Below are 53,802 nucleotides of genomic sequence, written 5' to 3'. Positions count from 1 at the left end.
AGCGCTGCGCTGGGGAATCGTGGACCGGCCCGGGGGGCACAAGTCGCATCGGCGGCCCACTCCCTACCTGGGCGGGGTCGCCATCGCGCTGGGCACCCTCGTCCCGCCGATCGCACTCGCCGGGCCGGCCGTCCGGCCGGTCGCCGGCATCCTCGTCGGCGCCCTGGCCATGGCCCTGCTCGGCCTGATCGACGATCTCATCCCGCTCCCCCCGCTCACGCGGTTGGCCGTTCAGGCGCTGGCGGCCGGCGTCGTCGTGGTGAGCGGAGTCGTGGCGCCGCTCACCGGCACCTGGCTGGACCTCCTGGCCACCCTGGTATGGATCGCCGTGGTCACCAACTCCTTCAACCTGCTCGACAACATGGACGGCGCTCTCGGCGCGGTCGCCGTGGTGGGCGCCGCGCTCCTCGCGGCGGCGGCCTTCGTGTCCGGGCAACCGGCGCTCGGGCTGCTCCTGACGGCCCTGTTTCTGTCCGTATTGGGGTTCCTGCCGTACAACTGGGCACCGGCGAAGATCTTCATGGGGGACGCCGGCTCGTTGTTCATCGGATTCGTCCTCGCCTGCTCGGCGGCCCTGCTGGTCACAGGCCGGGGCCCCGACACCGCGATCGCGGGCCTGCTCCTGCCGACCTTCGTCGCGACCGTCGACACGGGAGTCGTGGTGCTGTCGCGCACGAGGGCCGGGCGGTCGATCATGCAGGGCGGGACGGACCACCTGTCCCATCGGCTGCACAAACTCGGTCTCAGCAAGCGGCTCACCGCCCTGACGCTCGCCGCCCTCGCGGCCGTGACCGGGGTGCTGGACCTGCTGATGACACTGCGCTGGATCTCACCGCTCAGCGCGTCGCTCATCGGGCTGATGGCCGCCTCCGTTCTCATCGGCCTGCCGCAACGGGTGCGGGTCTACCCGTCGCTCCGCGCGCAGTCCTCTCACCTCGCCAGACGGAAATGACATGGATCTGCTCTATTACGTGCGACTCATCCGCAGGAACTGGCTGCTCCTGCTGCTCTCGCTGATCACCGGGGTGACGGCCGCGCTCGTCATCACCGCGAACACACCGCCCAAGTACGTCTCGACGATCTCCATGCTGGTCTCCGGGGACGACAGGGAGGGCAGCATCTCCGCCGCCCTCCAGGCCGGGGCCCTGTCGCAGCAGCGGGTGCAGTCCTACGCCACCCTGCTGACCAGTCGCCGGGTGGTCGGCCAGATCGCCCAGGGTGCGGACATCCCCAGCCTGCAGGAGAGCATCACGGCCGAGTCCATTCCCAGCACGTCGCTCCTGCGCGCCACCGTCACCGACACCGATCCGAGGCGCGCCGCCGTCCGGGCCAACGCCCTGGGGGCGGCCTTCTCCGCGCTGGTCGACCAGCTCGAGCGGCCCAGTCCCAAGAGCCGCGCCACGGTCCGGGTCTCCGTCGTGGACGCGGCGGAGGTCCCGAAAGTGCCGGTGTCTCCCAAGCCGCTGCTCAACGTGGCGTTGGGACTTCTGCTGGCGCTGTTCGCCGGCATCGGCACGCTGGTGCTGCGCGATCGGCTGGACACGACCATCAAGGCCCTGGAGACGCTACAGCAGGTCTCCAGGAGTGCGGTTCTCGGCATGATCGGCTTCGAGCGGGACGCGCGGCAGCACCCGCTGATCGTCCGTAGCGACGGACGATCGTCACGGGCGGAGTCCTACCGGTCCCTGCGCACGAACCTGCAGTTCATCGAGGTGGACAGGCAGTTGAAGTCGCTGGTGGTGACCAGTTGCCTGCCAGCGGAGGGCAAGTCCTCCACTTCCGCCAACCTGGCGATCACGATGGCCCACGCCGGCTGGCGGGTGATCCTCATCGACGCCGACCTGCGCCGCCCTCGTCTCGCCACCTATCTCGGCATCGAAGGCGGCACCGGCCTCACCGACGTCCTCATCGAGCGGGCTCGGCTGCACGACGTCATACAGACGTGGGGGCAGCCGGCCCTGTCCGTCCTGCCCAGCGGCAGGATCCCGCCGAACCCCAGCGAGCTGCTCGGTTCACAGGGCATGCGCTCGGTGCTCGCCCAGCTCACCGAGGAGTACGACATGGTGATCATCGACGCGCCGCCGCTGTTGCCGGTCACCGACGCCGCGGCCCTGTCCGCGGTCTGCGACGGCGCCCTGCTCGTCGTACGGCACGGCAGGACGCGGCGCGAGCAGGTGGCACGCGCCGAGGAACTGCTGTCGTCGATCAACGCCCGTCTCGTCGGGACGGTCCTGAACTTCGTGCCGGCGAAGCGGGGCGACTACTACGAGTACCGCTACACCGGGACCGAGCAGGAGACGCCGAAGCTTCCCGAGCCGGTGGAGGCATGAGCGGGCGAGCCTGGCCCCGGTGCGACGGGGAGCGGGATGGCGGGGGTCAGCGCGCCGACCCGTGCCCGAGCAGGCGCAACGGAACGGCGAGCGCGTCCGCGATCCGGCGGGCCGCCTCCCGGTAGGCCCTGCGGGGGCCTCCGTAGGGGTCCGCGATGTCGGGCTGGTCCACCCGGACCAGCCCTCGCAGCGCGTGGGCCTCCTCCAGCAGGGCCCGTGCCCGGCAGGCAGGATGCCCGTTGCTCAGCACCGTCTCCGCAGGGACCGCACGGGCGAGCGCGCCGAACTCGACGATGGTGAACGCGCGCGCGGCCGCGACGGGATGCAGGGCCACCGCCGCGGCGCGGTGCTCGGACGAGGCCGCCAGCACGAGATCGGCGCCGGCCACCGCCTCGGCGGTGAGCGGGCGCGAGGCGAAGCCCTCGGGATCGCCGCCGAGCCGCAGCAGCACCCCGCACGCCCGCTCGGCCATCGGAAGTCCCGGCCTCGCGTGGGTGCCCGCGCTGCCCACGAGGATCGGCGAATCCGGCCCCAACGCGGCCAGGGCGAGCCGCTCGGCCATGGCCGACCTGCAGATGTTCCCTGTGCACACGAACAGGACGCGGAAGGTCCCTGCGTCCTCCGGCCTGCTGTCCCCGTTCGTCTCCTGCGCCGTGGTCTCCCCCGGATACTTACGTTCCATGGGCGGGACGCTAGGCGGCGCCCGGCGTGCCGCCGATCGCGGCACGCCGGGTTTTACGGATCCTGTCGATTCCCGTCGGCGCTCGTCAGGAGGAGCAGCCCCTGCTGTCGGCCGTCACCCTCGTCCGCTGCGGGCGGACGAGCGGCTGCACGGGGACCACGGGGGCCGCCGCCGAGTACGGCTCGAGCAGGTCGAACTCCAGCGTCCTCGACTGGCCGGGAGCGAACTCCAGGACCTTGGAGTAGACGGGATGGGACCGTTCGGTCTCCGCGTAGTACGAGATGGGCCGCCCGTCGAGCCGCACCGCCGTCGCCTTGGCGCCGACCCCGGCGTACAGCGACACCCACAGCAGGTTGGAGCCCGGGGCGTGCGGGTGCTCCGGGTCGTCGAGCCGGTCGGTCACGTACGTGGGCAGCCGGCCGTGCGGCGCGTCGTTGGTCAGCCGGATCCGCACCCGGGAGGAGCGCATTCCGTCCGGGCGGCACGGACCGAGTTCGTAGGTGAGCGATCGGTCCAGGTAGTAGTCGAGCTTGGTGCCGGCCGAGTTGTTCACCACGAGCCCGGCGTACGGCCCGCGCCGCTCGGGCAGCACCCCGCCGAGCGGGGTGGCCGCCAGACGGCGCTCCTCGTCCTCGACCCGGCTCCAGACCCGGAGCCGGCGCTCACTCACTATGCCTGAGAAGGCGGGCAACAGCCGCGTGGGCCGGTCCAGTGCGCCGGTCAGCGCCTCGCTGACCGCGCCCGCGATCCTGATCAGGTACTTCTTGCGCTCCACGGGGTCCGGGTAGCGGGCGTAGGCCTCGCGCTCCGTCAGATCGACGACGTTGCCGGCCGTCACCGTCTCACCGCCGGGCAGCTTCACCGGCCCGATGGCGCCCAGGATGTAGGAGAGGCCGACCGGGTCGGTCGCGATGGCCCCGTCCAGCTCCTGACCGGTCTGTCGGCGCCACAGCCCGGTCCAGGTGGCCGCGGCGTAGGGGAAGTGCGGGGACAGGTTGGACACCGACAGCGTCGTGGTCGCACCCCGCCCGTACCGCGAGACGAACCCCTGGCCGAGGTCGACGACGGGCTTCGCGCTCGCCGCCATGCCGGTGTTGGCCGACAGCCGCGCGACGGACACCCTGCCGCCGTCCGCCTTGAGGATGCCGAACGCGCCGACGAGGCCGCCGGTGCCGCGGGCCTCGGCGTTGGTCTCGAACGCGAGGAAGTAGCGGCGGGGACCGTCGCGGCCCAGCATGGGCGGCAGCAGCGCCGCGGCGTCCGCCCCCTGGTTCAGGAAGGCGCGCAGCCGGGCCGCCTCGCGAAGCACGGTGTGGCGTGCCGCGTCCAGGGCCGCCAGCCCGGTCGAGGCCGGGGTGCTCGCGACGCGCGACGTCGCGGCCTCCACGCGGACGCGCCGTCGCGCAGGACCGGCGCCATCACGTCGAGGGCGGCCAGAGCGCGCCGCAGATCTCCCGGCACCTTCGCGCTCGCGGACAGCAGCGGGGCGGCCGCGCGCTCCACCCGGGTCAGCACGTCGGTGACGTCCGCGACGGACGCGGCCAGCCCCCTGGCCGTCGCCGCACCGTCGCCCACCACGGGAAGGTGCGTGAGCAGCGCCCAGTAGGCACCGCCGGTCAGCCGCCGCGCCTCCGCCGCGTGAGCGCGTGCCTCCGCGAGCGTCGCGGCGGCGGAGCGGGCCGCCCCGATGTCGCCCGGCCTCAGCCGGAGCAGGGCGGCCCGCGTCGCCTCCAATTGGTCGCGCACGCTCAGCCCGAGGTGGGCCGCCCAGCCCCCGGCCAGCACGAGGCCGAGGGCCAGCGACGGCAGGCCGACGACGACCAGCCGGCGATTTCTCCTACTCGGCACCGCTCGACCGGCGACGTCGCGCGGAAAGGAGAGTGCAGCCCAGGGCGACGGCCAGCAGGCCCGCGCCCGCGGCGGCCACGCTCATCGGCGCACCCGTGAACGGCAGCTGCGGGCCTCCGGTCGGGCCGCCCGCGGCCTGCGCGGGACCGCCCCCGCCCGTGGTCTCCTCGGGGCCCATGCCCGCCGCCTCGTCCTCGAAGTCCTCCTCATCGGAGGTCTTCTCCTCTTCGGTCTCCTCCTCCGGCACTTCCTCTTCGGCTTCCTCCTCCGGCATCGCCTCGGGCGCGGCCTGCTGCACGGCGTTCTGCACCGGCGTGACCCCACCGTTGCCGCCCACACCGGCGGGTGCGACGACAGGCTGCGCGTTGCTGTTCGTGGTGTCGTTGTTGGTGTAGGCCTGCGGCCAGTTCCAGCCCTGCCAGTTGTTCTGCGGCCAGATCCAGCCGTTGTTGGGCTGCGTCACCTGGTTGTCGCTCACCACCGGCTCCGTCGGCGTCTGGACGTTCTCCACCACGACGGGCCTGGGCGGATAGACGCCGTCGCCCGACGGAAGGACGGTGAATCCGACAGACTGCGCCGCCGCAGCCCCGGGGATCCCGAGGGCCAGACCCCCGGCGACCGCCGCCGCCACAAAGATAGGTATTTTAGTTCGCGCCACGTGGACTCCCGATAATGGCCGCTCAATTTATTGAGCATTTGCCCTGATTGCCAGCGATATTTCGCTGCTCGACTGTTATATGCGCCCAGGGAAGACTCTCTCCATCACGGCGCACGGTGCTTACCGAAGGATCGTCCAGGTTTTCGCTTCGTTGACCGCAGCCGAATAACCCCGGCGGAATGGTGCGAGACGCACACCGTACGGCTCGCGCGGGCCGTACGGCGCGGGACACGCGACGGACTTACCGCTCACGTGCCCGGCGTGCCAAAGAATTCACCCACGCCCTCCGCGTGGCCGCCGCCCCCGGAGACTTTCCCGGGCGATACTCGGTGCGTGCGTGCGGTCACCAGGGTCATCGGCGAGCTGTGCCTGCCCGCGGGGCTCGTCCTGCTGCTGTTCTACGCGTACCTGCTGTGGGGCACCAGCGCGGAAACCGAGCGGGAGCAGCGCGACCTGCAGCGACGGCTCGGCGAGGTCTTCGCCAGGCATGACGCGCATGCGGGCCCGGGCGTGGGTGCGGTGCGGCTCGGCGACGCCCTGGCGCTGCTGCGCATCCCGCGGCTGGGCGCGCATTACCGGTTCGCCGTCGTCGAGGGCGTCGGCCCGGCGGAGCTGCGCAAGGGCCCCGGCCACTTCCCCGGCTCGGCGCTGCCCGGTCAGGTGGGCAACTTCGTGCTCTCCGGGCACCGCACCACCTACGCCGCCCCGTTCAACCGGATCGACCAGCTGCGGCCAGGCGACGACATCGTGGTGGACGCGCGGGACGCCCGCTACACCTACCAGGTGACGCGCAAGGAGGTCGTGGACCCCGGCGACGTCGACGTCGTCGATCCCGTCCCCGGGCACCCCGGGCGGCGGCCGACCACCGCGCTCATGACCATGACCACCTGCCACCCCAAGTTCTCCGCGGCGCAGCGCCTGGTCGTCCAGAGCGTGCTCGTCCGCCGCGAGGAACGCCGAAGCTGAGCGAGGGAGATCCGGCGTGTACAGATTCCTCTGGCGGCGGCTGCCCGGAGGCACCGCGCTCCGGCTGGCCGTCGTGCTGCTGCTGACCGGCGCCGCCGTGGCCGCGCTGTGGTACGTCGTGTTCCCCTGGCTGGCGCCGCGGGTGCCGCTCGGATAGCGAAGCCTCCCATATCACGGAAGTAGGGGAAAACTGCCCTGTCCCCCGCCGTGCCCGCCGAACGTACGTTGGCGGGAGCCCCACCCGAGACCGCACCGTCGACGCTCCCGGTGCGCATCGTGGTGGTCGTCCCCCGACCGAGGAGACCCCGATGCACACTGTCCCCGATGCCGAACGGCAAGGGTCCTCCGGACCGTCGTCGGCCCTGCTCCTGGGACTGGCCGTGCTGTTCACGGTGTCGCCGGCCCGGGCGGCCGCGCCGGCCGGCGAATCGGCGGCGGCCGCCGTACGCGTGCTGCGCTACGACGCGAGCCGGGCCGCCGAGTTCCGCACCGTGATGGACCAGGCCGCGCAGGTCTGGAACGCCGCCGTCACCAACGTCCGGCTCGTCGCGGGCACGCCCGCCGACTTCGTGGTGCTCGCCGACGACGGCTGGCCCCGCACGAGCGTCACCAGGCTGGGCCGGGGCACCATCTGGATGGGCAGGGAGGCCACCGCCGAGGGCTACTACCCCCTGCGCATCGCCACCCATGAGATCGGCCACATCCTCGGGCTGCCCGACCGGCGCACCGGCCTGTGCGCCGACCTGATGTCCGGTCACAGCGCCCCGGTGAGCTGCACCAACGCCAACCCCAGCGCGGCGGAGCGCCGCGCGGTCGAGGCGAACTTCGCCGGCTCCGCCCTCCGCGCCGGCGCGGTGACCACCGGCGTCTTCGTCGACCGCCCGGACGCCCGCGACCTGGTCCCCGCGCCGTAGCGGGTCTCGGGAAGCACGGTCCGAAGGACGCCCTTCAGGGGGCGCCCTTCAGGGAACGCGCTTCAGAGGGCGACACCGAGGAGCGCGTCGGCGACGTCGTGCACCAGCGCCGGAGCGGAGGCGTCGTCGCCCTCCTCCGCCGCCCAGGCGTCGATCGCCGCGAGCGCTCCCGGGGCGTCGAGGTCGTCGGCGAGGCGCTCGCGCACCGCCGTCAGCACCGGCGCGCCCGCGGGGCCCGCCGGGCGCGCCACCGCCGCCCGCCACCGCGCCAGCCTCTCCTCGGCCGCGGCGAGCTGGTCCGGCGTCCACTCCCAGTCCGCGCGGTAGTGGTGCGCCAGCAGGGCCAACCGCACGGCCATGGGGTCGGTCGTCTGCCGCAGCCGGGAGACGAACACGAGGTTGCCCTTGGACTTCGACATCTTCTCGCCGTCCAGGCCGACCATGCCCGCGTGGACGTACGCCCGCGCGAACGGCCACTCGCCGGTGGCCACGTGGCCCTCGCAGGCGCCCATCTCGTGGTGGGGGAAGATCAGGTCCGAGCCGCCGCCGGCGACGTCGAAGCCGCTGCCCAGGTTGCGCAGGGCGATGGCGGTGCACTCGATGTGCCAGCCGGGCCTGCCGCGGCCGAACGGCGACTCCCAGGACGGCTCTCCCGGCCGTTCCGCCCGCCACAGCAGCCAGTCGAGCGGATGGCGCTTGCCCTCCCTGCCGGGGTCGCCCCCGCGCTCGCCGAACAGCTCCAGCATGGTCTCCTCGGAGTAGCCGGAGACCGCGCCGAACTTGGGCGCCGAGGCGACCGAGAAGTAGACGTCCCCGTCGATCTCGTACGTGGCCCCCCGCTCGGCCAGCCGGGTGATCAGTTCGGCGATCTCCCCGATGGTCTCGGTGACCCCGACGTACTCGCGGGGCGGCAGGATGCGCAGCGCCTCCATGTCGGAGCGGAACAGCTCGATCTCGCGCTCGCCGAGTGACCGCCAGTCGGTTCCGGTCGCCTCGGCCCGCTCGAGCAGGGGGTCGTCCACGTCGGTGGCGTTCTGGGTGTAGTGCACGTCGTGGCCGGCGTCCCGCCACACCCGGTTGACCAGGTCGAAGGCGAGGTAGGTGTTGGCGTGCCCGAGATGGGTGGCGTCGTACGGCGTGATGCCGCAGACGTAGAGCCGGGCCTCGCCGGAGGGGGCCGTCTCCCGCACCTCACGGGCGGCGGTGTCGTGCAGACGAAGCACAGGGCCCGAACCGGGCAGCCGGGGGACATTCGGAGCAGACCACGATCGCATGGTGTGAAGCCTATCCGCGCGGCCGGCGGACCCGGTCAGCCGGTGTGCTCCACGAGGTGTCGATCTCGTGCCAGGTGGCGGGGTCGTCGGGCTGGGGGCAGAAGTCGTAGCGCAGCCCCTCCTCCGCGAGGGCGACCAGCGTGACCGAGAGGCTGGCGAAGACCCGCCCGTCCGGCAGCCGCCGCCGCATGACCAGCGCCCGGGGAGTCGTCCCAGGGCACCCCGGCACCCGACGCGGGATCGAGCCACTCCCCCCAGAACCGCTCGGACGAGCCGCCCGTGGTCCACCCGGGCCGGACGGCGCGGGCGAAGCGGGGGCGGAACCAGGCGGTGCGCGGCCGGCTCTCGCCGCGGTCCCAGCCCGAGTTCACGATCACGTGCACGCCCTCGGGCAGCTTCTCCTCGGCCAGGCTCTCGCCGTTCCAGCTCCACAGCCGTACGCCGTCGAGCCCGCCGAGGACGAGATGGAAAGGGTCGTACCAGGACAGGTCGAGCGCGAGGCAGTTCCCCCGCGGCGGCGGCGAGGAGCGGCAGTTCGCCGCGTGAGTGGCGCCGGCCCGCCGGGGCCGCCACGCCCTCGCCGTTGAGCAGCGCGGCCACGCGCCGCCCGGCGGGGTCGGCGGCCAGCCAGGTGCCGCCCGCCTCCAGGTCGCGGCCTCCGATCAGGTCCGGGTACGCGGGCCAGTGCCGGTCCGGGGACATCCACGGCCGCGTGACGAACTCGTCACGCACTCCCACCAGGAGCACCGGCGCGCCGGCCTCCGGCTCGACGCTCACGATGACCGTACACAATGCGTGTTCCCTCCAATATCGGTAGAGACCCCTGCAGAGTGCACAATTCGCACGTTTTGCGCAAGCCTGTCTGCGGTGATCAAATCGGGGGCCACGGAATCGCCGGCCAGTCCTCGGACGGGTGCGGGTGGACACCGGTGGCCAGCAGCCTCTTGACCCGCTCCCACGTGGCCTCCACCTCGGACTGGGTGAGCAGCTCGCGCAGGCGCCGGCCGAGACGTCCCCGCTCGATCTCGCGCTCCAGCCGCACCAGCACGTTGACCGCCTCGCGCGGGAGCGTCTTGCCGCGCCACTGCCACAGCACGGTGCGCAGCTTGTCCTCCACCGCGAAGCAGACCCCGTGGTCGACCCCGTACACGTGCCCGTCGGGCAGCGGCAGCAGGTGGCCGCCCTTGCGGTCGGCGTTGTTCACCACGGCGTCGAACACGGCCATGCGGCGCAGGGCGGGGTTGCGGCTGCGCATCAGGGCCATCAGGTCGGTCTCGGGATCGGCGTCGATCCACAGTTGCACCATCCCCGGGCCGAAGGGGCCGTCCCGGTAGACGGTCGGCGGCACGATGCGCCATCCGGTGACCGCCGCCACCTCGTAGGCGGCCACCTCGCGGGCCGCGAGCGTGCCGTCGGGGAAGTCCCACAGGGGGCGCTCCCCGCGCACCGGCTTGTACACGCACGCCGCCGCGTGCTCGCCGTTCCTGATGGAGCAGTAGAGCGTCATGTTCGTGGCCTCGACGAGTCGTCCGGCCACTTCTAAGGTGCCCTCCTGCAGCAGGCGCATGGCCGCCGCGTCGTCCAGCCCCGGCCCGTCCACGTCGCTGATGCTCGCCTCGTCCTCGGCCGTCATCCGGTTCCTCGCCCGCGCGGCGCACGGCCGCCCTTCCACCCGTTCACAGCGCGCCTCTCATGCCGACAATCCCCCGGGATGGTGGCCGTTGAGGCGGACGCAGATGTGACCCTCGGGGTCGAGGGGCCGGCCGCACAGCGGGCACGGGGGGCGCCCCGCGGCGACCACCTCCAGCGCCCGGCGGCTGAAGGCGCGGGCGGCGGCGGCGCTGATCCGCACCCTGAGGACGGCGGGCTCGGGCCGGTCGTCCAGCGGCGGCTCGTCCTCCTCGTCGCCCTCGGTGGCCTCCTGCGCCTCGATGATCACCTGGGCGGTCTCGGGATCCCAGGCGAGCGCCATCGTGCCCACCCGGAAGTCCTCGTCGATCGGCAGGTCGAGCGGGCCCTCGTCGGCCAGCTCCGCGGGGGCCATGGCCGGGACCGGCGCGCGCCCGCCGCTGCGCCGCAGCACCTCGTCGAGCAGTTCGTCGAGGCGGTCGGCGAGCACGGCGACCTGGAACTTCTCGAGCGCCACCGTGGTGATCCTGCCCTGGCCGCGTGCCTGCAGGAAGAAGGCTCGTGCGCCCGGTTGCCCCACGGCACCGGCCACGAACCTGTCAGGCGGATCGTAGTCGAAGACCGGCATAGCCCGACCTTATGTGGTCCCGGGTCCACCGCCGACGGCGGCATCGCTTCCGGTGATGGTTTCTCCCCCGTCTTCGTCCTCCGACACCTCCGGCGGGGGCACCAGGTTGGCCACTCCCCCGCCCACGTCGTTCGCCCTGAGCAGGAAGGGACGCAAGGGGGTGTAGCGGATCACCGTGACGGACGCGGGATCGGCCGTGATCCGCTGGAACTGGTCCAGGTGCAGGCCCAGCGCGTCGGCCACGATCGCCTTGATCACGTCCCCGTGGCTGCACACCAGGTAGGTGGCCTTCTCACCGAGGCGCTCGTTCCAGTCGCGTACGGCCCGCACGGCCCGGTTCTGCACCTCCGCCAGGGCCTCGCCGCCGGGGAACACCGCGGCGCTGGGGTGGGCCTGCACCACCCGCCACAGCGGCTCCTGGGCGAGCTCCTTCAGCGGCCTGCCCGTCCAGTCGCCGTAGCCGCACTCGCCGAACCTGTCGTCGGTCTGCACCGAGACGGGGCGGCCCTGCGCGATGGCCGCGGCGGTCTCCTGGCACCGCTCCAGCGGGCTGGACACGATGGCGTCCAGTTCCAGGGGCGCGAGCCGTTCCGCCACCGCGCGCGCCTGCTCCCTGCCGCGCTCGTCGAGGTGGACCCCCGGGGTCCAGCCCGCCAGCACCGGGCCGGTCATCGCGGTGAGGCCGTGCCGTACGAGGAGGACGGTCGTCATGACTGCACCACCCCGAGAGCCAGCAGCGTGAGGAGGAACGTCCCGGCGAAGACCCGGTAGACGACGAAGACGATGGTCGAGTGGCGCGCCACGTAACGCAGCAGCCAGGCGATCGAGGCGTATCCGACGACGAACGACACGACGGTCGCGATCAGGGTCGGCGCGACCGGCGGGCCGCCGCCGTCGCCGACGTGCCGCAGCTCGAACAGCCCCGAGAGGATCACCGCCGGGATCGACAGCAGGAAGGAGTAGCGGGCGGCCGCCTCGCGCGTGTACCCGAGGAACAACGCGCCGGTCATCGTGGAGCCCGAGCGGGAGGCGCCGGGGATCAGCGGCAGCATCTGCCAGGCGCCGACGATCAGGCCGTCGCGCATGGTGAGGTCGGCGACTTCCTTCTTCTTGCGCCCCATCTGGTCGGCCACGAGCAGCAGCAGGCCGAAGACGATGAGCATGGCCGCGTTCAGCCACAGGTTGCGGGCCGGGCCCTCGATCGCGTCCTTGAACAGCAGGCCGGCGACGCCGATCGGGATCGTGCCCAGGCCGATGTACCACCCCATGCGCGCGTCGAGGTCGCCGCGCAGCTCCGGCGTCCACAGGCTGCGCAGCCAGGTCCAGGTGATCCGGACGATGTCCCGCCAGAAGTAGATGAGCACCGCGAGCATGGTGCCGAGCTGGATCACCGCGGTGAACGCGGCGCCGGGGTCGCCCCATCCGGCCAGCTTGGGCACGATCAGCAGGTGGGCCGAGCTGGAGATGGGCAGGAACTCGGTGAGACCCTGCACGAGCCCGAGCACGATCGCCTGTAGTACGTCCATGGTGCGGACAGCCTATCGGCTAGTCTGTCCGCACCATGGACCAGCGACTAGTCGGGCGCAGCGGTCTGTCGGTGTCCAGGATCGGGCTCGGCACGATGACCTGGGCCCGCGACACCTCCGCCGAGGAGGCGACGGCGCAGCTCACCGCCTTCGCCGAGGCCGGCGGCACGCTGATCGACACCGCCGACGTGTACGGCGGCGGCGACGCCGAGCGCCTGATCGGCCGGCTCATCCGCGACGTGGTGCCGCGCTCGGAGCTGGTCATCGCCACCAAGGCCGTGCTCACCCCCGGCGGCGAGCGCGACGCCTCCCGCCGTCACCTCATCCGCGCGCTCGACGCCTCCCTGGCCCGGCTCGGGCTGGAGGAGGTCGACCTGTGGCAGCTCCACGCGTTCGACCCCCGGGTGCCGCTGGAGGAGACGCTCGCCGCCGTCGACTTCGCCGTCTCCACCGGGCGCACGGCCTACGCGGGCGTGTGCAACTACACGGGCTGGCAGCTCGCGGCCGCCGCCACGTGGCAGCGGTGCGGCGACTCGCGGGCCCCGATCGTCGCGGCGCAGGTGGAGTACTCCCTGCTGGCCAGGGACGCCGAGGAGGAACTGCTGCCCGCCGCCGGGCACGTGGGCGCCGGGGTCCTCGCCTGGTCGCCGCTGGGACGCGGCGTGCTGACCGGCAAGTACCGCACCGGCATCCCCGCGGACTCCCGCGCCGCCACCCCGCACTTCGCCGAGTTCGTCCGGCCGTATCTGGACGAACGGTGCCGCAGCATCGTGGAGTCGGTGACCACGGCGGCCGAGGGGCTCGGCGTGTCGCCGCTCTCCGTGGCGCTCGCCTGGGTGCGCGACCGCCCGGGCGTGTCGTCGGCGATCGTCGGCGCGCGCACCCACGCGCAGCTCCTCGGCGTGTTGCAGGCCGAGAAGCTGACGCTGCCGTGGGAGATCCGCGAGGCTCTGGACGACGTCTCCGACCCCTGATCGCCGCACCGCGCCCGCGAGGCTAACGAGAATCGCCTTCACGTATCACACATCGATACCGAACTGCAACTTTCTACTGCATAACCCCGCGCTCTGGCGAAGAGTGGCGGGTATGTCGGGGGATGGACCAGAGCACTGCGGAAGGGGACACATGGGGATCGTAGGCAAGGCCTCCGCGATCTCCGCCGGGGCTCTCACGATCACCCTGGCCGGAGGACTCCCTCTCGCCGCATCCCCGGCACAGGCGCTCGACTGCACGGGAGGCGGCGGCCTGGTCTCGGGCATCACCGGCGGCGTCTGCTCCCTGGTGGACGGTGTGGGCCGCCTTGCGGACGGCGTCACCGACGTCGCGGACAAGGCCACCGGCGGAGTGACGGCACCGGTCACGAAGGCCGTGGACGACACGCTGAAGACGACCACCGGAGCCGCGGGCACGGCGGTGAACGACGTCGGCAAGGCGGTCGACAAGGCCGGCCAGACGCTGACCGGGGCGGCGGACACCGCCGCCGGCGCCACCGGCGGAGCGGTGAGCGGAGCGACCGGAGCGGCGGGCGGAGCGGTCGGAGCGGCGACGGGAGCGGTGACGGGCGGCGACGGAGCCGCGCACAGCCCCGCCCCCAGCGTGCAGAAGCTCACCGACGGGCTGACCCGCGCCGTCCAGGACACCTGCCTGCCCCTGGTCGCCGGCGAGGACTGCGCGTCCCAGGAGCACCGCGAGAGCGGGGAGGGCGCGCAGGGCAACGGGAAGACGCGGCCGGCCGGCAAGAAGCCGGCGCGGCCGAAGGCGTCCATGACGCCCGAGGGCACCCTCGCACCCGAGCCGTACCGGCCGCGTCTCGTCGCGGCGCTGGACGACACGCCGCAGACGGACCGCGCGTCGAGAGTGGACCCCGACGAGGACGGCGTGATCCCCCTCCTGTGGCCCGGGCAGAAGATGCCCGATCTGCCCGAACTGCGCGGCGACCCGGCGGGCGCGCGCGCTCGGGCCCACCGGTCCTACGACACGGCGGGGACGGCCCTCACCGCGGCGCTGCTGCTTTCGGCGCTGCTCGCCACCCGCGTGGTCTCGGCCCGGCGGGCGCGTGCCGGGCAGCAGGATCCGCACGAGTCGATCCCCTTCGAGGGCGGCATGCGACTGCCCGGCAAGGCGGGGCGCCACCGGCTCGCCTGAGCGGCGTGCGCGCGCCGACCTGAGCTGCGCCTCGCCCGATTGATGGGTTGATGCGAACCGGCGCCGGTGATCGCGCATCAACTCCGGAACGGGTTATCCATGCCGTGGCGGCACCGCGAGGTGCCCGGGCCACGGAAGGAGCAGCTCGGGATGAGATGGAGCATCACCCTCAGGGCGCTGGCCGTCCCGGCGGCGGCGGCCGTCGCGCTGACGACGACCGCCACCGGTGCGGTCGCCGGATCGGGAGACGGGCCGGGCTCGGGGGTCGGGGTCGGGCCGGACCGGCACGGTGCGGTCCGACGACATTCCGCGCGGCGGGACGGCCGACCTCCCGCGCCGCGTCTCCGACAGGCTGTGCGACCAGGGGCGGAAGAGCGCGCAGACCTGCGACGGGACCGACCCGGTCAGGAGCCGCTGCGACGACGGGGCGTACACGGTGGCCAGTTCGCGGCTCTGGTATCACGACGGCCGCGGACGGGCCACCCGGCCCGCCGGCGCCACCGTCGAGCTGCGGTACTCCCCCCGGTGCGGGACCAACTGGTCGAGGGTCGCGCTCGACGAGGGGCGCACCGCGCCGGTGGGCGTTCTCGTGTGCCGTGGCGAGGGTTTCGACGACTGCACCGAGACGTACGCCACCCGCAACGGCACCGCGTACTCCGACCAGCTCTACGCGAAGGACGTGGAGGCGACGGCGTACGCGTTGTGCTGCGGCGTCTGGCCGGACATCGCCTCCGCCTGGGTCAAGGGCTGAGCCCGCCGCGGAACCGACGGTCCGCGCACGTACGCCGCATGCCACGGCGGGAGCTCGTGCGGCGGGAACGGGGGCCGGTCCCACGGCCGTCCGGCCTCCTCACCCGCGCGGGAGGAGGCGACCCCGTCCGGTCAGGAGTACCAGGTGGGCTCGGGGATCTCGTCGAGCAGGCGGTAGACGCCCACCTCGCGGCGCTTGTACGCCACCGGGTCGTGCAGCGTGTGGGTGCGCACGTTGCGCCAGAACCGGTCGAACCCGTAGCGGGACGCGGTCGAGCGGGCGCCGGTGGCCTCGAAGACACGCGAGGTGACCTCCAGGGCCACGTCGGTGGCGCGCGCCTTGACCGCGGCCACCCGCACCTCGTGCTCCCCGCGCAGCCGGGGGGTGACCTCGTCCGGGTTGAGGTGGAACCACAGGCCCTCCCGGGCGACCTCGTCGGCCAGCGCCTCGGCGGCCCACAGCTTGGCGGTGAGGTCGCCGTAGAGGTCGATGACGTACGGCTCGTCGACCGCGCGCTCGTGCCCGCTGTGCAGCCACGGGCGGGTGTGCTCCCTCGTGTACGCCAGCGCGGTCTCCAGCGCTCCCCTGGCGATGCCGAGGTAGAAGTTCACGAACACGAGCTGGATGGTCGGCACGTTGAGCGTGGCGTAGACGCGCGGCTGGAACTCCTTGTCCACGTAGCCGAGGGCGTCGCGCCACGGCACGCGCACGCCGGAGACGGTGACGCTGCCGCTCTCGGTCAGCCGCTGGCCGATGTTGTCCCAGTCGTCGTGGAAGGTCAGCCCCTCGGAACTGGAGCGGACGATGGCGAAGACGTGCTTGTCCGTGCCCTCCAGCACGCCCTCCAGGACGGTGACGTCGGAGACCTTGCTGCCGGTGGAGAAGGTCTTGCGCCCGTCGAAGACGAGGGTGTCGCCCTCGTCGCGCACGACGATGTCACGGTCGCGGGGGTTGACGGCCCCGCCGAAGAACCACCGGTTCCGGGCCGCGTCGGCCTCGATCCGCTCCCACTGCTCGCGGGTGCCCACCAGGCGCGCCGCCCAGTTCCAGAGGTAGTGGTAGCCGAGCAGCTGGCCGATGGAGCCGTCGGCCGCGGCCACCTCGCGGACGACGCGGTAGGCGGTGGGCCAGTCCTGTCCCGCGCCGCCGTGCCCGGCCGGTCCGAGCAGCGTGACCAGGCCGGAGTCCTTGAGCAGCCCGATCTCCGCGTACGGGGTCTTGGCGGCCCGGTCACGCTCGGCGGCGTCCACCGCGAGGACGGCCGCCACCTCGCCGGCGCGCGCGATCCACTCGTCCGGAGTGCGGGGCGCCGGGCCGTCCGTCCAGTCCGTACGGCTGGCGTGAGCGATGGTCACGTGTCGTCTCCTCTCGTGTGCGGCGCGTCGCGCCTGCTGTCGCTCACCAGGTTAGGCAACATTCTCTACTTGTTAAGTAGGAAAATTGCCGAACGGCCGGTAGGGTCGCCCTTGAACACCACCGGCGAACCCCCTGGACGAGGTGGACGACGATGCGCATCGAGCAGCTCGAGTACATCCGTGCGGTGACCCGCCTCGGCTCGCTCCGCCGGGCGGCCGACCACCTGCACCTGTCCCAGCCGGCGCTGAGCGAGACCGTGCGCAACCTGGAGCGGGAACTCGGCGTCGATCTCCTGGAGCGACGCCGGTCCGGCGCCACCATCAGCGACAAGGGCCGCGAGCTGCTGCCGTACATCAACGGCGTGCTGGAGGCGGTGGACCGCCTGCGCGGCGCGGCCGACGAGCAGCACCACACGGCCCGCATGGTCAGGCTGGGCACGGTCAACGCGGCCACGGTCCCGCTGCTGATCCCCGCCGTACGGGCGTTCCGGGAGGCCCATCCGGCGACCCAGGTCGAGGTCGTCGGCGCCCAGCAGGCCGAGATCCACCGGCGCATCCGGGAGGGGAGCTTCGACCTCGGGCTGGTGAACTACCTGAGCGGCGACGACCTGCCGCCCGACCTCGCCACGACCGAACTGCTGCGCGGCCGCCCGGTCGTGTGCGTACGGCCCGACAGCCCGCTGGCCGCGCTGCCCGCGGTCGAGGTCGCCGACCTGCTCCGCGAGCCCCTGATCGTGATGCGCTCCGGCTATGTCATGCACCGCCTGGTGCACCGCCTGCTCGGCGGGCGGCGCGTCGTTCTCGTATTCGACCGACGGCGCCGAGATGGGCAAGCTCATGGTCGCCGAGGGGCTCGGCGCCACCGTGCTGCCCGAGTTCAGCGTGGCCGGCGACCCCCTCCTGCGCAGCGGCGCGATCACCTACCGGCCGCTGGCGCAGCGCGTGGCGGAGGTGCTCCTGGTGATCCAGTCGCAGCGGTCGGCCTCCGGCCCCCGGGTGGCCCGCGACCTGCACCGGTTCCTCCTGGACCGGGCACGCGAGTGCCGCACCGGCGCCCGGGCCCGCGCCGCGGGGTGAAAGCCCTGCCAGTGGCGAAGTGCCCGTGGTGGAGTGACAGGGCGGCCCTATCACTCCCCCGCCGATCGCGTGTGGAACTCCGGACACCGGCCGCCGTACGATCCCAATTGTCCAAGTAGGAAATACGTGGAAGGGGTCATTCGTGTCAGCGAACGTCAGTCCCGAGCCGCTGCGGTTCGCCTACTGGGTGCCCAACGTCAGCGGCGGGCTCGTCACCAGCACCATCGAGCAGCGCACCGACTGGAGCTACGACTACAACCGGAAGCTGGCGGTGCTCGCGGAGAACAACGGCTTCGAGTACGCGCTGTCCCAGGTGCGCTACATGGCCAGCTACGGCGCCGCGTTCCAGCAGGAGTCGACGAGCTTCAGCCTGGCGCTGCTGCTCGCCACCCAGCGGCTGAAGGTGATCGCCGCGGTGCATCCCGGCCTGTGGCACCCGGCGGTGCTGGCCAAGCTGCTCAGCACCGCCGACCACCTCTCGGGAGGCCGGGCCGCCGTCAACGTGGTGAGCGGCTGGTTCAAGGGCGAGTTCACCGCCCTGGGCGAGCCGTGGCTGGAGCACGACGAGCGCTACCGCAGGGCGGAGGAGTTCATCCGCGTCCTGCGCGCGAGCTGGACCGAGGACAAGGCGCGGTTCCAGGGCGACTTCTACCGGCTGCACGGCTACGACCTGCAGCCCAAGCCGCTCTCCGGGCCGGACCGCCCGCACCCCGAGATCTTCCAGGGCGGCAACTCCACCGCGGCACGCGCCATGGCCGGCCGGGTCTCCGACTGGTACTTCAGCAACGGCAAGGACTTCGACGGCGTCACCGAGCAGATCGAGGAGGTCGGCGCGGCGGCGCGGGCCCACGGCCGCCGGGTGCGGTTCGGCCTGAACGGCTTCCTCATCGCCAGGGACACCGAGGCGGAGGCGCGCGAGACGCTGCGCGAGATCGTGGCCAAGGCCGACGTCGAGGCCGTCCACGGGTTCCGCGACGCGGTCCGCCAGGCCGGCCGGTCCACCCAGGACGGACGGGGAATGTGGGCCGACTCCACGTTCGAGGACCTGGTGCAGTACAACGACGGCTTCCGCACCCGCCTCATCGGCACCCCAGAGCAGATCGCCCATCGGGCGATCGAGTACAAGAAGCGGGGCGTCGACCTGCTCCTGCTCGGCTTCCTGCATTACCACGAGGAGGTCGAGTACTTCGGCCGCCACGTGCTGCCCATCATCCGCGAACTGGAGGGCGAGCTCGCGGCGAAGGGCGCGTTCCCGGTGGAACCGGCCCGGGCCTGATCCCATGACCGATCTCACCCACGCACCCGGTCATGTGTCGGGGACCGCGCACGTCGTCACCGGCGACGAGGAGGCCATCGCCGTCGCCGCCGAGCTCGCCGGGCGGTTCGCGCGCGGCGCCGCGGAACGGGACGCCCGCCGCGAACTCCCGCACGCCGAGCTGGCCGAGCTGTCGGCGAGCGGCCTCCTGGGGCATCACCGTCCCCCCGCGAGCACGGCGGCGCCGACGTGCGGACCGCCACACTGGCGGAGGTCGTCCGCCTGCTCGCCACCGCCGACCCCAACATCGCCCAGATCCCGCAGAGCCACTTCGTGTACGTCAACGTGCTGCGGCAGCAGGGGTCCGCGGCCCAGCGGGCGTTCTTCTTCGCCGAGGTCCTGGCGGGCAGGCGGTTCGGCAACGCCCAGTCGGAGGCGGGCACCCGGCACGTGCAGGACTACCGCACCCGGCTGCGCTCCGCCGAGGACGGCGGCTTCGTCCTCGACGGCGTCAAGCACTACGCGACCGGGGCCCTGTTCGCCGACTGGATCACCGTGCTGGCCAAGGACCCCGCCGACCGGCTCGTCGTCGCGTACGTGCCGGCCGGCGCGCCCGGCCTCACGGTCGTGGACGACTGGGAGGGCATGGGCCAGCGCACCACGGCCAGCGGCACGGTCCGGCTGGAGGGCGTGCGGGTGCCTGCCGATCGCGTGGTCCCCCACCACCTGACCTTCACCGGGCCGCAACTGCACGGCGCCCACGCGCAACTGCTGCACGCCGCGATCGACGTCGGCATCGCCCGCGCCGCGCTCACCGAGGCCGCCGAGTTCGTCCGCACCCGCAGCAGGCCGTGGTTCGAGAGCGGCCTCGACCACGCCGCCGACGACCCCCTGACCATCCAGCGTTTCGGAGAGCTGGAGGTCTCCGTACGGGCCGCGGAGGCGCTGCTCGGCGAGGCCGGGCGGGCGGTCGACCGGGCGCGGGAACGGCTCGACGACGAGACCGCGGCGGCGGCGTCCATCGCGGTCGCCACGGCGAAGGCGTTCGCCGACCCCGCGGCCGTCGGGGTCGCCGATGCCCTGTTCGAGGTGTCCGGCACCAGGTCGGCGCTCGACTCGCTGAACCTGCACCGGCACTGGCGCAACGCCCGCACCCACACCCTGCACGATCCGGTGCGCTGGAAGATCCAGCACATCGGCCGGTACGCGCTGAACCGGACCCCGCCCCCTCGGCACGGCCTGATCTGATCCCGCATCCGGCCTCATCCGAATCCGGTCTCATCTGACGGAGGTTCCGCCATGTCCACCATCGTCGTCCTGTCCGGCAGCCCCTCGGCGGTCTCGCGTACCGCCGCCCTGTGCGCGCACCTCGCCGACCGGCTGCGCCTCCTCGGCCACGAGGTCCGCACCGTGCACGTGCGCGACCTGCCGGCGGAGGCGCTGCTGTCGGCCGACACGGGGCACCCGCGGATCGCCGAGGTCGTCGGCCTCGTCGGCGAGGCGGACGGCGTCCTGGTCGCCTCACCCGTGTACAAGGCCGCCTACAGCGGGCTGCTGAAGACGTTGCTCGACCTGCTGCCGCAGTTCGCGTTCGCGGGCAAGGTCGTGCTGCCGGTCCTCACCGGCGGCAGCCCCGCCCACGTGCTGGCCATCGACTACGCGCTGCGCCCGGTCCTGACCTCGCTCGGGGCCGACCACGTCGTGCCGGGATGGTTCGTCCTCGACCGGCACATCGCGCTCCACGGCGACGAGGCCGGTCTCGACCCGGACCACGCCGCCCCGCTCTACCGCGTGGTCGACGCCTTCGCCTCGGCCGTGGCCGCGCGCCGCCCGCTGCTGGCCGCCTCCTGAGGGGACCCCCGATGACGCTGACGTTCCACTGGTTCCTGCCCACGTACGGCGACAGCCGCCACCTCGTCGGCGGCGGGCACGGCACGGACATCACCACGGCGGGCGGGGACCGGCCGGCCACCCTGGCCTACCTGGGCCAGATCGTGCGCGCCGCCGAGCAGCTCGGCTTCGAAGGGGCCCTCACCCCGGCCGGAGCCTGGTGCGAGGACGCCTGGCTGACCACCGCCATGCTGGTCGCGAACTCCGAGCGGCTGAAGTTCCTGGTCGCCTTCCGGCCGGGGCTGCTGTCGCCCACGCTCGCCGCGCAGATGGCCGCCACGTTCCAGCGGCACTCGGCCGGGCGCCTGCTGGTCAACGTCGTCACCGGCGGCGAGGACCACGAGCAGCGCGCCTACGGCGACTTCCTCACCAAGGACGAGCGCTACGACCGCACCGACGAGTTCCTCACGGTCGTACGCGCCCTGTGGCGCGGGGAACGGGTCACCCTTGAGGGCAGGCACGTCAGGGTCGCGGACGCCGCGCTGAGCCGGGTGCCGTCCCCGGTGCCGGCGGTGTACTTCGGCGGGTCGTCCCCGGCCGCGGGCAGGGTGGCGGCGCGGCACAGCGACGTCTACCTGACCTGGGGCGAGCCGCCCGCGCAGGTCGCAGAGAAGCTCGCCTGGATCCGCCGGGAGGCCGCCGCGGCCAGCCGCGAGGTGCGGTTCGGCATCCGGCTCCACGTGATCAGCCGGGACACCTCGGCGCAGGCGTGGGCGGAGGCCGAGCGCCTGCTGTCCGCCCTGGACCCGGCGGTCATCGCGTCGGTGCAGGCGGGTCTCGCGCGCAGCGGGTCGGAGGGGCAGCGGCGGATGCTGGCCCTGCACGGGGGCCGCACGGACGCGTTGGAGGTCTCGCCGAACCTGTGGGCCGGTGTCGGGCTCGTCCGCGGCGGCGCGGGCACGGCCCTGGTGGGCAGCCACGTCGAGGTGGCCGAACGGATCGAGGAGTATCACGCCCTCGGCATCGACGAGTTCGTGCTGTCCGGTCACCCGCACCTGGAGGAGGCCTACTGGTTCGGCGAGGGCGTCCTGCCCCTGCTCCAGCGCAGGGGGTTGTGGCGGCACCCGGTGGACGCGCCCGGCGACGCGCTCCCGGCCGCCATCCCGTTCGCCGGCACCGCCTCCCGATGACGTGACGCCGTGATGTGCCGCGGGGCTCCCGGGCGTGCCCCGCGCACCGCGGCACCGCCGGGGGCGGCAGCGCACGAGGCGAGGGGGTGAGCGCAGGCGTGCGGGATCAGCGCAGGCAGCGGGTTCTCGCGTGGGGGCCTTCCCCCTGCCCGGTGACCACCCATCCCTCCACCCAGACGCATCCGGGCGCGAGGGAGAGCATGTCCCCGTAGCTGCCCGGCGGCGTGTTGTTCGACCATTGGGAACGCACCTGGGCGTTGTCCGCCGGACGGTGCGCGGCCAGCCACACCGTGTAGAGGTGGGGGTTGTCGAAGTGCGCCGACGCCCAGGCCGTGTCGCACTCGGGGCTGCGCCGCAGCCGGAGCGTGCCGAAGCGGCTGCCGTCGGGCAGGTTCAGCGGGACGGCGTCGAGCGTGTCGATCGTGTCGAGGTCGTCGCCGCACCCGCGGGCGCGGGGGTCGTCGCCGTCCATGTCCTCGGCCCGGCTCGCGTCCCCCGCCCGGTCGGTGACGTGCTGGTTGCGCGAGGTCCAGCCGGGCGCGAGCCCCACACCGCGCGCGGCGGTGCCAAGCGCCACCGCGCCGGCGACCACGAGGACGGCGGCAAGCGCGAGCAGGCGCCCGCGGCGCCGCACCCGGCCCGCGAGGCCGCCGCGCCCGCCATCCGAGCCGGCATCAGGCCCGCCATCAGGGTCGCCACCAGGGCCGGCATCGTGCCCGCCGCCGGCCTCTGCGGCACCGGGGATCGGAGACGAGGGGCCGTCGCCCGCCGGTGCCGGCGGTTCCGGTGGTTCCGGCGGTTCCGCCGCCCGTCCGGAGATCTCCTCGCTGACCCGGTGCCAGCGCCGCGCCCACGCGCCCTCGTCGCCGCCGCAGGCCCGTACGAAGGCGAGGGTGACCTCCAAGCTCGGGAAGACGCGGCCGCCTGCGGCCCGCGACAGCACCGTGGGCGAGTAGTGCGCCCGTTCCGAGAGGGCCCGGTAGGTGGGCGACCCCGCCTCCTCGCGCAGCCGCCGCAACGCGACGGCGAACGCCTGTAAGGGCCCCTCCTCGGGGCTGAGGTCGCGCTCTGGTCGTCCCATGGTCCCCACACGAGTTCCGGCGGCCACGTCGCCACGGGCGACGCCGTCCGGGGGCGTACGGGGACGGAGCGGCCCGGGCACCACGCTCGCGCCTGACAGCCCCTGCCCACTCACGGGAACGGGCGGGTGTCAGACACGCCCAGATGCTAAGCGCGGAGACGGGCCGCGGCAAGATTCCGCCGCGGCCCGTGACCCGCACGATGCGGGATGACGCGAGGAGGCGCCGTCAGGCGCCCATCGCGTGCACGCCACCGTCGACGTGGACGATCTCGCCGGTCGTGGCGGGGAACCAGTCGGACAGCAGCGCGACGCAGGCCTTGGCGGCGGGGGCGGTGTCGGCCAGGTCCCAGCCGAGCGGCGCGCGCTCCGGCCAGGAGTCCTCGAACTCCTTGAACCCGGGGATGCTCTTGGCCGCCATCGTGCGCAGCGGACCGGCGGCGACGAGGTTGACCCGGATGCCGTGCTTGCCCAGGTCGCGCGCGAGGTAGCGCGAGCACGACTCCAGCCCGGCCTTGGCCACGCCCATCCAGTCGTAGACCGGCCACGCCTTGGTCGCGTCGAAGTCCAGGCCGACGACCGCGCCGCCCTCCTTCATCAGCGGCAGGCACGCGACGGCGAGCGACTTGAACGAGAACGTCGAGACGTGGACCGCCGTGGCGACGTCCTCCCAGGAGGTGTTGAGGAAGTTGCCGCCCAGGCAGGACTGCGGGGCGAACCCGATCGAGTGGACGACCCCGTCCAGCCCGTCGAGGTGCGCGCCGACGCGGTCGGCGAGCGTGTCGAGGTGATCGGTGTTCTGGACGTCCAGTTCGATCACCGGCGGCGGCTCGGGCAGCCGCTTGGCGATGCGCTCGACCAGGCTGAGGCGGCCGAAGCCGGTCAGCACGACCCGGGCGCCCTCCTCCTGGGCCAGCTTCGCCACGTTGAAGGCGATCGACGAGTCGGTCAGGACGCCGGTGACCAGCAGTCGCTTCCCGTCCAGCAAACCCATGTCCAGCTCCAGTCAGTCGGGTGTCCGGCTCAGTGGCCCATGCCGAGGCCGCCGTCGACGGGGATGACCGCCCCGGTGATGTAGGAGGCGTCGTCGCTCGCCAGGAATCTGACGACCCGCGCGATCTCCTCGGCCTGCGCCTGCCGCCCGAGCGGGATGCTCTTGCGGATCTGCTCCTGCTGCGCCTCGTCGAGCACCGCGGTCATGTCGGTCTCCACGAACCCCGGCGCGACCACGTTGACCGTGATGCCGCGCGAGCCGAGCTCGCGGGCCAGCGACCGGCCGAAGCCGACCAGCCCGGCCTTGGAGGCGGCGTAGTTGGTCTGGCCCGCGGAGCCCGACAGGCCGACGACCGAGGAGATCAGGATGATGCGCCCGCGCCGCATCCGCAGCATGGGCCGCACGGCCCGCTTCGCGACGCGGTAGGCGCCGGTCAGGTTCGTGTCGATGACGTCGGTGAAGGTCTCCTCCTTCATCATCGGCAGCAGCGTGTCCTTGGTGATCCCCGCGTTGGCGACGACCACCTCGACCGGGCCGTGCTCGGCCTCGGCCTTCTCGAAGGCGGCGTCGACGTCGGCGGAGCTCGTCACGTCGCAGCGAACCCCGAACAGCCCCTCCGGGGGCTCGCCGGAACGGTAGGTGACGGCGACGGCGTCTCCCGCGGCGGCGAGCTCGCGGGCGATCGCGAGGCCGATGCCGCGATTTCCGCCGGTGACGAGAACAGAGCGAACCATGCGACCGACCGTATCGGCTACTTGGGGGTAGTCCACTTGTCCGCAGGGCACAAGATCACAGGGTTAGGATCGTGGACATGCGCCAGATCGACCCCGACTTCCTCGCCCTGCCGCTGCGGCGGCTGGCGGACGCGGCCCTGCAGCGCGCCCGTGACCTGGGAGCCGAGCACGCCTCGTTCCGGCTCGAACGCGTGCGCGCCGAGACGCTGCGCCTGTTCGACGCCCGGCTCGAGGGGTCCTCGGACGCCGACGACCTCGGCTTCGCCGTACGGGTGATCAAGGACGGCACGTGGGGCTTCGCGTCCGGGATCGAGCTGACCCCGGAGGCCGCGGCCCGGGCCGCCGAGGAGGCCGTGCGGGTGGCGGCGGTCAGCGCGCCGATCAACCGCGAGCCGGTGGAGCTCGCCCCCGAGCCGGTGTACGACGACGTGACCTGGGTGTCGGCCTACGAGGTCGACCCGTTCGACGTGCCGTTGCCGGACAAGGCGGCGCTGCTGGCGGAGTGGTCGTCCGGCCTGCTCGGCCGGGTCGACCACGTCTCGGCCTCGCTCATGCAGGTCAAGGAGCAGAAGTTCTACGCCGACACGGCGGGCACGGTGACCACGCAGCAGCGCGTGCGGCTGCACCCCGTCCTGACCGCGATGCGGGCCGACGGCGACCGGTTCGACGACATGCGCACGCTGGCCCCGCCGGTCGGCCGGGGGTACGAGTACCTGACCGGCACCGGCTGGGACTTCCCCGCCGAGCTGGCCGAGATCCCCGACCTGCTGGACGAGAAGCTCAAGGCGCCCTCGGTCGAGGCCGGGCCGTACGACCTGGTGATCGACCCGTCGAACCTGTGGCTGACGATCCACGAGTCGATCGGCCACGCGACCGAGCTCGACCGGGCGCTCGGCTACGAGGCGGCCTACGCCGGCACCTCCTTCGCCACCTTCGACCAGCTCGGCAGCCTGCACTACGGCTCGCCGGTGATGAACGTGACGGGCGACCGCACGGTCGAGCACGGCCTGGCCACCGTCGGCTGGGACGACGAGGGCGTGGCCGGCCAGTCGTTCGACATCGTCCGCGAGGGCACGCTGGTGGGCTACCAGCTCGACCGGAGGATGGCGCTGCTGAAGGGCCTCGGGCGGTCGAACGGCTGCGCGTTCGCCGACTCCCCCGGGCACGTGCCGATCCAGCGGATGGCCAACGTGTCGCTCCAGCCGGCGGCGGACGGCCCCTCCACCGACGAGCTGATCTCGCGGGTCGAGCGCGGGATCTACGTCGTCGGCGACAAGAGCTGGTCGATCGACATGCAGCGGTACAACTTCCAGTTCACCGGCCAGCGGTTCTACCGCATCGAGAACGGCCGCCTGGCCGGGCAGCTGCGCGACGTGGCCTACCAGGCGACGACCACGGACTTCTGGCGCTCCATGGAGGCCGTCGGCGGCCCGCAGACGTACGTGCTCGGCGGCGCCTTCAACTGCGGCAAGGGCCAGCCGGGCCAGGTCGCGCCGGTCAGTCACGGCGCTCCTGCGGCCCTGTTCCGCGGCGTACGGATCCTCAACACCGTCCAGGAGGGTGGCAAGTGAGCGACGGGGTGATCACACCGCAGGAGACGGTGGAGCGGGCGCTCGCGCTGAGCGAGGCCGACGGCTGCGTCGTCATCGTGGACGAGGGCTCGACCGCCAATCTCCGCTTCGCCGGCAACACGCTGACGACCAACGGGGTCGCGCGCTCCTCCCGGCTCACCGTGATCTCCGTCGTGGGCGCCGGGGTGGGGGTCGTGTCGCGCTCCGCCGTACGGGCCGAACAGCTGGCCGACGTGGTGGCCGCGGCGGACCGCGCCGCGCGGGAGGCCCGGCCGTCGGAGGACGCCCGGCCTCTGGTGGAGGGCACGGCCGGCGAGGGCTGGGACCGCCCGGTGGAGCCGACCTCCATCGACGTGTTCGGGGACTTCGCCCCCGCGCTCGGCGAGGCGTTCGCCGCCGCCGATGCCTCGGGACGCAGGCTGTACGGCTTCGCCGAGCACAGCATGACCTCGACGTTCGTCGGCTCGTCCGCGGGACTGCGGCTGCGCCACGACCAGCCGACCGGCCGGCTCGAACTGAACGCCAAGTCGGCGGACATGACGCGCTCGGCGTGGACGGGCGTGGCCACCCGCGACTTCTCCGACGTGGACGTGGCCGCGCTGGACGAGACGCTCGTCCGGCGGCTCGACTGGGCCAAGCGGCGGATCAGCCTGGAGCCGGGCCGCTACGAGACGCTCCTGCCGCCCACGGCGGTCTCCGACCTGATGATCTACCTGTACTGGTCGGCCGGCGCGCGGGACGCGGCCGACGGCCGCACGGTGTTCTCCCGGCCCGGCGGCGGCACCCGGGTGGGCGAGCGGCTCTCGACGCTGCCGGTCTCGCTCCACAGCGATCCGGCGCGGGCCGGCGTCGAGTGCGCGCCGTTCGTCGTCGCGCACTCCTCCAGCCGGGAGCAGTCGGTCTTCGACAACGGCCTGCCCCTGGCCCGCACCGAGTGGATCAGCGACGGCACGCTGGCCAACCTCGTGCAGACCCGGCACTCCGCCGAGCTGACCGGCCTCGCCGCGACCCCGCAGATCGACAACCTGATCATGACGGGACCGGACGGCGGCCGCTCGCTGGAGGAGATGATCGCCTCGACCGAGCGGGGCCTGCTGCTGACATGCCTGTGGTACATCCGCGAGGTCGACCCGCAGTCGCTGCTCCTGACCGGGCTGACCAGGGACGGCGTCTACCTGGTCGAGAACGGCGAGGTCGTGGGCGAGGTCAACAACTTCCGGTTCAACGAGTCGCCGGTCGACCTGCTCGGCCGCCTCACCGAGGTGGGCCCGAGCGAGCAGACGCTGCCGCGCGAGTGGAACGACTGGTTCACCCGCGCCGTCATGCCGCCGGTGCGGGTGCCCGACTTCAACATGTCGACGGTCAGCCAGGCCAGCTAGCGTGGTGACCGGAAACGGTCACCACGCGCGGTCCACAGAGCCGGTCGAATGTGCCCGTCTCTTCCGTGCGCTCAGCGGCAGAACACAGCAGTCGACCCTGAGCGTCCGATCGAGGATTCAGTGGCCGGATCCGGGCAGGATCGCGGTTCGCGTCGATTCCCGTCGTGGAGCGACGACGAGCGTGCCTTCATCCGCGGCTGAACCGTTCGCTGAAGCGTGCGGTGAACAGGTCGGCGCCCTTGCGCTGAGAGACCGTTTCGGTCGTCGCCGGCGCGACGCCGCCGGGCGCCGGCAGCTGGCCGACACCTCGACGCGGCCCGAGCGGAAGCAGGATCCTCTGGTGCGGCGTCGGCGTGTAGACGGCTTCCGGCCGCTCGCCGGCGAGCTGGGCCCTGAGGTTCTCGGTTCGAGCAGAAACGTGCGCGATCATGAGCTACCCGTCCACCCGACTGCGCCGACCACGAACGGTGACCGTTTCCGGTTACAGCGCCGATCTCATTCGGCGTCCTCGAGGCGGAAGCCCACTTTCATACCGACCTGGAAGTGGGCCACCTCGCCGTCCACGATGTGCCCGCGCACCTCGGTCACCTCGAACCAGTCCAGGTGGCGCAGCGTCTGCGCGGCCCGCCTGACGCCGTTGCGGATGGCCTGGTCGACGCTCTCGGCCGAGGTGCCCACTATCTCGGTCACCCGGTAGGTGCGATCCGACATGACGTCCTCCTGCCTGTGCCTGTCGCGTGATCGTATCGCCGTGCGGGCGTCACCCCCGCCTCCCCCGGGGTCTACCGTGGAAATCGTGAATCCATGGCGCTGGTTGCGAAAAGACCGCCCGGTCGTTCACCAGGTGACGGACGCCCAGCCGTCGCTGTCCGACGACGTGCGCAAGCGGGAGATCAGTTACCTCATCAAGATGGGCATCCGGCTCGTCTGCCTCATCCTGGCGGTGGCGGTGCCGGCCCCCTGGCCCGTCAAGGCCCTGTTCGTCGCGGGCGCGGTTCTTTTGCCATACGTTGCCGTTATCGGGGCCAATCAGAGAGGTCACGAGCCTCCTCCGCCCCCGGACTTGACCTCGCCTAACCAAAACGAGATACCACGCCATCGACGCGAGATCGGGTCGTGACAAAGTCTTGACGCAACCCAAGGGTTGGAGGTGTACAGTTTAGCCAAGCGCTCTGGTCCCCCGTCGGAGCGCTGGTGCCGGCGTTCCGGGCCCCCGTCGGAACGCCGATGAAGCGACGCCGGGTGGTTTGCCCCCCGTAACCACCCGGCGTCGCCCTTTTCCGGGGTCGTCGAGCAGCGTCAACCGACTTCGTACGGACCTCACGGACCGGCCGTCGCGGTCGTCTCCGGTGGGGACGGCCCTTCCGCCGAACGGCCCCCGGCGCCCGCCCTTCCCCTCTACGCGGCGCCGGGGCCGTGGAAGCCGGCGTCAGGAGTCGCCGGGCTTGTCCGCGGTCGCCTCCGCCCACTCCTTCGCCATCCGCGACAGCCGCTCCACCACATCCGGCGGCGCGGTGCCGGCCCCCTGCGCCAGCCCCACCAGGTAGGCGGTCAGCGGGGCGGCGGGCCGCGCCACGCCGTGCGCCACATCCCTGGTCAGGTCGAGCACCGCGGCCCGGTCCACCCGGGCGGGGTCGATGCCCAGCTCGCGGCAGACCTGGGCCGTCCATTCCTCCAGCACGTTCACGCGTACTCCCTTCACCCGCGCTCCCGGGCCCGCTCGCGGGCCGCGCGCAGATCCTCGACGGTGTCGCAATCGAACCACGGCGGGGTCTCCCCCTGCGTCACCGGCGGGCGTACGGGCGCCGGCGCCAGCGGGCCGAGCAGCCCGCGCAGCGACCGCCCCTGGTATGGGCCGAGCGCGGCCCGCAGGGCCGCCGTCCGCCACGCACCGGTGAGCCACTGCTCGCGGCCCTCGTCGTCCACGAGCACCGCGCCCGCGCCGCCCTCCGGCACGGCCGCCAGGAGCGCCCCGACGTGCCTGGCGACGACGAACGGCAGGTCGGCGGCGAGCAGGACGACCAGCGGGGACGTGACCTCGGCGAGCCCGGCGCGCAGCGCCGGCACCGGCCCGCCGCCCGGCGGGTCCTCGCGGGTGAACAGCACGCCCGGCATGTCCCTGGGCGGGCCCACCACGACCACCGTGCGGGCGTCGCGGACGGCCGCCGCCACCCGCTCGACCAGGGGCAGCCCGCCGACGAGCGCGCCCGGCTTGTCCGCCCCGCCGAGCCGCTCGGCCCGGCCCCCCGCCAGGATCACGGCGTCGTACGCCGGCGGGCAGGCCGCATCACCTGCGCCGGTTCCGGGACGGGAACGCACGGGTGCTCCCTGAACTCTCTCGGGGCTCTCTTGGGCTCTCTTGGGGCCCCGTCAGCCGCCGATGGCCGACATCGGGCGGGCCGGCTGGAGGAAGGCGGGGTCGTCGATGCCGTGCCCTGCCTTCTTCCCCCGCACCGCCGCGATCCACCGCGCCGCCAGTTCCTCGTCCGAGGCGCCCGAGCGCAGCGCCGTACGCAGGTCGGACTCCTCGGTGGCGAACAGGCAGTTGCGGACCTGGCCGTCGGCGGTGATACGGACGCGGTCGCAGGCGCCGCAGAACGGCCGGGTGACCGAGCCGATCACGCCCACCCGGTGCGGGCCGCCGTCCACCAGGAACAGCTCGGCGGGGGCGCTGCCCCGCTCGCGCGGATCGTCCTCGGCGAGGTCGAAGGAGTCCTTCAGCAACCCGAGGATCTCGTCGGCCGTGATCATGTCGTCGCGGCGCCAGCCGTGCTGGGCGTCGAGCGGCATCTGCTCGATGAAGCGCAGCTCATACCCCTGGTCGAGGCAGTAGCGCAGCAGCGGCACGGCCTCGTGGTCGTTGACGCCGCGCATCAGCACCGCGTTGACCTTGACCGGCGTGAGGCCCGCCGCCGTCGCCGCGGCGAGCCCGTCCAGCACGTCGCGCAGCCGGTCGCGGTGCGCCAGCCGGACGAACACGTCGCGGTCGAGCGTGTCCAGAGAGACGTTGACACGGTCGAGACCGGCCCGCGCGAGCGGCTCCGCGAGGCGGGCCAGGCCGATGCCGTTGGTCGTCAGCGACACCTGGGGACGCGGGCGCAGCGCGGCGGTCGCGGCCACGATCTCGGGGAGTTCCCGCCGCAGCAGCGGCTCGCCACCGGTGAAGCGAACCTCCCGGATGCCGAGCCGCTCCACGCCGATCGTCAGCAGGCGGACGATCTCCTCGCCGGTGAGCAGTTCGGGCTTGGGCAGCCAGTCGAGGCCCTCTGGCGGCATGCAGTACGCGCACCGCAGGTTGCACCGGTCGGTCAGCGACACCCTCAGATCGGTCGCGACCCGGCCGAACGAGTCAACCAGCACGAGAGGACCTCCAACCCCAGAGAGCCTCAAGCCTAAGCCCTGCCGCCACGATGGCGACAACCTCGATCGCCCCGGCATGATTCCCCCACCCCGGACGGAACGGCCCCGCCGCCCGCGGTCACCGATCCCGGCGGCGCTCGATCCGCTTGCGGCGGGCGACCTCGCGCCGGTGCTCGGCCAGCGCGCGCTCGCGCTCGCGCCGGTTCACGCGCGCCTGGCCCTTGGTGCTCTCCAGTTCGAGCCGCAGCGCCTCCTGCGCGGCCGTGCCGCGCCGGGTGACCCGGGCCGCGGCGCGGGCGGCGAGCTTGGCCGCGCGTTTGGGATTGACCCGCCGCTCCCGGGCGGTCTCCACCGGGACGGCCGGGGCCGCCCCGGCGCGTTCGAGCAGGGCGACCCCGTGCCGCAGGAGGAACTCGTACAGCTCGGGGTCGGTGGGTTCGGAGCCGAGGACGAACCGGGTCGCGCGAAGCTCGCCGTCCTCGACGATCTCCAGGACGCCCACCCAGAAAGGGCTCTCGAAGTAGACGGACAGGGAAACCACGATGCCTCCACAGGTATGCCGACAGGCGGCTTGGCGAAGCCGCTTTCCGGCACACCGGACATCCTCCGAGGCTCCCCGAGGGGACACGTGAGGCGGATACGGAACCGCCGGGCCCGGAAGGACCGGCGGGCGCCCGGGCTACCGACCGGGACCGCGTTTTCGTGTGCGCGACCAGGATAACGGCAGGCGTCCGCCCCCGGCTCGGGGTGCAGGCCGCCCTCCTGGCCGGCTCGCGTCAGGAGCCGATTCCCAGGAGTTTGCCGAGAAGCACGCTCAACTGGCCACGCTCCTCGGGCGTAAGAGGGTGGAAGGCGTCCTCGAGGAAGGCCGGGATCGACGTCTGGGCCTCGGCCAGCCGCCGCCGGCCCGAGTCGGTGATGGTGACGGCGTAGGAACGGCGGTCGCGGGGGTTGCGTTCCCGGCGCACGTGACCCGCCTGCTCCAGGTCGTCGCAGACGCTCACCATGACGCTGCGGTCGATGCGCAGCTCCTCGCTGAGCGTCTGCTGGGAGCACGGGCCGACGGCGTCGAGCATCTGGAGCACGAGATGCTGCCCGACGCCGAGACCTTCCTCGGCGGCGCGGGCGTCCGCGGCGCGCGCCACGGCTGCCGAGGCCCGGCACAGCGCGATGTCCAGCCGCTCCGCCGCCAGTTGCGGAAAGTACGTCACGCGTGCCCGCTCGGCTGTCCTGGTCGTGGTCGCCATCGATCTCCTCTTCGCTACGCGACCACCCTACACCAAACCATCTCCATACAAATCGTTTGACAGAAGATGATTTGCGGTCATACGGTCCGATCGTCTGTCAGCAAATTGTTTGTCCTCAGATGGAGAGTGGTCGTGTCACTGACCGACGGCCGCAGACAGGCGGCCCTGGTGTTGTTGTGCGCAGCGGTGTTCCTGGACTCGATGGACCTGTCCTTGATGGGCGTGGCCTTGCCCGCCATCGGGCGCGACCTGTCGCTGCCGGAGAGCGTCCTGCAGTGGCTGATGTCCGGTTACGCGGTCGCCTACGGCGGGTTCCTGCTGCTCGGCGGCCGGGTGGCGGACCTGTTCGGCCGGCGCCGTGTGTTCCTGCTGTCGCTGGCGGTCTTCGCGGCGGCGAGCCTGGCCGGTGGGCTGCTGTCGGCGGGATGGCCGTTGGTCGTCACCCGGGTGGTCAAGGGGGTGGCGGCCGCGCTCACCGCACCCGCGGCGCTGTCGCTCATCACCACCACCTTCGCAGAGGGGCCGCAGCGCAATCGGGCGCTGGGGGTCTACTCGCTGGCCGGGGCGACCGGCTACACCGCCGGGCTGATCGCCTCCGGCCTGCTGACCGAGATCAGCTGGCGCTTGGTGTTCTTCCTGCCGGTCCCGGTCGCGGTGCTGGTCCTGGCCGCGGCGCCGCTGGTGCTGCCGCGCGGCCTCCGGCCGTCCGCGGTACGTGAAGGGTTCGACGCCGCCGGCGCCGTCGCGGTCACCGGTGGGGTGCTGCTGCTGGTGTTCGCGCTGACGGAGAGGAACTGGCCGGCCGGTGTGGTGGCCGTGCTCCTGCTGGGCGTCTTCGTAGCCGTCGAGCGCCGACGGCCGGCGCCGCTCGTCCCGCTGGAGGTGTTCGGGTCCGGTACGGTGGCCGCCGCGAATCTCGCGGCACTGGCCTGGGCGTGCGCGACGATCGGCTGGCAGTTCGTCGCCGTCCTGTACCTGCAGCGGATGCTCGGCTACACCGCGCTGGCCACCGGGCTCGGGATCGTCCCCATGGGTCTGGCCATCGTCATCACGGCCAACCTGGCCGGCAGGCTGATCGCCCGATGGGGACTGGGCCGGGTGGCCGCGGCCGGGATGCTGGTCCAAGGGGCGGGCATTCTGCTGTTCCTGCGGGCCGGGGCCACCGGCGACTACCTCACGATGCTGCTGCCCGCGCTGGTCGTGCACGGCGTCGGCAACGGGCTGTCGTTCCCCAGTCTCAACATCGCCGCCGTCGGCGGGCTGCCGGACGAGCGGCAGGGCCTGGCCTCGGGTCTGGTCACCTCCTCCGTACAGATCGGCGCCGGGATCGGCGTCGCGGCACTGGCCGCCGTCATGACCCTGGGCGAGGCCGCGCCGGCCGGTTACCGGATCGCGTTCCTGACGGCGGGCGGCTTCTCCCTGGTGGGCGCCCTCATCGCCGCGTACGGCCTGCGCTCGCGCCGCCCTGCGCCCGTCCCCACCGCCTGAAGGAGACACATCGTGAAGCTGGATCTCGACCCGGACCAACTGCTGAGCACCACCCGCGCCGTCCGCAAGCGCCTGGACTTCACCCGGCCCGTGCCACGCGAGCTGATCGAAGAATGCGTGGACCTGGCCGTGCAGGCCCCCAGTGGCCGCAACCGGCAGCGCTGGCACTTCCTGGTGGTCACCGAGCCCGAGCGGCGGCGGGCCGTGGCCGACATCTTCCTGCGCGCCCTGCCGCTGGCCACCGGGCAGCCGCTGACCGAGCGCGACCTGTGGCGCATGAACTACCACCGCGGCTCCACCGATCGGGTCTTCGACGGTCTGCGCCATCTGGCGGCCAACATCCACCGGGTGCCCGCCTTCGTCATCCCCGGCGTCGAGGGACGCACCGATCACGCCCCGGTGGCCGTGCAGGCGGGGGCGTGGGGCTCGATCCTGCCCGCCGTGTGGAGCTTCATGCTGGCGGCCCGGGCGCGCGGCCTGGGCACGGTCTGGACCACCGCGCAGGCGCCGCTCGAACACGAGCTCGCCGAGGTGCTCGGCGTGCCGTACGAGGAGGTCATGCTGGCCGCGTTCATCCCGCTGGCCTTCACCATCGGAACCGACTTCAAGCCCGCTCCCCGCATCCCACGGGAGGAGGTCCTGCACTGGGAACGGTGGTGAACGCACCGGCCAGGCCGCCCGCACCCCGCGGACGGCCTGGTCAGGCCGGCACGTCCCGCACGACGCCGGCCACCTCCTCCACCACCGCCCGCGTGGGCCGCTGGCACACCAGCCACGTGGTCATCACGGCCTCGGGCAGCCCCTCGACGGGCCGCCAGCGCCAGCCGGGCAGGCGCAGCGCGGCGACGTGCGAGGCGACCAGCGCGGCATCGGACCGCGTCGCCTGGGCGCAGGCCAGAACGTGCTCGGTGAACTGGGCGAATCGCCAGTACGGCCGGACTCCGGCGGCCAGCACGGCCGCCGTCATGCTCTCGCGCGAGGGCTCCCGTTCGCGGGCGTGCACCAGCACCCGCAGCCCGTGGAGGTCGCCGATCCGGTAGCGCGGCTCCTTGGCCAGCGGGTGGCCGGGCCGCACCGCCAGCCCGAGGATCTCCTGACGCAACAGCCATGAGCCGTGGTGACCGGGTGGCTGCTGATGGACCAGGCACAGATCGAGCCTGCCCTCGTGCAGCAGGCGAAGCTGGTCGAAGCTGGTGGCCTCCACGTAGTTCAGCTCGGCGTGGGGCAGCGTACGGTCCACTGCCTCGACGACGGAGGACAGCCAGGAGCCGGGCGTCGCGGGAGGCACGCCGATGGAGACCACCTGGCGCGCCCGTGCCGCTTCCGAGACGATCTCCTGAGTGGTCGCGGCGAGGCCGAGAATCTCCCGGGCGTGCCGTAGCAGGGCCTCTCCGCTCGGTGTCAGCCGCACCCCCCGGGACGTGCGCTCGAACAGCCGCTGCCCGAGTCGCCGTTCCAGATCCATGATCTGCCGGCTCAGCGACGGTTGCGAGACCAGCAGGCGCCGAGCGGCCTGATAGAACGAGCCCTCCTCGGCCACCGCGGCGAAATACCGCAGGTGCCGGAGTTCCATGGTCTCTCCTCATCCGATCGCTCGGCTATGCCTGCGGAACATACCAGAAGTGCCAAGAAGGACTTGGACGGCGAGGGATGTCCGGCCCTGTACTGATGTCGGCGGCCATCACCGATGGTGACGCGCAACGGTGAGCAGCTTCCATGCTGCGTTCTTCGAGGAGCACGATGAGGCTTGGCGTGTGTTCGGCCTGTCTGCCGGAGCTGACGCCGGGTGAGGCGATCGAGGCGGCGGTCGCAGCGGGGTATGCCGGAATCGAATGGCGGGTCTCCGCCGAGGCCGGCTCGCCGGGCCCGGCGCACTTTCTGACCAACAACCGCTGCACCCTCCGTCCGGAAGAAGGCGACATCCGCCGGGCACGGGAGCTGTGCGACCGCGCGGGCCTGGCCGTCATCGGCCTGAGCGGTTACGTCCCGGCCGGCGACGTCCAGGGAGTCGAGCAGCTCATGAGGCTGGCGGCCGAGACGGGAACGCCGCGGATACGCCTGTGGGCTCCGTCCATGACGGACGGCGGCTTCCACGAGGCGCTCGGCCGGGGCGTCGAGTTCTTCGACGAGGTCGCGGCGCTGGCCGGCCGCTTCGGCGTCCAGGCGCTGCTGGAGATGCACCAGCGGACGATCTGCCCCAGTACGGCGCTGGCCAAGCAGGTCGTGGGACACCTGCCCCCGCACCTGGTAGGGGTCGTCTACGATCCCGGCAACGCCGTGGTGGAGGGGTCGGAGGATCCCCGGATGGCGCTGCAGATCCTCGGCGAACATCTGGCGCACGTGCACATCAAGAACGCCGCCTTCGAACGTCCCGAGGGCGGAGGTCCATGGCGGCATCGCTGGACGCCGATGGATGACGGCGTGCTCGACGTGCCCGCGATCCTGCGGCTGCTCCACGACGCCGGCTACCGCGGATGGGTGTCGGTGGAGGACTTCAGCACCGACCGGCCACCGCGCGAGGCCCTCGCCTTCAACGCCGCCTATCTGCGCGGCCACGTCTCGTTCGAGGCCGCGGAGGGAGGACAGCGGTGAGTGCGAAAGGGGCGATCGTCACCGGAGGAGCGGGCGTCCTCGGCACGGCCATCGCCGCTCAGCTGGCCGCCGACGGATTCGACGTGACGCTCTTCGACGTCGACGAGGAGGCCGTCGCCGATGCGGCGGGCCGCCTGTCGGCGTCCGGTGGCCGGACCGTCCGCGCCTGCCGGGTGGACGTGAGCGACCCCGAGGCGGTCCGTGAAGGAATCGCGCGCGTGGAGCGCGCGGGCGGACGACTGGACTGCCTGGTGAACAACGCCGCCGTCAACGTCCGCCACTCCCTGGCCGGGCAGACCCCCGACGGCTGGGACGCGACGATGGCGGTGAACGTCCGCGGGCCCATGCTGCTGTGCCAGGCGATCCGGCCCTGGTGGCAGCGTCACGGCTGGGGACGGGTGGTCAACGTCGGCTCCCGCACCTGGCTCGGCGGCGGCCCGACGGGCTACGTCACCTCCAAGGCGGCCGTCGTCGGCCTGACCCGGACCCTCGCCGTCGAACTGGGCCCCATCGGTGTCACCGTCAACGCCGTGGCGCCCAGCGTGGTGGAGACCCCCTTGACCAAGGCGGGGCGTACGGGCCGGGAGTTCGAGGAATTCGCCGCCCGCCACCGGGCGATGACACCGCTGGGCCGGCTGGCCCGGCCCCAGGACGTGGCCGACGCCGTCGCCTTCCTCGCCGGCGACCGGTCGAGCTTCATCACCGGCGAGGTGCTGCACGTGTGCGGCGGCGCCCAGCTCGCCCCCTCAGCCTGACGGAGTCCCCGTGCCCTACTTCGAACACTCCGGCGTGCGCCTGTTCTACGCCGACTACCCGCCCGCCTCCTCGGCCCGGCCGCCGCTCAATCTGCTCCTCGTGCACGGCATGTGGGGCGCGGCCGAAGGCTGGATCTACCAGATCCCCGCCCTGCGTTCCCATCACCGCACGGTGGCGGTCGACCTGCGCGGCCACGGACGTTCCGGCAGCCCGCCCACCGGCTACGACGTCGGCGACCACGCAGAGGACCTGGCGGCCCTGATCCGCCACGCCGGCCTTGCGCCGGTCGTCGTGCTCGCCCACTCGATGGGCTGCTCGGTGGCCACCGTACTGGCCGCCCGTCACCCCGATCTCGTCCGTGCTCTGGTGATGATCGACCCCGACTACGCCGGCGACCCCGGCGATCGGGAGTGGATGGCCCGCCTCGCCGACGACCTGGAGGGACCGGACGCCGACCAGATCGCCCAGGACCTGTTCAGCGACCGCTTCCACACCCCGGGGACCCCCGGGCACCTGCGCACCTGGCACCTGCTGGAGGTCCTGTCACGACCGGCCTGGGTCAGGGCGCAGACCTTCCGGCACAGCGCCTTCGGTCCGGGCAGCCTGCGCTTCCTTCCCCAGGCCGAGCCGGTCCTGCGCCGCCGCCGTCAGCCGGTGCTGGCCTTCCACCGCCACGCGGCCCGGGCCCAGGTGGAGCGGATGTGCCTGTCCCACGACTACAGCCAGGTGGTCCTGCGTCCGCAGGCGGGCCACTTCATCCACCAGGAACTGGCCGCCGACGTCAACGACTCGCTCATGCGCTGGCTGTCGGCCCTGCCCCGATAGCCCGCAGGAAAGGAAAAGCAGCAGTGGCAGTCGACGAAAGCCTCGCGCCGCCCGGCGCCTCGATGCCGTCCTCACCCGTCAGCGCCCGCGCCTGGGGCGTCACCGCGGTGCTGGTCCTCTCCGCGGTGGTGGTGTTCCTGGACAAGGCCCTGCTTGGCCTGGTCGCCAAACCGATGAGCGCCGAGCTCGGCATGTCCGCCGCCGGTTTCGGCGGCCTGGGCAGCGCCTCCTACGTGCTTTTCGGCGTGACCTGCATCGCCGTCAGCTTCACCGCCCAGCGGGTCTCCCCACGGTGGGTCCTGCTGGCCTGCGGCCTGCTGTGGGCCGCCGGCCAGGTGCCCGCCGTCGTCGCCGCCACCGGCGGCATGCTGTACGCCAGCAGGATCCTCGTCGGGGCCGCGGAAGGACCGGCCAACCCGCTGTCCATGACCGTGCTGTACTCGTGGTTCCCCAACGAGCGGCGCGGCCTGCCGCAGGCGCTCTACACTGCGGGCGCCGCCGTCGCGAAGATCGCCATGGCGCCGCTCCTGACCCTGGTCATCATCCGGTTCGGCTGGCGAGCCGGATTCCTCACCGTCGGAGCGCTCGCGCTCGGCTGGTCGCTGCTGTGGCTGGCCACCGGGCGGCTCGGCCCGTACGGAGCGGCCCCCGGCCGGGGTGACCGGCCGCAGCGCCGTCAGGCCACCGGCGTCCCCTGGCGCCGCGCGCTGCTCAACCGCACGTTCATCGGCTGCCTCATCGCCTACTTCGCCCAGAACGCACTCGCCGCCATCATCTTCACCTGGCTGCCCTCCTACTTCGAAAACGCCCTGGGATTCTCCCCGGAGGCGGCCGGGTCGCTGTTCGGCCTGCCCAGCGCGCTCGGCATCGTGGCGCTGGTCGCCTCCGGAGCGATCACCGACCGGCTCCTGCGCGCGGGGGTCACCTCCAGACGGGCGCGCGGCCTGCTCGGCGGCGCCTGCCTGGCCGGCGCCGGCATCCTGCTGACCGGCCTGCCGCTGATTCACGCGCCGATCCCCGCCATCGCCCTCCTGATGCTCGGCTACGGCATATCCGTCACCGTCAACACCTTCGCCAACCCCGCCGTGGCCGAGCTCGTGCCTCCCCACCAGCGAGCCGGCATCCTCGGCGTCTTCTCCGGCCTCAGCGTGACCGCCGGGATCGCCAGCCCCATCATCACCGGATGGCTGCTGGACCGAGCCACCACCCCGCAGGCGGGCTACACCACCGCCTTCCTCCTCAGCGGCGTCCTGCTCGCCCTCGCCGGAGCCCTGTTCGCCCTGCTGGTCCACCCCGAACGCGACCGCCACACCAGGAGTGACCATGTCCCAGCCTGAGATCCCCGACGACCGCGGCCACCTGCTGCACCTCACCCCGGACGAACTGCTCGGCACGACCCGCGCGGTACGCCGCAGGCTGGACGTGACCAAGCCGGTCCCGCGCGAGGTGCTCCTCGACTGCACCCGCCTGGCCCAGCAGGCCCCCAGTGGACGCAACCGGCAACGCTGGGACTTCGTCTTCGTCACCGACCCCGCCCGGCGACGCGCCCTGGCCGACCTGTGGCGACGCGGCCTTACCAGTCCCGCCGCGCCGCAGTCCCACGAGGGCCCCAGCCGCCACGACTTCACCGCCGAGTCGGGGTGGCACGCGATCGCCGACAGCCTGCACCACCTGGTCGGCATCCTGGACCAGGTGCCCGTCCTGCTGGTGCCCTGCATCCGGGTGGGATCGCGGGCGGAGCTCGACGATCCGGCGACGCAGGCTGGCACCTGGGGCTCGGTGCTGCCCGCCGTGTGGAGCTTCATGCTGGCCGCACGCAGCCGCGGCCTCGGCACCGTGTGGACCACGCCGCACCTCAACTGCGAACGCGAGGCGGCCACGCTGCTCGGCCTTCCGTACGAGACGACCGTCCAATGCGCGCTCATCCCCGTCGCTTGGACGGTCGGCACGGAGTTCAAACCCGCACGCCGCGTCCCCGTCACCGAGGTCGTCCACTGGGACCACTGGTAGAGCCGGCGGAAGCGGACCGAAGACCCGGGTCAGATCCGGCCCAGCAGGACGCAGCCCAGGGCGAGCAGCGACACGACCTTCACGGCCTCCAGCGCCACGTAGTACAGGTGCGCCCTCGACCTGTGCCGCGCCGGGTCCTCGCCGGACAGGACCCGGTCGGACCTGCGGTTGAGCGGCGGGCGTACGACGGCGATCTGGATCACCAGGACGGCCGCGGCGACCGCCGTGAGCGCGACCGCGGCGGTGGCGGGTGAGCCGGTCGCGACCGCCACGATCACGACGACCGCCAGCACGGCCTCGGCGGCGTTGAGCGCGCGGAAGACGAGCCGGCCGATGCCGAGGCCGATCGGGATCGTCACCCCCGGCGCGCGGAACTTCAGGGGCGCCTCCAGGAAGGAGATCGCCAGCACCATCCCGAGCCAGACGAAGGTGGCCGCGCCGCCCACGGCGGCCGAGGCGGGGTTCATGCTCGCTCTCCTCTCGCGCACGCGAAACCGGCCGGGCGCTGCGGGCGGGTCGTCCCGCCGCTCACGGCTTGCGCCGTCGCCCTCGCCCAGGTTTCCACTCGTCCTGCCCGGTTCCCGATCCAGGGTCACGTGCCGGCGGGACCTCGCCGGCAGGAGCGCGGGCAGGTGTCCGGTCGCGGCGACGGTCGCCGGGTCATCTCCAGCCGGTACGCCGCCTCAGCCAGGCCAGCGCGGCACGGCCCTGGGCGAGCTGGAACGCGCGGAGCGTGGGCAGGCCCGGTGGCGGGGGGAGGCTTCCCCGCTGCAGGAAGAAGCCGGTCACGGCGGCCAGGACCGCGGTGACGGCGTCGCCGTCCGCCTTCGCCGCGACCGGGTGGCCGTCGAAGACCTCGGCCGGTGGCGGCCCGCCCTGCATGGCCACGCTCGGGAGCATCCCGAGCAGGTCGAACCACGGGGCCGCGAGGCACGCCCAGGGCCAGTCCACCACGTACACGCGTCCGTCCGCGGTGAGCAGCAGATTGTCGGCCCGGAGGTCGGCGTGGGCCAGCGTGTCGCCCTCCACCGCCCGGTCCCAGGCCGCCTCCAGCTCCGCCAGCCGGTCCAGGTGCCGCCGAGCCCACGAGGCATCGGAGCCGTCCACCGTGAGGCCGTCCGGGCCGGCCGCCAGGCGCCGCCATCCCCGGTACTCCTCCGCGAGCCGTTCTGCGGCCGTCGGCACGGCCACGGGCGCGGGGGTGAGCGACTCGGCCAGCTCGGCGATCGCGCCGAGCACGAGATCCAGCTCCGCCGGAACCCAGGGCTGGGCCGGTGACCGTCCCTCGACGTCCTCGAACAGCAGCACCACCCAGCCGTCCTCGTCGAAGGACGCGAGCAGCCGGGGCGCGGGCGCCGTGGCCGGCAGCGCGGCGGCCACCCGGGCCTCCGCGCGGTGGATGCCGGGGCTGACCGGGTTCGGCTCGGGGCCGACCGCCTTGACGAAGGCCCTGCCGCCGCCCGCGAGCCGCAGGCGGGCGGCCACGCCCGGGGAGAATCCACCGGGCTGGGTGACGGCCTCGATCACGCGGTCCCCGAGGCGCGTCTCGACGGCCAGCCGCAGGTGCGCGGGCACCGCGGTCCACGGCAGTCGTACGCCTCCGGCGGGCGGGGGCGGGCCGTGCTCGCCGCCGCGGCGCTGCCGCTCCTCCGCGTCCTGACCGCCGGGGTCAGGGGAATCGTCGCTCATTTCGGCATGATGGGCGGCGAGCGGGTAGGGCGGCAAACGAGTTTCCGCGCGATATTCGGTTGGGATTCCCGCCCGGTGCGCGGCACAGTGGATCTCGACCGAGGAGGAGATCCAACCATGCCGAAGCACATCGCCCCGAAGGTGCTGTCCTGGGCGAGCGAGATCGACGACGGGACGATCGACCAGGCCGCCCGGGCGGCGCGCCTGCCGTTCGTGCCCGGTCACGTCGCGCTCATGCCGGACGCGCATGTGGGCATCGGCGCGACGGTCGGCTCCGTGATCCCCACGGAGGGCGCGATCATCCCGTCCGCCGTCGGCGTGGACATCGGCTGCGGCATGGTCGCGACCGAGACCACGCTCACGGCCGCCGACCTGCCCGACTCGCTCGACCCGCTGATGCGGCTGGTGGAGCGGCGCATCCCGGCGGGCGTGGGCAAGGGGCACGACGACCGCGCGGTGGACCGCGCGCTCGGTGAGCTGGGCCGGCCGCACACCGCGCTGACGCCCAAGCAGGAGAACACGGTCGCCTGCCAGTTCGGGACCCTCGGCTCGGGCAACCACTTCGTCGAGGTATGCCTCGACGAGCGCGACCGGGTCTGGACCGTGCTGCACTCGGGCTCGCGCGGGATCGGCAACCAGCTCGCCACCGCGCACATCAACGGCGCGAAGCGGCTCATGCGGCGCATGGAGATCGGGCTGGAGGACTACGACCTCGCCTACTTCACCCAGGGCACCCCGGAGTTCACCGCGTACATCGAGGACATGCTGTGGGCGCAGCGCTACGCGATGGCGTCGCGGGCGCGGATGGACAGGGTGCTGAGCGACGCGCTGTTCCGCGTCGTCGGCACGGGCACGCGGGTCCGGACGATCAACTGCCACCACAACTTCACCCAGATGGAGACCCATCAGGACAAGGAGCTGTGGATCACCCGCAAGGGCGCGATCAAGGCGGACACCGGGGACGAGGGCGTGATCCCGGGCTCGATGGGCACCCGGTCCTACATCGTGCGCGGGCGGGGCAACCCGCTGTCGTACAACTCCTGCTCGCACGGCGCGGGACGCAGGATGTCGCGGAGCCGGGCCAAGCGTGAGCTGTCGGCGGCCTCGCTCAGGGAGGCGATGCGCGGCCGGACCTGGAACTCCGACCGGGCCGCCGCCCTGGTCGACGAGCACCCCGAGGCGTACAAGCCGATCGACCAGGTCATGGCGGACCAGAAGGACCTCGTCGAGGTGCGGCACACGCTGCGCCAGGTCTTCAACTACAAGGGATGAACGGAGGGGCGCCGCCGTTCGGCCCCCACGGGCTCGCGGGTCACGGCCGCGCCGGCCGGACGCAGGACGAATCCGCTCGCCACCCGGGCCGGGATCCGGTACGGCGAGACGGTGAGGTCCTGCTCCGGCACCGTGTAGTCCAGCCGGGCCAGCCGCGGCGCGAGGGCCTCCAGCAGGCCCACGGCGACCGGCTCGCCCGGGCACCGGTGCCCGGCCGCCGGGTCGCCCCCGCCCTGCGGGATCAGGTCGTACGGGCCGATCTCGCGCCCGATGAAACGTCGCGGGTCGAACGCGCACGGGTTCGGCCAGAGCGCCGGGTCGTGGTTCTGGCCCCAGACGTCGAGCAGCACGAGCCAGTCGGCCAGGATCTGCTCGCCCTTCCAGGTGAGGTCCTTGACGGCCTTGCCCGCCACGAAGGGCGCGAAGGGGTAGAACCGCCGCACCTCGTGCGCGAACGCCTCGGCGTACGTGCCGTCGGTGTCCTCGGTCAGCCGGACGCGGTTGACCGGCCACCAGTGCAGCGCGTGCGCGGCGAACGTGACGAACCAGCTCACGGCGACGGTGGGGCGCACCAGGTTGAGCAGTTCGACCGCCGCGATCCGGGGCGCGAGCAACTCGCCGTCGGGCTCCCGGTGGCGGGCGGCCACGGCGAGCGCCGAGGTGTCCGGCACCCCGCAGGGCCCCGCGCCGCACGTCCTCGACCAGTCCCGCCAGCCACGCCTCGCGGCGCCTGCGGGCGGCGCGGGCCCGCCAGTGCCGGGCACCGGGTGACCCGAAGCCGTCGACCAGCGCGACGAGGTCGGCGGCGAGGGGCTCGGTCTCCTCCTCGGTGAGCGGGATGCCCGCCCACCGGCACGCCCCCCGGGTGATGACGCGGGCGGCCTCGTCGAAGAGCACGACGTGTCCCCTGTCCGGCCACGTCGCCACCGCCGCGTCCCACGCCGCGGTGGTCTCGCCCACCAGGGCGGCGACGCTTTCCGGCGTCATCAGTGACATGAACATGCCCTTGCGCGCCCGGTGCGCGGCCTGGTCGAGCGTGTGCACCGCGCCGTGGCCGAACAGCGTGCTCTTGACCGGCTCGGGCAGCGCGGGCGCCCGCTGGACGTGGTTGTCGTCGTAGAAGAAGCGGACGGCGTCCGGCCCGCGCAGCACGACGGCGCGCTGGCCCATCAGCCGGGTGTGGACCATCTCTCCCTGGGTCTCCCGCCAGCGGGCCGGCAGCCAGGCGTAGCCCTCGAGCAGCAGGAGCAGCGTGGTGTCGAGCAGCGGCATACCGTCCTGCCTGCCCCGATTCGCCCCTCGAAAACGGCCCGGCCCGCGGCCCGGTCGGGTGGGGCGGTCAGCCCCGGATGCAGGCGCCGCCGTTCAGCGTGAAGCCGGTGGGCTCGGGGTTGGCGCCCGTGGAGGTGCCGGTGAAGCCGATCTGCAGGGACGCGCCGGGCTGGATCACCGCGTTCCACGGCGTGTTCGCGGCGGTGACGTCCTTGCCGGACTGGGACCAGGTGGCCGACCAGCCGCTGGTGATCTTCTGTCCCGCGTCGGGGAGGACGAAGCGCAGCGTCCAGCCGTTCATCGCCGTCTGGCCGAGGTTGGTGATCGTCACGGTGGCCGTGAAGCCGCCGCCCCAGGGCCACCAGTCGTACTTGATCCTGCAGCTCACCGGGGGCGGCGTGTACGGCGGGAAGCCGCCCGACGCCACCGTCGTCACCAGGTCGGACGGCAGGCTGAGGTTGCCCGCGGCGTCCTTGGCCACGACGAAGTAGACGTACGACTGACCGGTGACGAGGTTGCCCTCGGTGAAGTACCGGGCGGTGCCGGAGGCCGTGCCCGCCCGCGTCCAGCCCGTGTCGGTGCGCCGGTAGACGTCGTAGCCGGTGACGCCGACGTCGTCGGTGGACGGCGTCCAGCAGAACGACGTGCCGCGGAAGTCCGGCAGGCAGTTCGCCTGCATCCCGGCCGGCTTGGTCGGCGGCGTCGTGTCGCCCGTGCCGGGGCTCGGCGAGACGGACATGCCGGTGACCGCCGTGGTGCTGAACGGCGCGGTGGGCGGGCTGGTGTTGCCGTCGGCGTCCTTGGCCACGATGGAGAAGGTGTAGGTGCGGCCGATGGTCAGGCCGGTGATCACGGTAATCGTGGACGTGGTCGAGGTCGCCTTCACGAAACCGTCCGGGGTGAGGCGGTAGACGTCGTAGCCGGTGACGCCGACGTCGTCGGTGGACGCCGTCCAGCACAGGCCGACCACGCCCTGGGGCGTGCCGCCCGTGGGCAGGGGCGGCGGGCAGGCGCGCACCTCGCCCGGCGTCGTGGGCGTGCCGGCGGAACCGGTCCCGGTCGGCTGCGGCGACGGTTCGCCCGCGGACGCGGAAGCGGCGTACGCCGTCGTCACACTCGTCGCGAGGACGGGCGGCGCGGCGATGTTGGCCGCCAGCAGCGCGGCGGCGACGGCACCCGCCGCGGTCCACGCGGCCGGCCACGACAGTCTGGACAAGAGCCACCCTCCGGGACGATCCGCCGACGACATCGCCCGGATCATCGGTTCGCCGGGGCGGGCCCGTCAACTCCGCTCGCATCCGTGCCCGTCATTCCGTAAGGAATATGAAACTTTCAGCGCGGTGGGCCGTTGTTACCGTCACGGAATGAAGATCGTGGTCACCGGCGCGGCCGGTTTCATCGGGAGCCGCGTCGCCGGGCTGCTGCGGGACGCCGGGCACGAGGTGCGGGGATTCGACCTGCGCGGCGGCGAGGACGTCACGGCCGGTGACGTGCGGGACGAGCACGCCGTCGGCCGCGCCCTCGACGGCGCCGACGCCGTCGTGCACCAGGCGGCCAAGGTCGGCCTCGGCGTCGACGTGCGGGACCTCCCCGAGTACGTGTCGGTCAACGCGCTCGGGACCGCGGTGCTGCTCGCCGCGATGGCGCGGCGCGGGGTCGCCCGGCTGGTCCTGGCGTCGTCGATGGTGGTCTACGGCGAGGGCGTCTACGACTGCGCGGAGCACGGCCGCCTGCGCCCCGGCCCCCGGGCCGAGGAGGACCTGGCCGCGGGGCGGTTCGAGCCGCCGTGCCCGCGCTGTGGGCGGGCGCTGACACCGGGGACCGTCGACGAGGACGTCCCTGCCGATCCGCGCAACGCGTACGCCACGAGCAAGCTCGCCCAGGAGCACCTCGCGGCCAACTGGGCCCGCGAGACCGGCGGCGCGGCGGTCGCCCTGCGCTACCACAACGTGTACGGGCCCGGCATGCCGCGCGACACCCCCTACTCGGGCGTGGCCGCGATCTTCCGGTCCGCGCTGGAGGCCGGGCGGGCGCCGCTGGTGTTCGAGGACGGCGGCCAGCGCAGGGACTTCGTCCACGTCGGGGACGTCGCGGCGGCCAACCTCGCCGCGCTCGACGCGCTGGAGTCCGCGCCGCCCGGGCGGCTTCGCGCGTACAACGTGGCCAGCGGCGAGCCCCGCACGATCGGCGACCTGGCGGACGCGCTGAGCGCGGCACGGGGCGGGCCGGCCCCCGAGGTCACCGGCCGCTACCGGCTCGGCGACGTGCGGCACATCGTGGCCTCCCCGGACCGCGCCGCCGCCGACCTCGGCTTCCGGGCCCGGGTCCGCTTCGCCGACGGCATGGGCGAGTTCGCCCACGCCCCGCTGGCCGGCTGACATACGACCCGTTCACCAGGGCGACCGGACGAACCCCTGCAGCAGCAGGCCTAGCGCCGCCTGCACGGCGAGCAGGCGGCGGTCTCCCGCACGCCCGGCCGCCGTACGCCCTGCCGCCGCGGCGACCCACAGGGCGTACGGCAGCCAGATCCGCTCCACCTCGCCCCGGGTGACGCCGCTGACGTCGAGGGCGAGCACCGCGGCCAGCGCCGCCACGGGCAGGATCCGCTCCCCGGCCCGCCCCGCCGCCACCAGCCCGACGGCGGTGGCCGGCCCGGTCACCAGGGCGAGCACGGCCAGGTCGGCGACCAGGAAGTACAGGTACGGCCGGGCCGCGCCGGGGTCGGCCGCCCACTCGGCGTGGGTGGCGAGCACTCCGGCCGGCCACCAGAACCCTCCGGCGGCGAACAGGGCGCTCACCGCCGCCATCCCGGCCAGGCAGGCGGCCACGGTCGTACGCGGCACCTGCGCGGCGGCCGCCGCCACGAGGGGGACGAGCAGGTAGGGCACCAGGCCGTAGCTGAGGTAGGGCAGCGCGCCCAGGGCCAGCCCCGCGCCGAGGCCGAGCGCCACCCGGCCCGCCCGGCTCCGCGCGCCGAGCACCAGCAGCGCCGTCCCCCACGCCCCCATCCCTGCGAAGAACGCGTCCATGGTCGTCGCGATCCACACCGCGGCCGGGCACAGGGCGAGGTACGGCAGCGCCCGCCTGGCCGCCTCCTCCCCAGCGACGCGCCGTACGGTCAGCCCGATCGCGGCCGTGGCCGAGCATCCGGTCACGACCACGAGGACGGCGGCCCAGAACGGTCCCGGCAGCCCTGCGGCCGCCAGCGCCCACAGCACCAGCACCGGCAGCGGCGGATGGCCGCGTACGTGTGTGGGGTAGGCAGGCAGGTCGCGGGTGAACCCGGCGAGCCAGCCGAGGGGGTCGTCGCCCACGGCGCCGAGCCCGGCCAGGTATTCCTGCGGGTGGGTGAACGGCCACGCCAGCCCCTCCCCCGACATGGCCAGCAGGACCGTCCACGCGAGCGACGCGGCGAAGGCCGCCGCCAGTGCCGCGCGCATGGGCAGGTGCGCGGTCAGCCGGGGCAGCGCGGGGACCGCGACCGCGGCGAAGGCCGCGGCCGGAAGCAGTGCGAGCGTGGGCAGCCGCGCCAGCGCGTGCAGCGGCGGGAGATGGTCGATGCGCAGCACCCCGCGGGCGTGCAGCAGACCGCCCACCGCGAACGCGCCCGCCACCAGCGCCGCCCAGGCCGCCAGTGCCCGCCGTCCCTCCATCGACCGTGCCGTCACGACCGACACGGTAGGCGCGCCGGGCCGCCCTCCCCGTCCCGTGGACGGCCCCGTAGTCACTTCGTAAGAACTGTGCGGCCTCGGCGGCCCTAGCTTCTGCGGCATGCAGATCGATGTGGTGCTTCCCTGCCTCGACGAGGCGGCGGCGCTGCCCTGGGTGCTCGGCCGGATGCCGGACGGCTGCCGCGCCATCGTGGTGGACAACGGGTCCACCGACGGGTCGGCGGAGGTCGCCGCCCGGCACGGCGCGCTCGTGGTGACCGAACCCAGGCCGGGGTTCGGCGCCGCCTGTCACACGGGCCTGGAGGCCGCGACCGCCCCCGTCGTGTGCTTCATGGACGCCGACGCCTCCCTCGACCCGCGGCAGGTGCCGTACGTCGCGGAGGGCGTGGTGAGCGGCGCCGCCGACCTGGTGCTGGGCCGCCGCAGGCCCGTCACCGGATCGGCGTGGCCCGCGCACGCCCGGCTGGGCAACCGGGTGCTCGCCTGGCGGCTGCGCCGCCGCACCGGCGCCCCGCTGCACGACCTCGGCCCGATGCGCGCGGCCCGCCGTACGGCGCTGCTCGCCCTGGACCTGCGGGACCGGCGGTTCGGCTATCCGCTGGAGATGGTGCTGCGGGCGAGCGAGGCGGGCTGGCGCATCGCCGAGGTCGAGGTCGACTACCTGCCGCGGGTGGGCCGCTCGAAGGTGACGGGCACCGTACGCGGCACCGTGCGGACCGTCCGCGACATGTGGCGGGCGGCGTGAAGACCAAGGCCACGACGCAGATCGTCGTCATCGCCAAGGCGCCCGTGCCGGGGGTGGTCAAGACCCGGCTCACGCCGCCCTATAGCGCGCGGGAGGCCGCCGCCCTCGCGGAGGCGGCGCTGCGCGACACGCTGTCGTCCGTCGCCGCCGCCCCCGCCGCGCGCCGGGTGCTGGCCCTGCTCGGCGAGCCGGGGCCCTGGCTGCCCGAGGGGTACGACGTGGTCGCGCAGCGGGGGGACGACCTGGCCGCCCGGCTGGCCGCCGCCTTCGCCGACGCGTGGGCGGCCCTTCCCGTCCCGGTCGTGCTGATCGGCATGGACACCCCGCAGGTCACCCCCGCTCTGCTGGCCGAGGCGGGGCGATTGCTGGGCGGGCACGAGGTCGTGGTCGGCCCGGCCGCCGACGGCGGATTCTGGCTGCTCGGGCAGCGCAGGCCCGATCCCGCCCTGCTGGCCGGGCTGCCGATGTCGCGGCCGGACACCGGGGCGCTGCTGCTGGAGCGGATCCGCGCCGCGGGCGTACGAGCCGCCCTGCTGCCCGAGCTGACCGACGTGGACACCGCCGCCGACGCGCGCGCGGTGGCCGCGCGGGTCCCCTCCTCGCGATTCGCGGCGACGCTGGCGGCCCTCGGCGCGGACGTCCCCGCGTGATCGGCCCCCTCTACGCCGAGTCGCTGGACGGCGCGCGGGTCGAGGTCGAGTCGGCCGACGGCAGGACATGGCCGCTGGAGGCACGGCGCTGGCTCGACGGCGCCGAGGGGGACGAGGCCATGCTCGCCCGCTGCGCCGACCCCACACTCGACGTGGGCTCGGGACCGGGGCGGCTGACCGTGGCGCTGACGAGGCGCGGCGTGCGGGCACTCGGCATCGACGTCACCCCCCGGGCCGTACGGCTCACCCGTCTGGCCGGCGGGCGGGCCCTGTGCCGCGACGTGTTCGGCCACGTGCCCGGCGCCGGCCGCTGGGGCACCGTGCTGCTGGCCGACGGCAACATCGGCATCGGCGGCGACCCCGACGCCCTCCTGCGTCGGGTCCGCGAGCTGCTGCGGCCCGGCGGCGAGGTCGTCGCCGAACTCGATCCGCCCGGCGCCACGACCCGCACCGAGCGGGTCCGCCTTCGCCGGGAGGGCAGGGTCACCGGATGGTTCGCCTGGGCGCGGGTCAGCGTGTCCGGCATCGGGCCGCTCGCCGCGCGCACCGGCTTCCGCCCCGTGGAGGTGTGGACCGAGGCCGGGCGCTGGTTCTCGGTCCTGGGCTGAACCGGGAGCGGCTCGCGCGGGTCGTCCGATCGTGCCGCCTCCAGAGACCCCGTCACTCCGGAACCCGGTTCAGGGGCGGGTGTAGAGACGGTAGGTGGCCAGGATGTTGAGCCGGTGCAGGTTCCGGCACAGGTCGAGCATGCCGCGCCGGGCCACGTCCTGGGGGATGCGATACCGCGCGAGCGCGGCGGACAGCTCCGGGTCCAGGCCCTCCGCCCACGGGTCGGTGCACGCCTCCATGGTCTCCTCCAAGGTACGGCCCGCCTCCACGGCTCCGAGCACCTCGTCGTGCAGCCGCTCCAGGTAGGCGACCAGCGTGTCGATGGCCGCATGGCCGTCCCCGGAGGGCCCGTGACCCGGCACGATGGTCGCCAGATCGGGCAGCGCCTCCTTCATCCGGCGGAGGGTGCCGATGTACGGCTCGGGACCACCCTGCAGCAGCATGTGGGCGATTCCCGCGTGACACAGGAGGTTCCCCGTCCAGGCGACGCGGGCGTCGGGCACGTACACGACGGTGTCGCCGGGGCCGTTCCCCGGGCCGAAGTGCCACAACTGCACCACGCGCCCGCCCAGGTCGATCTCGGCGAAGCCGTCGAACACGAGGTCCGGAGTGCGCCACTGGGTCACCGCGTCGAGGAGCGTCTCGTCGCCGTACATGTTGCCCGACCTGACCTGCTTCTCGTAGTCGAGGTCGGTCATGTTCTCCTTGTTGAGCCGCGACGAAACGATGACGGTGCCGGCCGGGAACGCCATGTTCCCGAAGGTGTGGTCACCGTGGTAGGTCGTGTTGACGAGGAAGCGCAACGGCCGATCGGTCAGCTCGGCGACCAGCTCCTGGATCCGTCCGGACACCTCCGGCGTGATTCCGGCGTCCACGATCAGGGCGGCGTCCCGGCCGACGACGAGCCCGTTGTTGTCCTTGGGCGGGATGGTCGCCATCAGCGCGTGGACGCCGTCCGCGAGGGCATGCGGAACCAGCCGCAGGCCCGAGGGCGAGAGGTTCGGCCCCGAGTATCCGCTCGGCCGCTCGGACAGCTCGCGTTCCGGAATGTGGGCGGTCGCGCTCATCCCTCGCTCCTCAGCAGGTGGGAGGTGAAGGGGTTGAGCTCGACGGGGCCGTCCTCGCCGATGACGACGGTGCCGCCGAGGTTGGTCAGTCGATCACCGATGACGGCGTTGGGCTCGAAGGCGAAGGTCATCCCCGGCATCAGGGGGAGCTGGCCGCCATCGTCGGCAGGTCGAACAGCCGGCCGTACCGCGCCGCCTCGGGCAGCCTGCGCAGGCCGGCGCCGAAGCCGCCGACGGGGCCCATCGGGTTGAGCGTGTGCACCAGCGGGTGGACGTTCCACGCGTCGGCGTCGCGCAGCGGCCCCTGCATGGCCTCCACCAGGTCGCCGAAGGTGTTGCCCGGACGGGCCGCGGCCAGACCGGCTTCGTAGCTGGCGCGGGCCACCTTCGCGCCGGTCTCGATGTCCGGGTGCGGCTCGCCCACGGCGATGGCCACCTGGTGCTGCGTCTCCTTCATGCCGAAGCGGCAGAACACCTCGGCCATGACGACGTCGCCCTCCTCCAGGACGCGCGGCGCCTGGGGTCGGTAGGACCAGGCGGGCGGGCCCCAGGAGACGAAGCCCGGCCCGGACGACAGCAACATGCCCGGGGCGGCCAGGCCGCGCCGGAACGCCGCCGCCATGCCGGCCGCGTAGATCTCCGCCTCGCTCACCCCCGGCCGGGCGGCCTCCCGCATGGCCTCGGCCATGGCGTCGCCGGTCTCGGCCGAATACCGGACGACCGCGAGTTCCTCCTCGGACTGCCGCATGATGGCGAGCAGGTAGCTCAACCCGACGGGTTTGAAGCTGACCTCCGGCAACTCCGCCAGCACCTGGGACCACAGCCCGTACGGCATGATCGGATTGATGTGGAACGGCGGGTAGGGGTCCAGCCCCAGCACCCCGACGGCCGCCGTCTCCAGGTTGTGTTCCCTGAGGACCTCCGCCACGCCCGTCGCGTGCCTGGCCACCCGGATGCGCTCCGGGGGGATCCACAGCTCCTCGCCCCTTCTGCTCGCCTGGATGTGGTCGGCGACGGGGAGCGTCGACCAGGTCAGCTCGACGGGGTCGGCGTCGCGGCAGAAGACGACGATCGCGCCGGGCCGGTCGTTGGTGAAGTAGGCGTCCGGAGCGAAGGGCGCGAGATCCACGCACTCGTGCTCGCCGTACGCGATGAGCGCCTGGACGCCCTCGGCTTCCATGATGCCGCGGGCGATCGCCCAGCGGCGATCCCGCTCCGCCAGTGAATAGGTGGGAATGCTCATGTCGCCGAGGCTAGGAACGGACGCCTCCGTACCGCCTCCGTCATGTGACGGTAGTGGCGGGCAAGTCCGCGGGGTCCGCTTAGGTCATCACGAACCTGGCGAGCTCGGCGCGCGAGGTGATGCCCAGCTTGGGGAACGCCTTGTACAGGTGGTAGGCGACCGTACGCGGGCTCAGGAAGAGCTGCGCGCCGATCTCCCGGTTCGACGCTCCGCCCGCCGCCAGCCGTACCACATGGAGCTCCTGTGGGGTGAGCGTGGCCAGCGGGTCGCGGCCGTGGTCGCGGGGGGACGGCGAGACGCCGGTGGCACGCAACTCCGCCTCCGCGCGGGCCGCCCACGGAGCCGCGCCGAGGCGGACGAACGTCTCCATGGCGGCGTTCAGCCGGATGCGGGCCTCGGCGCGGCGCTGGTGACGTCGCAGCCATTCGCCGTACAGCAACTCCGTGCGGGCCTGCTCGAAGGGGTGGTCGGCCTCGCGGTGCAGGGCCAGCGCCCGCTCGTACGCCGCGTCGTCCCCGGTCATCAGCGCTCGGCAGCGCTCCAGTACGGCGAGCGCCCACGGCTGCCCGGTGGCGCACGCCCAGGTCGCGAAGCGCTCGATCGCGTCGCGTGCCCGCTCGGGGGTGCCCACCCGGACGGCCGCCTCGACGTAGTCGGGGTAGGCGTACCGCCAGATGAAGGCGTGCCGGCCGGCCCGCTCATGCGCTCGTCCATGCGCTCCAGCACGGACGTGTAGCGGGCCGCCCCCAGGTCCAGCATGATGGCCGCGTACGTGGCCCAGGTGGCGCCGGTCATCCACGTCTCGGCCGCAGACGCCTGCGCCATCAGCCGGCGGCACTCCTCCTCCGCCCCGGCCACCGCCGCAAGCCAGGCGGAGATGCCGATGAGGTAGTTGTCCCAGTACGGCTGGTCGTTGTCCGCCGCGATCTGCAGGCCTTCGCTCACGCCGGCCCGCGCGGCGCGGTGGCGCCCGTTGAGGATCTGCGCCACGGCCTGGAGCAGTATGGCCTGCGGGAGGCGGCCGACCCGCCCGGCCTGGCGGCACTCGGCGACCAGGCCGTTCGCGTCCTCCAGCATCATGCGCTGCCGGCCGTGGACGAAGCCGAGGTAGGTCCTTATGGCGCGCAGCTCGAACGGGAGCGCCGCCTGGTGCCCCAGCCTGGAGTACGGCATGCCGAAGACGGCCGTGTCGTCGCCCTCAAGCAGGTGGACCACGTCCTTGCTGAACTCCTTGAGCACGCTCAGGGGGCCTTCGACGAGCGGAGTCAGGTCCGCGATACGGCGGGCCAGGCCGAGCTGGTCGGGATGGGGAGTGCTGCTCCAGATGTAGACGCTGGCCATGCTCGCCATCGGCAGCACCGCCTCGGGGTCGACCGGGGCCAGAGCCTCGACGCCGTCCAGGAACAGCCGGATCGCCTCCAGCGGCCGGCCGCCTCGAAGGCCAGCGTGGCCCGCACCTCGCCAGCTCGGCCGCCACCGTGGGGTCGGCCGC

Annotated in this window: 62 protein-coding genes and 2 pseudogenes (1 of these 64 only partly in view); 31 read left to right on the top strand and 33 right to left on the bottom strand. The window is 73.1% G+C overall.

Annotated features, from left to right (window positions below; genetic code table 11):
- Window positions 1–952, top strand: partial view of a glycosyltransferase family 4 protein gene (locus B1L11_RS14385; RefSeq protein ID WP_179155140.1) — the 3' portion only. The gene continues 80 nt to the left of window position 1, outside the view; only the last 952 of its 1,032 coding nucleotides appear in the window; its start codon lies off the left edge, out of view; the stop codon is at window positions 950–952.
- A 1-nt stretch (window position 953) separates the two neighbouring features.
- A complete protein-coding gene (locus B1L11_RS14380; protein ID WP_079314939.1) occupies window positions 954–2,330 on the top strand; it encodes a polysaccharide biosynthesis tyrosine autokinase in 1,377 nt (458 codons plus the stop codon).
- A 46-nt stretch (window positions 2,331–2,376) separates the two neighbouring features.
- Here the strand turns inward: B1L11_RS14380 and B1L11_RS14375 are convergent, their stop codons facing one another.
- From B1L11_RS14375 to B1L11_RS14360, 4 genes are all read right to left on the bottom strand, one after another.
- Window positions 2,377–3,012 (bottom strand): hypothetical protein, encoded by a 636-nt coding sequence (locus B1L11_RS14375; RefSeq protein ID WP_079314938.1) that lies wholly within the window; start codon window positions 3,010–3,012, stop codon window positions 2,377–2,379.
- An 85-nt stretch (window positions 3,013–3,097) separates the two neighbouring features.
- Complete coding sequence (locus B1L11_RS14370) at window positions 3,098–4,399, bottom strand: DUF4012 domain-containing protein (RefSeq protein ID WP_143737261.1); 1,302 nt, start codon at window positions 4,397–4,399, stop codon at window positions 3,098–3,100.
- Window positions 4,285–4,860 (bottom strand): hypothetical protein, encoded by a 576-nt coding sequence (locus B1L11_RS46815; protein ID WP_179155139.1) that lies wholly within the window; start codon window positions 4,858–4,860, stop codon window positions 4,285–4,287. Before B1L11_RS46815 ends, B1L11_RS14370 begins: the two co-directional genes overlap by 115 nt.
- On the bottom strand, window positions 4,850–5,491 hold the full coding sequence (locus B1L11_RS14360; protein WP_079314935.1) for a hypothetical protein: 642 nt from the start codon (window positions 5,489–5,491) through the stop codon (window positions 4,850–4,852). The genes B1L11_RS46815 and B1L11_RS14360 overlap by 11 nt, the downstream gene beginning before the upstream one ends.
- A 360-nt stretch (window positions 5,492–5,851) precedes the next feature.
- On the opposite strand from B1L11_RS14360, the gene B1L11_RS14355 reads away from it, so the two are divergent.
- The 3 genes from B1L11_RS14355 (at window position 5,852) to B1L11_RS14350 (ending at window position 7,398) form a co-directional block, all read left to right on the top strand.
- Complete coding sequence (locus B1L11_RS14355) at window positions 5,852–6,484, top strand: class E sortase (RefSeq protein ID WP_079314934.1); 633 nt, start codon at window positions 5,852–5,854, stop codon at window positions 6,482–6,484.
- Between the two features lie 16 nt (window positions 6,485–6,500).
- Window positions 6,501–6,641, top strand: a complete 141-nt coding sequence (locus B1L11_RS46810) for a hypothetical protein (protein ID WP_179155138.1) — start codon at window positions 6,501–6,503, stop codon at window positions 6,639–6,641.
- Between the two features lie 151 nt (window positions 6,642–6,792).
- Window positions 6,793–7,398 carry a snapalysin family zinc-dependent metalloprotease gene (locus tag B1L11_RS14350; protein WP_079314933.1) on the top strand — a complete coding sequence of 202 codons (606 nt, stop codon included), beginning with the start codon at window positions 6,793–6,795 and terminating at the stop codon, window positions 7,396–7,398.
- Window positions 7,399–7,460: 62 nt separating this feature from the next.
- Here B1L11_RS14350 and mshC read toward each other — a convergent pair whose 3' ends face one another.
- Together mshC and B1L11_RS53980 are read right to left on the bottom strand one after the other, a co-directional pair.
- The gene (gene mshC / locus B1L11_RS14345; RefSeq protein ID WP_079314932.1) at window positions 7,461–8,672 is read right to left on the bottom strand and encodes a cysteine--1-D-myo-inosityl 2-amino-2-deoxy-alpha-D-glucopyranoside ligase; all 1,212 of its coding nucleotides are present in this window, start codon (window positions 8,670–8,672) and stop codon (window positions 7,461–7,463) included.
- A gap of 10 nt (window positions 8,673–8,682) precedes the next feature.
- Window positions 8,683–8,901: a hypothetical protein gene (locus B1L11_RS53980; RefSeq protein WP_306291658.1), complete on the bottom strand. Its 219-nt coding sequence runs from the start codon at window positions 8,899–8,901 to the stop codon at window positions 8,683–8,685.
- Window positions 8,902–8,951: 50 nt separating this feature from the next.
- Here B1L11_RS53980 and B1L11_RS53975 point away from each other — a divergent pair, with 50 nt between their 5' ends.
- Entirely contained in the window at window positions 8,952–9,218 is a 267-nt protein-coding gene (locus B1L11_RS53975; protein ID WP_306291657.1) for a hypothetical protein, read from the top strand.
- A 39-nt stretch (window positions 9,219–9,257) separates the two neighbouring features.
- On the opposite strand, the pseudogene B1L11_RS53970 reads toward B1L11_RS53975, so the two are convergent.
- From B1L11_RS53970 to B1L11_RS14320, 5 genes and pseudogenes are all read right to left on the bottom strand, one after another.
- Window positions 9,258–9,404, bottom strand: a pseudogene (locus B1L11_RS53970) (NRDE family protein); the annotation flags it as partial.
- A gap of 139 nt (window positions 9,405–9,543) precedes the next feature.
- Window positions 9,544–10,305, bottom strand: a complete 762-nt coding sequence (locus B1L11_RS14335) for an SCO1664 family protein (protein ID WP_079314931.1) — start codon at window positions 10,303–10,305, stop codon at window positions 9,544–9,546.
- Between the two features lie 57 nt (window positions 10,306–10,362).
- Window positions 10,363–10,929, bottom strand: a complete 567-nt coding sequence (locus B1L11_RS14330; RefSeq protein ID WP_079314930.1) for a DUF3090 domain-containing protein — start codon at window positions 10,927–10,929, stop codon at window positions 10,363–10,365.
- 9 nt (window positions 10,930–10,938) lie between these two features.
- Complete coding sequence (locus tag B1L11_RS14325) at window positions 10,939–11,640, bottom strand: histidine phosphatase family protein (protein WP_079314929.1); 702 nt, start codon at window positions 11,638–11,640, stop codon at window positions 10,939–10,941.
- Window positions 11,637–12,455: an undecaprenyl-diphosphate phosphatase gene (locus tag B1L11_RS14320; protein WP_079314928.1), complete on the bottom strand. Its 819-nt coding sequence runs from the start codon at window positions 12,453–12,455 to the stop codon at window positions 11,637–11,639. The genes B1L11_RS14325 and B1L11_RS14320 overlap by 4 nt, the downstream gene beginning before the upstream one ends.
- A gap of 35 nt (window positions 12,456–12,490) precedes the next feature.
- Between B1L11_RS14320 and B1L11_RS14315 the strand changes: the two genes are divergently transcribed.
- From B1L11_RS14315 to B1L11_RS14300, 3 genes are all read left to right on the top strand, one after another.
- Entirely contained in the window at window positions 12,491–13,429 is a 939-nt protein-coding gene (locus tag B1L11_RS14315; protein ID WP_079314927.1) for an aldo/keto reductase, read from the top strand.
- Between the two features lie 151 nt (window positions 13,430–13,580).
- The gene (locus tag B1L11_RS45205) at window positions 13,581–14,600 is read left to right on the top strand and encodes a hypothetical protein (protein WP_143737260.1); all 1,020 of its coding nucleotides are present in this window, start codon (window positions 13,581–13,583) and stop codon (window positions 14,598–14,600) included.
- Window positions 14,601–14,889: 289 nt separating this feature from the next.
- Entirely contained in the window at window positions 14,890–15,351 is a 462-nt protein-coding gene (locus B1L11_RS14300; RefSeq protein ID WP_179155137.1) for a DUF2690 domain-containing protein, read from the top strand.
- 131 nt (window positions 15,352–15,482) lie between these two features.
- On the opposite strand, the gene B1L11_RS14295 is transcribed toward B1L11_RS14300, so the two are convergent.
- Window positions 15,483–16,706, bottom strand: a complete 1,224-nt coding sequence (locus B1L11_RS14295) for an acyl-CoA dehydrogenase family protein (protein WP_218671115.1) — start codon at window positions 16,704–16,706, stop codon at window positions 15,483–15,485.
- A 152-nt stretch (window positions 16,707–16,858) separates the two neighbouring features.
- Here B1L11_RS14295 and B1L11_RS54795 point away from each other — a divergent pair.
- The 6 genes and pseudogenes from B1L11_RS54795 to B1L11_RS14270 form a co-directional block, all read left to right on the top strand.
- Window positions 16,859–17,443: pseudogene (locus B1L11_RS54795) on the top strand (LysR family transcriptional regulator); the annotation flags it as partial.
- An 88-nt stretch (window positions 17,444–17,531) separates the two neighbouring features.
- A complete protein-coding gene (locus B1L11_RS48255) occupies window positions 17,532–17,783 on the top strand; it encodes a substrate-binding domain-containing protein (protein WP_218671114.1) in 252 nt (83 codons plus the stop codon).
- Between the two features lie 142 nt (window positions 17,784–17,925).
- Window positions 17,926–19,059, top strand: coding sequence for a dimethylsulfone monooxygenase SfnG (gene sfnG / locus B1L11_RS14285; RefSeq protein ID WP_079314923.1), 1,134 nt, complete (start codon window positions 17,926–17,928; stop codon window positions 19,057–19,059).
- A gap of 228 nt (window positions 19,060–19,287) precedes the next feature.
- Window positions 19,288–20,286 carry an SfnB family sulfur acquisition oxidoreductase gene (locus tag B1L11_RS14280; protein WP_256862530.1) on the top strand — a complete coding sequence of 333 codons (999 nt, stop codon included), beginning with the start codon at window positions 19,288–19,290 and terminating at the stop codon, window positions 20,284–20,286.
- A gap of 51 nt (window positions 20,287–20,337) precedes the next feature.
- Complete coding sequence (gene ssuE / locus B1L11_RS14275) at window positions 20,338–20,889, top strand: NADPH-dependent FMN reductase (protein ID WP_079314922.1); 552 nt, start codon at window positions 20,338–20,340, stop codon at window positions 20,887–20,889.
- An 11-nt stretch (window positions 20,890–20,900) separates the two neighbouring features.
- The gene (locus tag B1L11_RS14270) at window positions 20,901–22,058 is read left to right on the top strand and encodes an LLM class flavin-dependent oxidoreductase (protein ID WP_079314921.1); all 1,158 of its coding nucleotides are present in this window, start codon (window positions 20,901–20,903) and stop codon (window positions 22,056–22,058) included.
- Window positions 22,059–22,164: 106 nt separating this feature from the next.
- On the opposite strand, the gene B1L11_RS14265 is transcribed toward B1L11_RS14270, so the two are convergent.
- From B1L11_RS14265 to fabG, 3 genes are all read right to left on the bottom strand, one after another.
- Complete coding sequence (locus B1L11_RS14265) at window positions 22,165–23,139, bottom strand: helix-turn-helix domain-containing protein (protein WP_143737259.1); 975 nt, start codon at window positions 23,137–23,139, stop codon at window positions 22,165–22,167.
- Window positions 23,140–23,365: 226 nt separating this feature from the next.
- Window positions 23,366–24,130, bottom strand: coding sequence for an enoyl-ACP reductase FabI (gene fabI, locus B1L11_RS14260; RefSeq protein WP_079314919.1), 765 nt, complete (start codon window positions 24,128–24,130; stop codon window positions 23,366–23,368).
- Between the two features lie 29 nt (window positions 24,131–24,159).
- Window positions 24,160–24,864 carry a 3-oxoacyl-[acyl-carrier-protein] reductase gene (gene fabG / locus B1L11_RS14255; RefSeq protein WP_079314918.1) on the bottom strand — a complete coding sequence of 235 codons (705 nt, stop codon included), beginning with the start codon at window positions 24,862–24,864 and terminating at the stop codon, window positions 24,160–24,162.
- Between the two features lie 77 nt (window positions 24,865–24,941).
- On the opposite strand from fabG, the gene B1L11_RS14250 reads away from it, so the two are divergent.
- The gene (locus tag B1L11_RS14250) at window positions 24,942–26,435 is read left to right on the top strand and encodes a TldD/PmbA family protein (protein ID WP_079314917.1); all 1,494 of its coding nucleotides are present in this window, start codon (window positions 24,942–24,944) and stop codon (window positions 26,433–26,435) included.
- Window positions 26,432–27,814, top strand: coding sequence for a metallopeptidase TldD-related protein (locus B1L11_RS14245; protein ID WP_256862529.1), 1,383 nt, complete (start codon window positions 26,432–26,434; stop codon window positions 27,812–27,814). The genes B1L11_RS14250 and B1L11_RS14245 overlap by 4 nt, the downstream gene beginning before the upstream one ends.
- 187 nt (window positions 27,815–28,001) lie before the next feature.
- On the opposite strand, the gene B1L11_RS14240 is transcribed toward B1L11_RS14245, so the two are convergent.
- Both B1L11_RS14240 and B1L11_RS14235 read right to left on the bottom strand, forming a co-directional pair.
- Window positions 28,002–28,244 carry a hypothetical protein gene (locus B1L11_RS14240; RefSeq protein WP_079314916.1) on the bottom strand — a complete coding sequence of 81 codons (243 nt, stop codon included), beginning with the start codon at window positions 28,242–28,244 and terminating at the stop codon, window positions 28,002–28,004.
- Window positions 28,245–28,309: 65 nt separating this feature from the next.
- Window positions 28,310–28,525 (bottom strand): dodecin, encoded by a 216-nt coding sequence (locus B1L11_RS14235; protein WP_079314915.1) that lies wholly within the window; start codon window positions 28,523–28,525, stop codon window positions 28,310–28,312.
- Between the two features lie 85 nt (window positions 28,526–28,610).
- Here B1L11_RS14235 and B1L11_RS14230 point away from each other — a divergent pair, with 85 nt between their 5' ends.
- A complete protein-coding gene (locus tag B1L11_RS14230; protein ID WP_256862528.1) occupies window positions 28,611–28,934 on the top strand; it encodes a DUF3099 domain-containing protein in 324 nt (107 codons plus the stop codon).
- A 309-nt stretch (window positions 28,935–29,243) separates the two neighbouring features.
- On the opposite strand, the gene B1L11_RS14225 is transcribed toward B1L11_RS14230, so the two are convergent.
- The 5 genes from B1L11_RS14225 to B1L11_RS14205 form a co-directional block, all read right to left on the bottom strand.
- Window positions 29,244–29,501: a DUF6457 domain-containing protein gene (locus B1L11_RS14225; protein ID WP_079314974.1), complete on the bottom strand. Its 258-nt coding sequence runs from the start codon at window positions 29,499–29,501 to the stop codon at window positions 29,244–29,246.
- A gap of 11 nt (window positions 29,502–29,512) precedes the next feature.
- Window positions 29,513–30,133: a molybdenum cofactor guanylyltransferase gene (locus B1L11_RS14220; protein ID WP_079314913.1), complete on the bottom strand. Its 621-nt coding sequence runs from the start codon at window positions 30,131–30,133 to the stop codon at window positions 29,513–29,515.
- 51 nt (window positions 30,134–30,184) lie between these two features.
- Window positions 30,185–31,174 (bottom strand): GTP 3',8-cyclase MoaA, encoded by a 990-nt coding sequence (gene moaA, locus B1L11_RS14215; RefSeq protein ID WP_079314912.1) that lies wholly within the window; start codon window positions 31,172–31,174, stop codon window positions 30,185–30,187.
- A 118-nt stretch (window positions 31,175–31,292) separates the two neighbouring features.
- Window positions 31,293–31,715: a YjdF family protein gene (locus B1L11_RS14210; RefSeq protein WP_218671113.1), complete on the bottom strand. Its 423-nt coding sequence runs from the start codon at window positions 31,713–31,715 to the stop codon at window positions 31,293–31,295.
- Window positions 31,716–31,950: 235 nt separating this feature from the next.
- The gene (locus B1L11_RS14205; RefSeq protein WP_079314911.1) at window positions 31,951–32,421 is read right to left on the bottom strand and encodes a MarR family winged helix-turn-helix transcriptional regulator; all 471 of its coding nucleotides are present in this window, start codon (window positions 32,419–32,421) and stop codon (window positions 31,951–31,953) included.
- 132 nt (window positions 32,422–32,553) lie between these two features.
- On the opposite strand from B1L11_RS14205, the gene B1L11_RS14200 reads away from it, so the two are divergent.
- Both B1L11_RS14200 and B1L11_RS14195 read left to right on the top strand, forming a co-directional pair.
- Complete coding sequence (locus B1L11_RS14200) at window positions 32,554–33,909, top strand: MFS transporter (protein WP_179155136.1); 1,356 nt, start codon at window positions 32,554–32,556, stop codon at window positions 33,907–33,909.
- Between the two features lie 12 nt (window positions 33,910–33,921).
- A complete protein-coding gene (locus B1L11_RS14195) occupies window positions 33,922–34,569 on the top strand; it encodes a nitroreductase family protein (RefSeq protein WP_079314909.1) in 648 nt (215 codons plus the stop codon).
- Between the two features lie 40 nt (window positions 34,570–34,609).
- On the opposite strand, the gene B1L11_RS14190 is transcribed toward B1L11_RS14195, so the two are convergent.
- On the bottom strand, window positions 34,610–35,482 hold the full coding sequence (locus B1L11_RS14190) for a LysR family transcriptional regulator (RefSeq protein WP_079314908.1): 873 nt from the start codon (window positions 35,480–35,482) through the stop codon (window positions 34,610–34,612).
- A gap of 167 nt (window positions 35,483–35,649) precedes the next feature.
- Between B1L11_RS14190 and B1L11_RS14185 the strand changes: the two genes are divergently transcribed.
- From B1L11_RS14185 to B1L11_RS14165, 5 genes are read left to right on the top strand one after another with little or no spacing between them, the layout of a single operon-like run.
- The gene (locus B1L11_RS14185; protein WP_079314907.1) at window positions 35,650–36,501 is read left to right on the top strand and encodes a sugar phosphate isomerase/epimerase; all 852 of its coding nucleotides are present in this window, start codon (window positions 35,650–35,652) and stop codon (window positions 36,499–36,501) included.
- Window positions 36,498–37,256, top strand: coding sequence for an SDR family NAD(P)-dependent oxidoreductase (locus tag B1L11_RS14180; protein WP_239108681.1), 759 nt, complete (start codon window positions 36,498–36,500; stop codon window positions 37,254–37,256). Before B1L11_RS14185 ends, B1L11_RS14180 begins: the two co-directional genes overlap by 4 nt.
- A 10-nt stretch (window positions 37,257–37,266) precedes the next feature.
- A complete protein-coding gene (locus B1L11_RS14175) occupies window positions 37,267–38,082 on the top strand; it encodes an alpha/beta fold hydrolase (RefSeq protein WP_079314905.1) in 816 nt (271 codons plus the stop codon).
- A gap of 23 nt (window positions 38,083–38,105) precedes the next feature.
- Complete coding sequence (locus B1L11_RS14170; protein ID WP_079314904.1) at window positions 38,106–39,419, top strand: MFS transporter; 1,314 nt, start codon at window positions 38,106–38,108, stop codon at window positions 39,417–39,419.
- The gene (locus tag B1L11_RS14165; protein WP_079314903.1) at window positions 39,406–40,092 is read left to right on the top strand and encodes a nitroreductase family protein; all 687 of its coding nucleotides are present in this window, start codon (window positions 39,406–39,408) and stop codon (window positions 40,090–40,092) included. Before B1L11_RS14170 ends, B1L11_RS14165 begins: the two co-directional genes overlap by 14 nt.
- A gap of 29 nt (window positions 40,093–40,121) precedes the next feature.
- Here B1L11_RS14165 and B1L11_RS14160 read toward each other — a convergent pair whose 3' ends face one another.
- Together B1L11_RS14160 and B1L11_RS14155 are read right to left on the bottom strand one after the other, a co-directional pair.
- On the bottom strand, window positions 40,122–40,559 hold the full coding sequence (locus B1L11_RS14160) for a hypothetical protein (protein WP_079314902.1): 438 nt from the start codon (window positions 40,557–40,559) through the stop codon (window positions 40,122–40,124).
- A gap of 193 nt (window positions 40,560–40,752) precedes the next feature.
- The gene (locus tag B1L11_RS14155) at window positions 40,753–41,781 is read right to left on the bottom strand and encodes an aminoglycoside phosphotransferase family protein (protein ID WP_218671112.1); all 1,029 of its coding nucleotides are present in this window, start codon (window positions 41,779–41,781) and stop codon (window positions 40,753–40,755) included.
- A gap of 117 nt (window positions 41,782–41,898) precedes the next feature.
- On the opposite strand from B1L11_RS14155, the gene B1L11_RS14150 reads away from it, so the two are divergent.
- Complete coding sequence (locus tag B1L11_RS14150) at window positions 41,899–43,053, top strand: RtcB family protein (RefSeq protein ID WP_079314901.1); 1,155 nt, start codon at window positions 41,899–41,901, stop codon at window positions 43,051–43,053.
- Here B1L11_RS14150 and B1L11_RS50740 read toward each other — a convergent pair.
- Window positions 43,041–43,817: a cytochrome P450 gene (locus tag B1L11_RS50740; protein ID WP_256862527.1), complete on the bottom strand. Its 777-nt coding sequence runs from the start codon at window positions 43,815–43,817 to the stop codon at window positions 43,041–43,043. The genes B1L11_RS14150 and B1L11_RS50740 overlap by 13 nt on opposite strands.
- Before the next feature lie 74 nt (window positions 43,818–43,891).
- Between B1L11_RS50740 and B1L11_RS50735 the strand changes: the two genes are divergently transcribed.
- A complete protein-coding gene (locus B1L11_RS50735; protein ID WP_256862526.1) occupies window positions 43,892–44,173 on the top strand; it encodes a hypothetical protein in 282 nt (93 codons plus the stop codon).
- A gap of 219 nt (window positions 44,174–44,392) precedes the next feature.
- On the opposite strand, the gene B1L11_RS50730 is transcribed toward B1L11_RS50735, so the two are convergent.
- A complete protein-coding gene (locus tag B1L11_RS50730; protein ID WP_143737258.1) occupies window positions 44,393–45,541 on the bottom strand; it encodes a cellulose binding domain-containing protein in 1,149 nt (382 codons plus the stop codon).
- A gap of 148 nt (window positions 45,542–45,689) precedes the next feature.
- Here B1L11_RS50730 and B1L11_RS14135 point away from each other — a divergent pair, with 148 nt between their 5' ends.
- Window positions 45,690–46,703 carry an NAD(P)-dependent oxidoreductase gene (locus B1L11_RS14135; RefSeq protein ID WP_079314899.1) on the top strand — a complete coding sequence of 338 codons (1,014 nt, stop codon included), beginning with the start codon at window positions 45,690–45,692 and terminating at the stop codon, window positions 46,701–46,703.
- Window positions 46,704–46,715: 12 nt separating this feature from the next.
- On the opposite strand, the gene B1L11_RS14130 is transcribed toward B1L11_RS14135, so the two are convergent.
- Window positions 46,716–47,993 (bottom strand): hypothetical protein, encoded by a 1,278-nt coding sequence (locus tag B1L11_RS14130; RefSeq protein ID WP_143737257.1) that lies wholly within the window; start codon window positions 47,991–47,993, stop codon window positions 46,716–46,718.
- 103 nt (window positions 47,994–48,096) lie between these two features.
- Between B1L11_RS14130 and B1L11_RS14125 the strand changes: the two genes are divergently transcribed.
- The 3 genes from B1L11_RS14125 to B1L11_RS14115 are packed head-to-tail and all read left to right on the top strand — an operon-like array spanning window position 48,097 to window position 49,999.
- Window positions 48,097–48,741: a glycosyltransferase family 2 protein gene (locus B1L11_RS14125; RefSeq protein WP_143737256.1), complete on the top strand. Its 645-nt coding sequence runs from the start codon at window positions 48,097–48,099 to the stop codon at window positions 48,739–48,741.
- Window positions 48,738–49,391, top strand: a complete 654-nt coding sequence (locus tag B1L11_RS14120) for a TIGR04282 family arsenosugar biosynthesis glycosyltransferase (RefSeq protein ID WP_079314970.1) — start codon at window positions 48,738–48,740, stop codon at window positions 49,389–49,391. The genes B1L11_RS14125 and B1L11_RS14120 overlap by 4 nt, the downstream gene beginning before the upstream one ends.
- Entirely contained in the window at window positions 49,388–49,999 is a 612-nt protein-coding gene (locus B1L11_RS14115) for a methyltransferase domain-containing protein (RefSeq protein WP_079314897.1), read from the top strand. The genes B1L11_RS14120 and B1L11_RS14115 overlap by 4 nt, the downstream gene beginning before the upstream one ends.
- Window positions 50,000–50,068: 69 nt before the next feature.
- Here the strand turns inward: B1L11_RS14115 and B1L11_RS14110 are convergent, their stop codons facing one another.
- The 5 genes from B1L11_RS14110 to B1L11_RS46805 all read right to left on the bottom strand — a co-directional run.
- Complete coding sequence (locus B1L11_RS14110; RefSeq protein ID WP_079314896.1) at window positions 50,069–51,067, bottom strand: MBL fold metallo-hydrolase; 999 nt, start codon at window positions 51,065–51,067, stop codon at window positions 50,069–50,071.
- Window positions 51,064–51,198 (bottom strand): hypothetical protein, encoded by a 135-nt coding sequence (locus tag B1L11_RS50725; protein ID WP_256862525.1) that lies wholly within the window; start codon window positions 51,196–51,198, stop codon window positions 51,064–51,066. Before B1L11_RS50725 ends, B1L11_RS14110 begins: the two co-directional genes overlap by 4 nt.
- 8 nt (window positions 51,199–51,206) lie before the next feature.
- Window positions 51,207–52,310 (bottom strand): Xaa-Pro peptidase family protein, encoded by a 1,104-nt coding sequence (locus tag B1L11_RS14105; protein WP_218671110.1) that lies wholly within the window; start codon window positions 52,308–52,310, stop codon window positions 51,207–51,209.
- A 79-nt stretch (window positions 52,311–52,389) separates the two neighbouring features.
- On the bottom strand, window positions 52,390–52,833 hold the full coding sequence (locus B1L11_RS14100; RefSeq protein WP_143737255.1) for a helix-turn-helix transcriptional regulator: 444 nt from the start codon (window positions 52,831–52,833) through the stop codon (window positions 52,390–52,392).
- Window positions 52,833–53,802, bottom strand: a 970-nt coding sequence (locus B1L11_RS46805; RefSeq protein WP_218671109.1) for a hypothetical protein, incomplete at its 5' end; no start/stop codon positions are given. The genes B1L11_RS14100 and B1L11_RS46805, both read right to left, overlap by 1 nt.

The sequence above is a fragment of the Microbispora sp. GKU 823 genome (assembly GCF_002027145.1).
Taxonomy (GTDB): Bacteria; Actinomycetota; Actinomycetes; order Streptosporangiales; family Streptosporangiaceae; genus Microbispora; species Microbispora siamensis.
The sequence above is the reverse complement of the archived record's forward strand: the minus strand, read 5'-3'. Positions and strand labels throughout refer to the sequence as shown.

Coding starts and splice junctions, on each gene's coding strand:
- B1L11_RS14380 (WP_079314939.1), top strand. CDS start 954: ATGGATCTGCTCTATTACGTGCGACTCATCCGCAGGAACTGGCTGCTC.
- B1L11_RS14375 (WP_079314938.1), bottom strand. CDS start 3,012: ATGGAACGTAAGTATCCGGGGGAGACCACGGCGCAGGAGACGAACGGG.
- B1L11_RS14350 (WP_079314933.1), top strand. CDS start 6,793: ATGCACACTGTCCCCGATGCCGAACGGCAAGGGTCCTCCGGACCGTCG.
- mshC (WP_079314932.1), bottom strand. CDS start 8,672: ATGCGATCGTGGTCTGCTCCGAATGTCCCCCGGCTGCCCGGTTCGGGC.
- B1L11_RS14335 (WP_079314931.1), bottom strand. CDS start 10,305: ATGACGGCCGAGGACGAGGCGAGCATCAGCGACGTGGACGGGCCGGGG.
- B1L11_RS14330 (WP_079314930.1), bottom strand. CDS start 10,929: ATGCCGGTCTTCGACTACGATCCGCCTGACAGGTTCGTGGCCGGTGCC.
- B1L11_RS14325 (WP_079314929.1), bottom strand. CDS start 11,640: ATGACGACCGTCCTCCTCGTACGGCACGGCCTCACCGCGATGACCGGC.
- B1L11_RS14320 (WP_079314928.1), bottom strand. CDS start 12,455: ATGGACGTACTACAGGCGATCGTGCTCGGGCTCGTGCAGGGTCTCACC.
- B1L11_RS14315 (WP_079314927.1), top strand. CDS start 12,491: ATGGACCAGCGACTAGTCGGGCGCAGCGGTCTGTCGGTGTCCAGGATC.
- B1L11_RS45205 (WP_143737260.1), top strand. CDS start 13,581: ATGGGGATCGTAGGCAAGGCCTCCGCGATCTCCGCCGGGGCTCTCACG.
- B1L11_RS48255 (WP_218671114.1), top strand. CDS start 17,532: ATGGGCAAGCTCATGGTCGCCGAGGGGCTCGGCGCCACCGTGCTGCCC.
- ssuE (WP_079314922.1), top strand. CDS start 20,338: ATGTCCACCATCGTCGTCCTGTCCGGCAGCCCCTCGGCGGTCTCGCGT.
- B1L11_RS14270 (WP_079314921.1), top strand. CDS start 20,901: ATGACGCTGACGTTCCACTGGTTCCTGCCCACGTACGGCGACAGCCGC.
- B1L11_RS14265 (WP_143737259.1), bottom strand. CDS start 23,139: ATGGGACGACCAGAGCGCGACCTCAGCCCCGAGGAGGGGCCCTTACAG.
- fabI (WP_079314919.1), bottom strand. CDS start 24,130: ATGGGTTTGCTGGACGGGAAGCGACTGCTGGTCACCGGCGTCCTGACC.
- fabG (WP_079314918.1), bottom strand. CDS start 24,864: ATGGTTCGCTCTGTTCTCGTCACCGGCGGAAATCGCGGCATCGGCCTC.
- B1L11_RS14250 (WP_079314917.1), top strand. CDS start 24,942: ATGCGCCAGATCGACCCCGACTTCCTCGCCCTGCCGCTGCGGCGGCTG.
- B1L11_RS14240 (WP_079314916.1), bottom strand. CDS start 28,244: ATGATCGCGCACGTTTCTGCTCGAACCGAGAACCTCAGGGCCCAGCTC.
- B1L11_RS14235 (WP_079314915.1), bottom strand. CDS start 28,525: ATGTCGGATCGCACCTACCGGGTGACCGAGATAGTGGGCACCTCGGCC.
- B1L11_RS14205 (WP_079314911.1), bottom strand. CDS start 32,421: ATGGCGACCACGACCAGGACAGCCGAGCGGGCACGCGTGACGTACTTT.
- B1L11_RS14190 (WP_079314908.1), bottom strand. CDS start 35,482: ATGGAACTCCGGCACCTGCGGTATTTCGCCGCGGTGGCCGAGGAGGGC.
- B1L11_RS14185 (WP_079314907.1), top strand. CDS start 35,650: ATGAGGCTTGGCGTGTGTTCGGCCTGTCTGCCGGAGCTGACGCCGGGT.
- B1L11_RS14165 (WP_079314903.1), top strand. CDS start 39,406: ATGTCCCAGCCTGAGATCCCCGACGACCGCGGCCACCTGCTGCACCTC.
- B1L11_RS14160 (WP_079314902.1), bottom strand. CDS start 40,559: ATGAACCCCGCCTCGGCCGCCGTGGGCGGCGCGGCCACCTTCGTCTGG.
- B1L11_RS14155 (WP_218671112.1), bottom strand. CDS start 41,781: ATGAGCGACGATTCCCCTGACCCCGGCGGTCAGGACGCGGAGGAGCGG.
- B1L11_RS14150 (WP_079314901.1), top strand. CDS start 41,899: ATGCCGAAGCACATCGCCCCGAAGGTGCTGTCCTGGGCGAGCGAGATC.
- B1L11_RS50735 (WP_256862526.1), top strand. CDS start 43,892: ATGCCCGCCCACCGGCACGCCCCCCGGGTGATGACGCGGGCGGCCTCG.
- B1L11_RS14135 (WP_079314899.1), top strand. CDS start 45,690: ATGAAGATCGTGGTCACCGGCGCGGCCGGTTTCATCGGGAGCCGCGTC.
- B1L11_RS14125 (WP_143737256.1), top strand. CDS start 48,097: ATGCAGATCGATGTGGTGCTTCCCTGCCTCGACGAGGCGGCGGCGCTG.
- B1L11_RS14110 (WP_079314896.1), bottom strand. CDS start 51,067: ATGAGCGCGACCGCCCACATTCCGGAACGCGAGCTGTCCGAGCGGCCG.
- B1L11_RS50725 (WP_256862525.1), bottom strand. CDS start 51,198: ATGACCTTCGCCTTCGAGCCCAACGCCGTCATCGGTGATCGACTGACC.
- B1L11_RS14105 (WP_218671110.1), bottom strand. CDS start 52,310: ATGAGCATTCCCACCTATTCACTGGCGGAGCGGGATCGCCGCTGGGCG.
- B1L11_RS14100 (WP_143737255.1), bottom strand. CDS start 52,833: ATGACCGGGGACGACGCGGCGTACGAGCGGGCGCTGGCCCTGCACCGC.